Source organism: Nonomuraea sp. PA05 (assembly GCF_008086045.1).
GTDB classification, from domain to species: domain Bacteria; phylum Actinomycetota; class Actinomycetes; order Streptosporangiales; family Streptosporangiaceae; genus Nonomuraea; species Nonomuraea monospora.
The window spans coordinates 56,985-114,323 of the sequence record NZ_VSEY01000041.1 but is presented as its reverse complement, the minus strand read 5'-3'; the positions used below and the strand labels follow the sequence as shown (position 1 = coordinate 114,323).

54 protein-coding genes, 1 tRNA gene and 1 riboswitch are annotated in these 57,339 nt (G+C 65.9%); of the genes, 33 read left to right on the top strand and 22 right to left on the bottom strand.

The window, feature by feature from the left end; translation table 11 throughout:
• Window positions 1-177: 177 nt before the first annotated feature.
• The 3 genes from FXF51_RS46470 to FXF51_RS46465 form a co-directional block, all read right to left on the bottom strand.
• A complete protein-coding gene (locus FXF51_RS46470) occupies window positions 178-3,720 on the bottom strand; it encodes an N-6 DNA methylase (protein ID WP_187414952.1) in 3,543 nt (1,180 codons plus the stop codon).
• A gap of 137 nt (window positions 3,721-3,857) precedes the next feature.
• A complete protein-coding gene (locus tag FXF51_RS61340) occupies window positions 3,858-4,202 on the bottom strand; it encodes a CU044_2847 family protein (RefSeq protein WP_187414951.1) in 345 nt (114 codons plus the stop codon).
• Window positions 4,203-4,525: 323 nt separating this feature from the next.
• Window positions 4,526-4,987 carry a GntR family transcriptional regulator gene (locus FXF51_RS46465; protein WP_187414950.1) on the bottom strand — a complete coding sequence of 154 codons (462 nt, stop codon included), beginning with the start codon at window positions 4,985-4,987 and terminating at the stop codon, window positions 4,526-4,528.
• Between the two features lie 105 nt (window positions 4,988-5,092).
• Between FXF51_RS46465 and FXF51_RS46460 the strand changes: the two genes are divergently transcribed.
• The 4 genes from FXF51_RS46460 (at window position 5,093) to FXF51_RS46445 (ending at window position 7,512) form a co-directional block, all read left to right on the top strand.
• Window positions 5,093-5,395, top strand: coding sequence for a hypothetical protein (locus FXF51_RS46460; RefSeq protein ID WP_148441212.1), 303 nt, complete (start codon window positions 5,093-5,095; stop codon window positions 5,393-5,395).
• 79 nt (window positions 5,396-5,474) lie between these two features.
• Window positions 5,475-5,696 (top strand): hypothetical protein, encoded by a 222-nt coding sequence (locus FXF51_RS46455; protein ID WP_148441211.1) that lies wholly within the window; start codon window positions 5,475-5,477, stop codon window positions 5,694-5,696.
• A gap of 218 nt (window positions 5,697-5,914) precedes the next feature.
• Window positions 5,915-6,604 carry a GntR family transcriptional regulator gene (locus tag FXF51_RS46450; RefSeq protein ID WP_148441210.1) on the top strand — a complete coding sequence of 230 codons (690 nt, stop codon included), beginning with the start codon at window positions 5,915-5,917 and terminating at the stop codon, window positions 6,602-6,604.
• The gene (locus tag FXF51_RS46445; protein ID WP_148441209.1) at window positions 6,604-7,512 is read left to right on the top strand and encodes an aminoglycoside phosphotransferase family protein; all 909 of its coding nucleotides are present in this window, start codon (window positions 6,604-6,606) and stop codon (window positions 7,510-7,512) included. The genes FXF51_RS46450 and FXF51_RS46445 overlap by 1 nt, the downstream gene beginning before the upstream one ends.
• A 9-nt stretch (window positions 7,513-7,521) precedes the next feature.
• Here the strand turns inward: FXF51_RS46445 and FXF51_RS46440 are convergent, their stop codons facing one another.
• Window positions 7,522-8,769, bottom strand: a complete 1,248-nt coding sequence (locus FXF51_RS46440; protein WP_148441208.1) for a sporulation protein — start codon at window positions 8,767-8,769, stop codon at window positions 7,522-7,524.
• Window positions 8,770-9,215: 446 nt separating this feature from the next.
• Here FXF51_RS46440 and FXF51_RS61335 point away from each other — a divergent pair, with 446 nt between their 5' ends.
• From FXF51_RS61335 to FXF51_RS46385, 12 genes are all read left to right on the top strand, one after another.
• Window positions 9,216-9,383: a hypothetical protein gene (locus tag FXF51_RS61335; protein WP_187414949.1), complete on the top strand. Its 168-nt coding sequence runs from the start codon at window positions 9,216-9,218 to the stop codon at window positions 9,381-9,383.
• Window positions 9,384-9,444: 61 nt separating this feature from the next.
• Window positions 9,445-9,735, top strand: a complete 291-nt coding sequence (locus tag FXF51_RS46435) for a WhiB family transcriptional regulator (RefSeq protein WP_148441207.1) — start codon at window positions 9,445-9,447, stop codon at window positions 9,733-9,735.
• Window positions 9,735-10,118, top strand: a complete 384-nt coding sequence (locus tag FXF51_RS46430) for an RRQRL motif-containing zinc-binding protein (protein ID WP_148441206.1) — start codon at window positions 9,735-9,737, stop codon at window positions 10,116-10,118. The genes FXF51_RS46435 and FXF51_RS46430 overlap by 1 nt, the downstream gene beginning before the upstream one ends.
• Window positions 10,115-11,116, top strand: a complete 1,002-nt coding sequence (locus FXF51_RS46425; RefSeq protein ID WP_148441205.1) for a DUF2637 domain-containing protein — start codon at window positions 10,115-10,117, stop codon at window positions 11,114-11,116. The genes FXF51_RS46430 and FXF51_RS46425 overlap by 4 nt, the downstream gene beginning before the upstream one ends.
• Window positions 11,116-11,520, top strand: a complete 405-nt coding sequence (locus tag FXF51_RS46420; protein WP_148441204.1) for a hypothetical protein — start codon at window positions 11,116-11,118, stop codon at window positions 11,518-11,520. Before FXF51_RS46425 ends, FXF51_RS46420 begins: the two co-directional genes overlap by 1 nt.
• Window positions 11,517-13,769, top strand: coding sequence for a cell division protein FtsK (locus tag FXF51_RS46415; protein WP_148441203.1), 2,253 nt, complete (start codon window positions 11,517-11,519; stop codon window positions 13,767-13,769). The genes FXF51_RS46420 and FXF51_RS46415 overlap by 4 nt, the downstream gene beginning before the upstream one ends.
• A 141-nt stretch (window positions 13,770-13,910) precedes the next feature.
• Window positions 13,911-14,129, top strand: a complete 219-nt coding sequence (locus FXF51_RS46410) for a hypothetical protein (RefSeq protein ID WP_148441202.1) — start codon at window positions 13,911-13,913, stop codon at window positions 14,127-14,129.
• Between the two features lie 25 nt (window positions 14,130-14,154).
• On the top strand, window positions 14,155-14,601 hold the full coding sequence (locus FXF51_RS46405) for a single-stranded DNA-binding protein (protein WP_148441201.1): 447 nt from the start codon (window positions 14,155-14,157) through the stop codon (window positions 14,599-14,601).
• 292 nt (window positions 14,602-14,893) lie between these two features.
• The gene (locus FXF51_RS46400; protein ID WP_148441200.1) at window positions 14,894-15,820 is read left to right on the top strand and encodes a bifunctional DNA primase/polymerase; all 927 of its coding nucleotides are present in this window, start codon (window positions 14,894-14,896) and stop codon (window positions 15,818-15,820) included.
• Window positions 15,821-15,843: 23 nt separating this feature from the next.
• A complete protein-coding gene (locus FXF51_RS46395; RefSeq protein WP_148441199.1) occupies window positions 15,844-17,022 on the top strand; it encodes a DUF3631 domain-containing protein in 1,179 nt (392 codons plus the stop codon).
• Between the two features lie 175 nt (window positions 17,023-17,197).
• Window positions 17,198-17,392, top strand: coding sequence for a helix-turn-helix transcriptional regulator (locus tag FXF51_RS46390; RefSeq protein ID WP_148441198.1), 195 nt, complete (start codon window positions 17,198-17,200; stop codon window positions 17,390-17,392).
• Window positions 17,393-17,403: 11 nt separating this feature from the next.
• The gene (locus FXF51_RS46385; protein ID WP_148441197.1) at window positions 17,404-18,768 is read left to right on the top strand and encodes a tyrosine-type recombinase/integrase; all 1,365 of its coding nucleotides are present in this window, start codon (window positions 17,404-17,406) and stop codon (window positions 18,766-18,768) included.
• A gap of 140 nt (window positions 18,769-18,908) precedes the next feature.
• Here FXF51_RS46385 and FXF51_RS46380 read toward each other — a convergent pair whose 3' ends face one another.
• From FXF51_RS46380 to FXF51_RS46365, 4 genes are all read right to left on the bottom strand, one after another.
• Window positions 18,909-22,052 (bottom strand): type I restriction endonuclease subunit R, encoded by a 3,144-nt coding sequence (locus FXF51_RS46380; RefSeq protein WP_148441196.1) that lies wholly within the window; start codon window positions 22,050-22,052, stop codon window positions 18,909-18,911.
• Window positions 22,049-23,215: a restriction endonuclease subunit S gene (locus FXF51_RS46375; protein WP_262380287.1), complete on the bottom strand. Its 1,167-nt coding sequence runs from the start codon at window positions 23,213-23,215 to the stop codon at window positions 22,049-22,051. Before FXF51_RS46375 ends, FXF51_RS46380 begins: the two co-directional genes overlap by 4 nt.
• A gap of 14 nt (window positions 23,216-23,229) precedes the next feature.
• Window positions 23,230-24,819 carry a type I restriction-modification system subunit M gene (locus tag FXF51_RS46370; protein ID WP_148441194.1) on the bottom strand — a complete coding sequence of 530 codons (1,590 nt, stop codon included), beginning with the start codon at window positions 24,817-24,819 and terminating at the stop codon, window positions 23,230-23,232.
• Between the two features lie 568 nt (window positions 24,820-25,387).
• Window positions 25,388-25,459: transfer RNA gene (locus FXF51_RS46365), tRNA-Arg, on the bottom strand.
• A gap of 116 nt (window positions 25,460-25,575) precedes the next feature.
• Here FXF51_RS46365 and FXF51_RS46360 point away from each other — a divergent pair.
• The gene (locus tag FXF51_RS46360; protein WP_148441193.1) at window positions 25,576-25,968 is read left to right on the top strand and encodes a response regulator transcription factor; all 393 of its coding nucleotides are present in this window, start codon (window positions 25,576-25,578) and stop codon (window positions 25,966-25,968) included.
• 400 nt (window positions 25,969-26,368) lie between these two features.
• A complete protein-coding gene (locus FXF51_RS46355; RefSeq protein ID WP_262380286.1) occupies window positions 26,369-27,037 on the top strand; it encodes an AIM24 family protein in 669 nt (222 codons plus the stop codon).
• Between the two features lie 424 nt (window positions 27,038-27,461).
• Here the strand turns inward: FXF51_RS46355 and FXF51_RS46350 are convergent, their stop codons facing one another.
• The 3 genes from FXF51_RS46350 to FXF51_RS46340 form a co-directional block, all read right to left on the bottom strand.
• Window positions 27,462-28,508 (bottom strand): cellulose binding domain-containing protein, encoded by a 1,047-nt coding sequence (locus tag FXF51_RS46350; RefSeq protein ID WP_148441192.1) that lies wholly within the window; start codon window positions 28,506-28,508, stop codon window positions 27,462-27,464.
• 108 nt (window positions 28,509-28,616) lie between these two features.
• Window positions 28,617-29,450: a universal stress protein gene (locus FXF51_RS46345; RefSeq protein ID WP_187414948.1), complete on the bottom strand. Its 834-nt coding sequence runs from the start codon at window positions 29,448-29,450 to the stop codon at window positions 28,617-28,619.
• A complete protein-coding gene (locus FXF51_RS46340; RefSeq protein ID WP_148441191.1) occupies window positions 29,447-29,797 on the bottom strand; it encodes a hypothetical protein in 351 nt (116 codons plus the stop codon). The genes FXF51_RS46345 and FXF51_RS46340 overlap by 4 nt, the downstream gene beginning before the upstream one ends.
• 90 nt (window positions 29,798-29,887) lie before the next feature.
• A riboswitch (TPP riboswitch) is annotated at window positions 29,888-30,000 on the top strand.
• Between FXF51_RS46340 and thiC the strand changes: the two genes are divergently transcribed.
• Window positions 29,993-31,537 (top strand): phosphomethylpyrimidine synthase ThiC, encoded by a 1,545-nt coding sequence (gene thiC, locus FXF51_RS46335; protein ID WP_262380283.1) that lies wholly within the window; start codon window positions 29,993-29,995, stop codon window positions 31,535-31,537. It overlaps the preceding riboswitch by 8 nt.
• A gap of 137 nt (window positions 31,538-31,674) precedes the next feature.
• Entirely contained in the window at window positions 31,675-31,986 is a 312-nt protein-coding gene (locus tag FXF51_RS46330) for a hypothetical protein (protein WP_148441189.1), read from the top strand.
• On the opposite strand, the gene FXF51_RS46325 is transcribed toward FXF51_RS46330, so the two are convergent.
• Genes FXF51_RS46325 through FXF51_RS46305 form a run of 5 tightly spaced genes read right to left on the bottom strand, consistent with a single transcriptional unit; the run spans window position 31,983 to window position 36,473 of the window.
• A complete protein-coding gene (locus tag FXF51_RS46325; RefSeq protein ID WP_148441188.1) occupies window positions 31,983-32,834 on the bottom strand; it encodes an SDR family oxidoreductase in 852 nt (283 codons plus the stop codon). The two genes, FXF51_RS46330 and FXF51_RS46325, sit on opposite strands and share 4 nt — an antisense overlap.
• A 40-nt stretch (window positions 32,835-32,874) precedes the next feature.
• A complete protein-coding gene (locus FXF51_RS46320) occupies window positions 32,875-33,834 on the bottom strand; it encodes a glycine betaine ABC transporter substrate-binding protein (protein WP_222871777.1) in 960 nt (319 codons plus the stop codon).
• Window positions 33,831-34,607 carry an ABC transporter permease gene (locus FXF51_RS46315; protein WP_262380282.1) on the bottom strand — a complete coding sequence of 259 codons (777 nt, stop codon included), beginning with the start codon at window positions 34,605-34,607 and terminating at the stop codon, window positions 33,831-33,833. Before FXF51_RS46315 ends, FXF51_RS46320 begins: the two co-directional genes overlap by 4 nt.
• On the bottom strand, window positions 34,604-35,827 hold the full coding sequence (locus FXF51_RS46310; RefSeq protein ID WP_262380281.1) for an ABC transporter ATP-binding protein: 1,224 nt from the start codon (window positions 35,825-35,827) through the stop codon (window positions 34,604-34,606). Before FXF51_RS46310 ends, FXF51_RS46315 begins: the two co-directional genes overlap by 4 nt.
• The gene (locus tag FXF51_RS46305) at window positions 35,820-36,473 is read right to left on the bottom strand and encodes an ABC transporter permease (RefSeq protein WP_148441187.1); all 654 of its coding nucleotides are present in this window, start codon (window positions 36,471-36,473) and stop codon (window positions 35,820-35,822) included. Before FXF51_RS46305 ends, FXF51_RS46310 begins: the two co-directional genes overlap by 8 nt.
• Before the next feature lie 222 nt (window positions 36,474-36,695).
• Between FXF51_RS46305 and FXF51_RS46300 the strand changes: the two genes are divergently transcribed.
• Window positions 36,696-38,063: a pentapeptide repeat-containing protein gene (locus FXF51_RS46300; protein WP_187414947.1), complete on the top strand. Its 1,368-nt coding sequence runs from the start codon at window positions 36,696-36,698 to the stop codon at window positions 38,061-38,063.
• A 35-nt stretch (window positions 38,064-38,098) separates the two neighbouring features.
• On the opposite strand, the gene FXF51_RS46295 is transcribed toward FXF51_RS46300, so the two are convergent.
• Complete coding sequence (locus tag FXF51_RS46295; RefSeq protein ID WP_148441185.1) at window positions 38,099-39,787, bottom strand: hypothetical protein; 1,689 nt, start codon at window positions 39,785-39,787, stop codon at window positions 38,099-38,101.
• A 90-nt stretch (window positions 39,788-39,877) separates the two neighbouring features.
• A complete protein-coding gene (locus FXF51_RS46290; protein ID WP_148441184.1) occupies window positions 39,878-40,075 on the bottom strand; it encodes a hypothetical protein in 198 nt (65 codons plus the stop codon).
• A 132-nt stretch (window positions 40,076-40,207) separates the two neighbouring features.
• Between FXF51_RS46290 and fxsT the strand changes: the two genes are divergently transcribed.
• Window positions 40,208-42,712 carry an FxSxx-COOH system tetratricopeptide repeat protein gene (gene fxsT / locus FXF51_RS46285; RefSeq protein ID WP_148441183.1) on the top strand — a complete coding sequence of 835 codons (2,505 nt, stop codon included), beginning with the start codon at window positions 40,208-40,210 and terminating at the stop codon, window positions 42,710-42,712.
• Here fxsT and FXF51_RS46280 read toward each other — a convergent pair.
• Window positions 42,709-44,001 (bottom strand): HEXXH motif domain-containing protein, encoded by a 1,293-nt coding sequence (locus tag FXF51_RS46280; RefSeq protein ID WP_148441182.1) that lies wholly within the window; start codon window positions 43,999-44,001, stop codon window positions 42,709-42,711. The two genes, fxsT and FXF51_RS46280, sit on opposite strands and share 4 nt — an antisense overlap.
• 540 nt (window positions 44,002-44,541) lie before the next feature.
• On the opposite strand from FXF51_RS46280, the gene FXF51_RS46275 reads away from it, so the two are divergent.
• Entirely contained in the window at window positions 44,542-45,315 is a 774-nt protein-coding gene (locus FXF51_RS46275; protein ID WP_148441181.1) for a transposase family protein, read from the top strand.
• A 94-nt stretch (window positions 45,316-45,409) separates the two neighbouring features.
• On the opposite strand, the gene FXF51_RS46270 is transcribed toward FXF51_RS46275, so the two are convergent.
• Window positions 45,410-46,192, bottom strand: a complete 783-nt coding sequence (locus FXF51_RS46270; RefSeq protein WP_148441180.1) for an SDR family oxidoreductase — start codon at window positions 46,190-46,192, stop codon at window positions 45,410-45,412.
• Window positions 46,193-46,320: 128 nt separating this feature from the next.
• On the opposite strand from FXF51_RS46270, the gene FXF51_RS46265 reads away from it, so the two are divergent.
• The 8 genes from FXF51_RS46265 to FXF51_RS46225 all read left to right on the top strand — a co-directional run bounded on the left by FXF51_RS46265 (window position 46,321) and on the right by FXF51_RS46225 (window position 54,469).
• On the top strand, window positions 46,321-46,746 hold the full coding sequence (locus tag FXF51_RS46265) for a hypothetical protein (RefSeq protein ID WP_148441179.1): 426 nt from the start codon (window positions 46,321-46,323) through the stop codon (window positions 46,744-46,746).
• A gap of 12 nt (window positions 46,747-46,758) precedes the next feature.
• Complete coding sequence (locus tag FXF51_RS46260) at window positions 46,759-48,168, top strand: sensor histidine kinase (protein WP_222871776.1); 1,410 nt, start codon at window positions 46,759-46,761, stop codon at window positions 48,166-48,168.
• Window positions 48,165-48,827, top strand: a complete 663-nt coding sequence (locus FXF51_RS46255) for a response regulator transcription factor (protein ID WP_148441178.1) — start codon at window positions 48,165-48,167, stop codon at window positions 48,825-48,827. The genes FXF51_RS46260 and FXF51_RS46255 overlap by 4 nt, the downstream gene beginning before the upstream one ends.
• Before the next feature lie 88 nt (window positions 48,828-48,915).
• A complete protein-coding gene (locus FXF51_RS46250; protein ID WP_148441223.1) occupies window positions 48,916-49,455 on the top strand; it encodes a DUF4956 domain-containing protein in 540 nt (179 codons plus the stop codon).
• Window positions 49,452-50,411, top strand: coding sequence for a polyphosphate polymerase domain-containing protein (locus tag FXF51_RS46245; RefSeq protein WP_148441177.1), 960 nt, complete (start codon window positions 49,452-49,454; stop codon window positions 50,409-50,411). The genes FXF51_RS46250 and FXF51_RS46245 overlap by 4 nt, the downstream gene beginning before the upstream one ends.
• Window positions 50,387-51,439, top strand: a complete 1,053-nt coding sequence (locus FXF51_RS46240) for a DUF6891 domain-containing protein (protein WP_148441176.1) — start codon at window positions 50,387-50,389, stop codon at window positions 51,437-51,439. Before FXF51_RS46245 ends, FXF51_RS46240 begins: the two co-directional genes overlap by 25 nt.
• A gap of 298 nt (window positions 51,440-51,737) precedes the next feature.
• Window positions 51,738-52,364, top strand: a complete 627-nt coding sequence (locus FXF51_RS61330; protein WP_187414946.1) for a hypothetical protein — start codon at window positions 51,738-51,740, stop codon at window positions 52,362-52,364.
• Window positions 52,346-54,469 (top strand): transglycosylase domain-containing protein, encoded by a 2,124-nt coding sequence (locus FXF51_RS46225; protein ID WP_148441173.1) that lies wholly within the window; start codon window positions 52,346-52,348, stop codon window positions 54,467-54,469. Before FXF51_RS61330 ends, FXF51_RS46225 begins: the two co-directional genes overlap by 19 nt.
• A gap of 115 nt (window positions 54,470-54,584) precedes the next feature.
• Here the strand turns inward: FXF51_RS46225 and FXF51_RS46220 are convergent, their stop codons facing one another.
• Together FXF51_RS46220 and FXF51_RS61325 are read right to left on the bottom strand one after the other, a co-directional pair.
• Window positions 54,585-55,787 (bottom strand): MFS transporter, encoded by a 1,203-nt coding sequence (locus FXF51_RS46220; protein WP_148441172.1) that lies wholly within the window; start codon window positions 55,785-55,787, stop codon window positions 54,585-54,587.
• The gene (locus FXF51_RS61325) at window positions 55,784-55,924 is read right to left on the bottom strand and encodes a hypothetical protein (RefSeq protein ID WP_187414945.1); all 141 of its coding nucleotides are present in this window, start codon (window positions 55,922-55,924) and stop codon (window positions 55,784-55,786) included. Before FXF51_RS61325 ends, FXF51_RS46220 begins: the two co-directional genes overlap by 4 nt.
• An 89-nt stretch (window positions 55,925-56,013) precedes the next feature.
• Here FXF51_RS61325 and FXF51_RS46215 point away from each other — a divergent pair, with 89 nt between their 5' ends.
• Entirely contained in the window at window positions 56,014-56,604 is a 591-nt protein-coding gene (locus FXF51_RS46215) for a helix-turn-helix domain-containing protein (RefSeq protein ID WP_148441171.1), read from the top strand.
• 107 nt (window positions 56,605-56,711) lie between these two features.
• The gene (locus FXF51_RS46210) at window positions 56,712-57,278 is read left to right on the top strand and encodes a DUF6879 family protein (RefSeq protein ID WP_148441170.1); all 567 of its coding nucleotides are present in this window, start codon (window positions 56,712-56,714) and stop codon (window positions 57,276-57,278) included.
• The last annotated feature ends 61 nt before the right edge of the window (window positions 57,279-57,339 follow it).

Genomic DNA, 57,339 nt, shown 5'->3' with positions numbered 1-57,339 from the left:
TGAGCTGCAGGGTTCCCTCTGACGACGATGAGATGATCATTCTTGGCCCATCACTGGCCCACGGCTGGTGGTGACAGCCGTTCCATAAGTGCTCGAGTGGTTGCTCGAGGGACAAGCTACGCCCATTTGCTGCTGTCTCTTCCCCGCCGGCCACAGATGGCATCGACAGAGCTGGATCTATGGACTTAGCAGAGTCTGTACGGCAGCGTCAATCTCGCCACCTACGCCATCATCCATCAGAGCATCACGTATTCGTTTGCGCAATGCCTCGAATCGCCCAGAGGGAAGTGCGGTCCCTTGCGCTACCGTCTCTGCTTTGACTGCGAGTCTTACGATTCCTTGGTGTAGATCGTTTTCTGGATCGTAGGAGGGTATTGGGATCCTGAATACGTACTTATCGAAGTCGCGAGGATTATGTTCGCCGCGGGCTTGATATGGACGCACGGCCATCGTCAAGGTGTTAGAATTCAAAATAGCTGTGAGAAAACGGGCTTCGTCCAAGCTGTGAGCAGCTGCCCAATATAGCTTGTGCTCAATTATTGCATCAGTATTGCTGATGATAGCTGCGGCCAAGTAAACGCCACTAGCGCCGTACGCGACTCGGTGAGGTGCTGCTGGAAATTGCTGCGACAAACCACGTCGGTAGTCAAGGCGTTGGACTAAGGTAAGTCGTGCACTCGACCGATTATCGATCCATGCCTTTTCCGCAGCACGCCACCAGCTTTCGAGACCTTCGTACTGGGTTAACCGATCATCCTCACAGTGAAGAAGTCGTTCACCGTCCCATGGGATGACTGCATTCAGGGTCTCCAAGCAGCGGAATGGCAAGATAGAATCACCGAGATATACCGGCTTAATAAAGCGCTCCTCGACGGTCCCCTGCAGAGGACTGAGCTCCTTCCAAGGCTTCTTTTCGAGAGCGCTGCGGCGACTCCTAAGCTTGCGGCGAGGGCCTCCAACCCCGAGCGGACCTATAGCATCGTCCTCCACCATGAAAAGAAATCGAGGCACGATAGTTGCCCCTTGCGTGAACCGACGCGCATATGGGGACACATGCTCATCCACTATCCGTATGCCTTCTACCGACCTGGAGACATGTTCAGCAGCCTCAGCACGAGATGCTGACTTGGTTTCGAATCTCCCGCTCCAGACTTCGGGACTCTGAACAAGTGCATTGGCTTTCTCGCCCGTAGTCATCCGTTTCCCGAAAATAACGCCGACGGACTGCTGGAAGAAGGATGGTTTGATCTGATGCAGATCCCATGGGCGGTCGAATGCCACCTTCAATTCAAGATTCTTTCCCCGGTAGTGTGCGGCACGGAACCCGGTGTACTGACTGCGTGAAAGGGTTGCCAACGGCATAACGAATCCGAAGTTGCCATCTGGGCGCAGATATAATTCTATGCATCGTAGGACGAATAGGGCTGCGAGTTCTTGGCTTGGAGTCGCGCTTGCTCCTGACCATAACCCTCTTTGGACGCACATGGCGCGGAATGCGCCCTGCTGGTTTTGAGTCATGTGCCTGTAAGCCAGCCAGGGAGGGTTGCCTACGAGTACGTCGACCTGATTTTCTGGACGCGCCAGCCATACAGGTCTTGCTATGTTGCGGACATAGTAACCCCAAATGTGATCCAGGTTAGCGTCATGAAGCTCGCACATCCGCTCGAAGGTTCGTTGTAAAAGGGCGCGGTGACTGTCATCGTCGATACCTAGAGCTGCGAATGCGTTTGCAAGCGATGGCGGTGCAGTCTCGGGTGATCTAGCTGTTGCCCTCCTAGCCAGTTCCGCGACAAGTCGGTCGAATTGGCCAGCATCCGCGACTATATCTTGAGGGAAGAGCAGGCTTTCGCTATTGTCTCCCCAGCTAGGATCTTGGACAAAAGATTGATGGTCTAAATCAGTTGGCACGCTGAAGTTCTCAGCGCTTAGGAACGACAGTTCCTCGCCCCAGCGGAGTGAGTCGCCAAGGTATACTGGTACGGTGAAAGCGGGCCGCCCTGAAGCATTCAAACGGTGCATGCCTATTGCGAGTAGATAGGTCACTCGGGCGAGAGTCACCGCTACAGGGTGGACATCAAAGCCAATCACATGCTGACCGACTCCGGAAACTATCTCTGGAAGGCTCTTCCCTTCCGCCTCCGCTGCGCTCACGTAACGACGTACTGCATGGAATAGGAAGGTGCCGCTTCCGCAGCTAGCATCGAGCACACGCTGCTCAAGTGGATCGCTAACGCTATGTGCTAGGACTTCTTCTGCTAGCCAATCAGGAGTGTAATATTCGCCGAGGCGATGTCGCACGTGTTTGGGTATTATAGACTCATAGAGAACTTTCATGACATCGTGCTCAACTTGATCCCATGCAAACCTGGTTAAGCGTCTCGCCATATTCTTGATGAACATCTCTCCATCTGGTGCATGCGCCAACCAATCAAAGAAGTCTGGCTCTATGACTCCTCCAACCAGAACTTCAGAGAAAAGTCCACCCGACATCAACTTTTCGGCTCCGACTTCTGGGTCCTGAGGGTCGAAGCCAATTACCGCATGCCCGACAAGTTCTGCAATCAGTACGAGAAGTGTGTGGTCTACAAACAGCGCGTCGTCATCAATAAAATTGGTCCCGGATGCAGTAGTAAGAAGCTTTGCCCATAGATCACGCTTCACTTGTACTCTTGGATGATCTCGGCAATGGCGGTAAATTGCTGCGAGCTCGGCGGAATCAATTTTATATGAAGGGCTGGTGGAGCCTAACTTTGCAATAATCTCCTTAGGTGTTGGCTTGATACGTTGTTGTGTTGCCAGCAGTGCTTCCAGCCATGAGATCAACGCTGTGGTCTCCAGCGAGGCTTGCTCCAGGTTGAACGTGGCGAGCTCCTGCTGCTGGAGGACGTTGTCTACGTGATGGTAGACGAGCCATTCGATGCCATCTGTCAAAATGCCTATATAGTAGTTCTCCGTCTGTTGTCTTCTCAGCATAAGATTGCGATGAAGCTGCTGCTCCGCAACCTGTCTGCTACCTGGTCTCCTCAGATCTCTCTTGATTTCGAGCACGGTGAAGCCTGGGTGAACATCGATCCAGGATCGCTGACCATCGACATCAAGCCCTTCTTGGCAATTGAGATCGTTTTCTTGTAATCCGAGATCGGCAGACAGGAGAAGCTGTCTAATATTTGCTGCGACTTGACCAGAAGTTCTTGTCGCAGTGCGTGCGGCGAGGCGCTTGACTATTTCTGCAAGGCTTTCGCCTCGCGGTTGATCTGTAACGGCAAGGTGGGGCCAGCGGTCAATCACTGCAGTGATGGGAGTGGCGTACATCGCCGCCCCGGCAGCAAGAGTAGGGTGATCTTCGCGTGGGTGGTTCCATCGAACTATGCCGGCCGCTTTCAGTGTGCTCCCAACCAATACAGGTGCGCCGCTAAGCCCTTGGAGAGGAAGCCCTGCGGCTGATTCGTTACAGGAAAGTTGAATTACTGGCGCACCATCCACCAAACGGCCTCGGGACCAAGATACCTTTCCTGACGCAGCGAATCGAACCACGCCATGTATAGCAGCGGGATTTCCGGGGGCAACGTAAGGGGTGTGTTCCGGTATATCAGTGGTGAGCTGAATGGGAGCGAGATGCTCTGGGATGGGTTTCTTAAGGGCGAGCAGTGCGATGTCGATAAGTGGCTCGCCGTCCTGATAAATGGCGTCGGAGGCGCCCCCAGACCATATACACTTCACTCGTGAGAATTTGACCTGCCCTGCGTGTCGATCGCCGACACAGTGAAAAGCGGTGAGGGCAAGGCATGGGCTTATGGCGAATACGGTTCCAAGCGGCACGTGCGTTCTTGCATCCTGCAGTCGGCCGATGGCTAGTGTCATGCCTGGCTCTGCTTGGTCTTCAACGTCATCCGGGCCGAGAATGTTGCGCCGGTTGTCGCCTTGGCTATAACAACACCAGTCTCTGCTTGAATGGCTATATCGAAGCCTATCTCCAGAGATTCGATGTTCCATGTATGCTTTGAGGGCTGTACGACGGATTCTAGCTTTGACCGGAATTGATCGGCTATTTCAGCCACGCTTGCGGCGATGTCTCCGGCTCGCTTGCGGAAGTCTTCTGGAATGGCCAGCCTGGGGGCAAGGTCGCCTGACGCTAAAGGCGGTTGCACCTCGACCAAGATCTCTAAGTAGCTGTCGCCGGTTCCTTTCGCTGGCTTTGTCATGTTCTCCCTCGCCGTTGAACGCTCGTGTGAGCATTTTCTCAGGCGAGACAGTGAATGAATAGGGAGTGACTGCAAGATGTAGGCGCGCTATGCTATCCGGCTTAACGCGCCTGGGATATTAACAGCTGTATCAGCTTTAACACTCGTCTCTGTAACCCCATGAAGGCTTCCAGTAGGAGGCCAGGATGGCCGCTTGTGAAGGCACGCTCGAACTGCGGTTCTAATATCTAATGGTTCGTAAGTTGTGTCGCACGAGATTATTGGCGGAGAGGACCTTGTCGACCGTCGTCACTCGTCCAAGTAGCTGCAAGGCCTAGCGCTCACTATTGAGGACAACTGCTTGACGTTGTCTCGACTACGAGTTCCACGCGGTCGCTCCGGAGAACTTTGCGGTGTTTGCGAGGTCCCGGGGTTATCTCGAAGACAGGCACGCCTTCCGGGAGGCCGCCGAACTCCCTCAGTTCGCCTGGCGTGGCCAGTTCTCGTCGTTCGTCCGGGGTCGGCATGCGTGCGATCACTCGCGCTCCGGTAGGGACGTGGTACGGCTCTCGGGTCGGCTCAGTGGCCACCATCGACCCCCGCTTGCGGACCGTCGTGATTCGCCCTTCGGCCCGTAGATGCGCCAACGCATCGCGGACCGTGTCGCGGCCAACCTCGTACATCTGCGCCAACTGAGACTCCGAGGGCAACCACGCTCCTGGCTGGTAGCGGCCGGCGGTGATGTCGTCGCGGATCGCGTTGGCGACCTGGCGATACACCGGCACCCCGGAGCTGTAGTCGATCACAACACACAAGTGTCACTCGGCCATGTTGCCATGAGCCTTGTGGCCATGAGGCCCTAGAGTTAACGTGGGCGAACGTCAGCCGGTCGGGATTTTTGGCTGACGTCCATGTCCAACGCAACGCCGGAAGATCAACCACACATGACTTCCATACTCGGCATCCCGCCGGCAGACCTGCACGGCGCGTTCAGACGCTTTTACGTCTGGCGCGACCAACTCGGCGTCTGGCGGGCGAGGCCGCTGCCCAAACTGAGTGCCGACGAGATCACCTATGGCGTCAAGCCGGAGCTCGAAGCCGACACGCAGCTAGAACTCGCCTTCGCGTGCGCGTGGCAGCGCTGCCGCCGCAACGTCTTCCGCTACCTACAGGAGTGCGCCGTTGAGCCGACGAGCGGTCGTGCCACCTCCTGACCCGCGTACGCCACGCTGGGAGCCGTATCTGCGTCGGCCCAGAGACCATCTTCGGATCACCGAGACCTCGTGCTGCGGCGTGCTGGAGTGGGCGAGCCAGGGCGGGCAGTTCCTCGTGCTGCGCGCCGGTTCATCCGGGCGCTATGAGGAGATCGGCAGGGGCCGCTACAACCATGCGCGTGCGGTCTGGATGGCGCTCATGGTGGCGTTCGAGAACGAGCATCGATGTGAAGACCCAGACGATGCCGCCATCGAAGGTAGGCGGGACGAGGTGCAAGAGCGCCAGGAGCGGGCCGGCTGACCTGGTTCGGATCTCCCGCCGTGGGCCATGCTGAGGAGCCACCTGGAGGATCTCGGAGTTCTCGAAGGCAACAGGGCACTTGGGCCGACCTGGCGTCATGCCGCGTCCCTCGGCTCTGTCGGGGGAAGACATCAGAAGAGGCGCGGAGCCGCGATGCATCGCAGGTCTTAGCCTGTCCGCCCTACCCTAGAGACGATGTGCCTCGGCGAGGGAGCGCGATGAGCAAGGCGACGGATGGCCCCACCTACGTACGGATTGCCGAGGACATCCGCAGCCGCATTCGTGACGGGGATCCGCCCGCCGGCGGCATGCTGCCCTCCGAGGCAGACCTAGCTCGTACGTACGGCGTGGCGAGAGGCACCGTTCGTCAAGCCGTCGCCGAGCTGGAGCGCGCGGGACTAGTGGCCAGCGAGGCAGGCCGTGGACGTCGAGTGGTCGGAGAGGGGCCGCCAGGCGCCGGCCGTGCGGCCTCGACGCAGTACGAAACGATCGCCGAGGCTCTCCGCAAGCGCATCGCGAACGGTGAGCTTGTGCCCGGTCAGCAACTGCCTGGTGAGGTAGTGGCTGCGGAGGAGTACGGCGTCTCGAAGGGAACCGTCCGGCAGGCGTTCCAACTGCTTGCCTCTGAAGGGGTGATTGCCTCCGTCCATGGCAAAGGGTGGTTTGTCGGCGGGCCCAGCCATGCGCGTACGCGCGCTGACGACGTTGCCGCCGCCCTACGGCAGGACATAGCCGGCGGGAAGTTCGCCGTAGGGGCTGTGCTCCCTGGGGAGAATGCACTGGCCCAAGAGCAAGGCGTTGGCCGTATCACTGTCAGACGAGCGTTTGCGCTGCTAGAAGCGGAAGGGATAGTCGAGAAGCGCGCCGGCCGAGGCCGCGTGGTCAAGACGCAACCAAAGGGTTCCTAGTGACCGTGTTCCAGCCAGCCGCAGTCCCCTTCACCTCTCAAGAAGCTCACGCGACCCTCCAGGAGGCGTGCAAGGTCGCCGGCCTCGTGAGCGAGGACGCGCGGTTGATCCGCCTCGGGGAGAACGCCCTGTTCTTTCTGCCTGCCGAACGAGTCGTCGTGCGTATCGCCAGGAGCTTGGACGTGCTTGACGACGCTCGCAAAGAGGTGGCGGTGTCGGCCTGGCTCTATGAGGCGGGACTGTCGGCGGCGCGGACGACCAGTCACCATCAGCCCCTCATCGTCAGGGACCGGCCTGTGACGCTGTGGCACTTCATCGACAACGGTGGAGGTCCCGCGACTCTGATCGACCTAGCAGAGGTGCTGCGTGCTCTGCATCGGATGCCGGTACCTGAAGACCTGCCACTGCCGAGGATCGACATCCTTGGGCGCGTCTCGGAGCGCATCTCTTCGGCCGATGTCCTATCCGACGAACAACGTCAGTTCTTGCTGAGGAAGTATCAGCAGCTACGTACGGCTTATGAGGCCCTGGAATTTCCTCTCGCCGCCTGCGCGGTGCATGGTGACGCTCACTCGGACAACCTCATTAAGACCACCGACGGCACCATAGTGCTGATCGACTTCGAGCGCTTCGCGTTCGGCCCTCCCGAGACCGACCTTGCCGTCACGGCCATCGAACACTCCTTGGGCTGGGGTACTCGTGCCGAATATGACCAGTTCGCGGAACGCTACGGCTTTGATGTCCTGGAGTGGGAGGGCTATCCCGTGCTCAGGGACATCAATGAGCTGAAGATGACGACATGGCTCATGCAGAACGTCAATGAAGACGAGGCTATTGCGCGGGAATTCCACAATCGCCTCTTGTGCCTTCAGAACCCTGGTATGCCTCGTCGCTGGCGGGCCTTCTAGCGAGGCGTGTTACCTGCCAAGCAGAGGGTACTTTTCGGCGACAAGAGCGTTGAATGCCTGGACTGAAACTTCGCAATCGAAGCTGGTGAGATCTGCCTTGAGGTCTCGGATGTACCGCAGGTAGCGTTCCGACTTGAGAGGCCCTGCGAGGTTGACGGCTTCGAGCGCGACCAGGGCGGCCTTCGCCGGCTGCCCCATATGCACATAGCTCGCTGCCTGCACCAGGCGGTCAAAGGCGAGGGTCCGCACGTACATCGGGTCGCACAGATCGACGGCTTGGCCCACGAACTGCATTGCCTGTGACGGGATCCTGAGGTCGCGATAGCAGTGCGCACCTTCGCTCGCCAGTTCCGCAGCGTCGAAGTAGCGGGACCACGGCGGATCGTCTTCCGCCTTGCGTTTGCTGAAGTACTTCTCGGCCTGGAGCAGGGCGCGTGCGCACTGGACCTCATCGCCGTTACCCGCGTGGGCCCGCGCTTCCATCGCGTAGAACAGGGCCATCGGTGTAGCGGTGGATACGTCCTTGCAGCCCTCCTGAGCAGCGCGGGCAAGCTGAATCGCCTGGTTGTACCGACCAAGGTAGTTGGCCTGATGGCTCATGTCGGCCAGCAGCAGGCCGCCCATCATGCGGTCGCCTGACGCCTGCGCGAGGCGAAGGCCCTGGAGGAAGTACCGCTGGGCGAGCCCATGCCGTCCCAAGTCATAGGCCGTCCAAGCGACCAGCTCGGTGATCTCGGCGGCAGCCGCGTACAGCGACCGTCCTACTGGCTCTGTGAATTTGCCATCCAGCATTGGGACAACTTCGCGGTTGTAATACTGAATAAGTGCGGAACGTGCGTGTCCGCCACCGAATTGGAAGCCCATGTTGGCGAAGATCTCAGTGGTTATCCGGACTGTGTGCACATCCCACGCGCCCACTGATGGTCGCGCGTTTTCCCTGGATTGAAGTGGCTCTGGTCGTGACAGAAGCCATGCGATCAGGGACTCTCCCCAGGCGTCCGGCACGACCACGGACTCCAGCGCAACGGGATCATCGGCGAGGTCTCTGCGGGTAAGGCCCAGCAGCAGGCTTCCGACTTCGGAGATCCCGCCGCCGTGCGCGAGAGTCGCCTCAAGCGTCTCCGGGGTGACGACGTCGCCAAGCCCGATGTCATCCAGGGAGAAGGTCACGCCGGCCTTCTGGGAGAGGGCCTCCGCAATGAACCTTGCAGTCGCCGGCCGAGGCTTCACGCCATCAAGCCAGCGCTTGACGTCCACATGTGTGCAACTCAGGTCTTTGCCGTCATTCTGGCCAATTTGTCGCACTCGTGAGGCTAGTCCGGAATTCGAGCAGTCTGCGCGCCGCATGGCCTGTGCGAGCGCCACATTGGGTATCCGCGACACGTTCACCTCCGCATATCCGAGCCGTGGCAATCATGGCGCGGACACGGCTTACGCGGCTCGAATTCAACAAATTCGGTATGGCGTTTCCCCTGGTCGAGGACCGGATCACCCCCAAAATCACCCCCTGTGCATTCAGTCCCGGGGGTGATCACGGTGTTGCCGGAGCGCGCCACGAGGAAGGCTTGAGTCAGCAGGAACGAGCGAGGCGAGACCCGCAGGAACCCACGACAGTCGGCGCCTAGGACTTGACTCTCAGTGACTGTACATGTTCTATGTCTCTTAGGACCTGCTCGCAGGTTCTCGAACCGAGAGGGCTCAACATGCTTGTCCGTCCGCGAAAGGTGCTCCCGACCGTCCTCGTGATCTGCGCCGCCCTCTACGCCCTGAAGGACCCGGAGGGCGCGGCGACCATCGTCAAGGCGGCGGCACACCTGGTCATGAGCGCGTCCGAGTCGTTCGCGCGGTTCGTCCAGACCGTCAGCAACTAACCGCAGGAAGAGAGACCCACCAGTGGCACACAACATCAACCGACCGATCCACCCGGCGCGCATGTCGCTCGCCGAAGTCGAAGCGACCTGGCGCGTGGACGGCGAAACGCCGCTTCCCGAATGCACCTACGACCCCGAGCTGCACACCGGCCCTCGGCTCACGATCGAGAGCACCGAGGAGCGGGCCGCCCGCGAGGGCGTTGCCCGTGAGGTCTGCGCCACCTGCCCGGCCCTGTTGCTCTGCGGGCTCTACGCGCTGGAGACGCGCCCGACCTCGGGCATCTGGGCGGGCCGGACGTCCACCGAGATCGCCGATCACGGCACCGAGCTGGAAGACCTGGAGGTGGCCTGATGGCAAGCCGCATCCGCGCCCGCTACTGGGACCCGACCGGCGACCGGTACAGCATCCCCACCTACCCGTGGAAGATGGCCCCGCCGCACCTGCGCACCCTTCGCCAGCTCACCGCCGAGGGGCTGCGCCCCGGTGGGCAAGGAGTTCAGGCGCAAGTGCTGTGGTGCTCCCGCCGCTACGGTGCTCCCGGTGTCCGCGCCGCCTACCTGTACGACGTGCGGTTCGCGCTGCCCAAGCGCACCGCGACTCTTCGCCAGCGCGTCGCCCTGTCGAAGGCGAACGCCGCACGCCGTACCTGCCCGGAGTGCCTGACGGACGTCGGGTACGTGCTGCCGCGCCACCTCGGCATCTGCCTCGACTGCGCAGCGGAGGTGGCCGCATGAACGCCTGCACCACCGCACCGCGCCCCCTCACCGAGGGTGAGCGGACCGCCGTAGCCGTCACCGCCGCCGTGACCGGCGCGCTTGGCCTGATCGGGTTCGTCAACAGCTTCGAGCGTGTCGCACACGCCGCCGACCCCTCGTTCGGCTGGTTCGCCTGGACGGTTCCGCTCGGCATCGATCTGGGCATCGCCGTGTTCTCGGCACTCGATATCGTGCTCGCCCGTCTCGGCATGCGGCTGAGCTGGCTCCGGTTCATCCCGTGGGCACTGACCGGCGCGACGGTCTACCTCAACGTGGCCGCCTACCTCAGCGCGCCCGGTCGTACCGACTGGTTCGCCGTCGTCGCCCACGCGCTGCTCCCGCTGCTGTGGGTCATCGCCATCGAGGTCGGTGCTCACGTCATCCGCAAGCGCGCCGACCTGGCCAAGCCCGATCACATGGACGGGATCCGCCGTTCACGCTGGCTGCTCGCCCCGATGGCGACGGTCGCGCTCTGGCGCCGCATGGTGCTCTGGGAGATCTGCAGCTACCCCGAGGCCCTCGGCCGCGAGCGCGAACGCATCCTGGCCAAGACAGAGCTGCAGGACCGGTACGGCCTGCTCTGGCGCTGGAAGGCCACCCGCCGCGAGCGAGCCCTGTACCACCTCGGCGAACTCACGCCGAAGAGCATCCCAATCAAGGCGGAAGCCGTACGCGTCGATCCAGAACCCCCGGCCCTGCCACCCGCGCCCCGCAAGCGCCCTGCCCCCAGCCGCACCCGTACCAAGAAGTCCCTGCCGCCGACGCCGAACGTGGGTGACCTCGTCCCCCTCGGACGACGCGTCGCCGCCGATCTCAAGGCGCAAGGCGAGCCCCTGACTCGTGACCGCCTTCGAGACGCCATCCGCCGCCAAGGACAAAGCATCTCGACCGACCGCGCCGGAGCGCTCCTGTCGCGCCTGAAGAACGAAGGCTCCGCGAAACAGACGACGCCCGTACGCGAGAACGAGGCCGCCTGATGACCCTGACCATCACCGACACACACATGACCTCGGACACCTGCCCGCACGTGGCCGAACTTCGCGGCTACCGCTGGAGCGTCACCGGCTATCCCGGACGGACCTTCGACCGCAACCAGGCCATCACCGCCATGCTGCTGGCCGAACTACTGACTCAGCGCCCGTTCGCGGAAGACCGTACCGAACTGCTCGCCACCAACTGGCGGGCCGAACTCGGCATCACCGCAGCGGACGGACCGCACACCCCGACCGCCGCCGAAGAGCCCGCAGACCGACCGGACGAGCAGCGGTCCGACCGCGCATCGTCCCTGACCGCCACATGGGGCGCGGCCTCATCCGCCAAGACAACGACCGCGCCCCAGGACCCCGCGACCAGCAAGTCAAACGAGGTGCACACATCATGACCCACCAGCAGGACAATCCCAACCACGAGGACGACAAGGACCAGGACCGGTCCGCCGCGCCGGACCAGGAGAACGGCAAGGACGCGGACATCGTCCATCTGGACGCCGCCCGCGCGGGACGTCAGCCGCAGAGCCCCGCCGACCGGTCCGAGCAGGACAGCGAGGACAGTCCCGCGAGCGCGGACGGACCGGTCCTGGAAGGCGCGGTCGTCCGCGTCGACCAACCCGGTCCGACCGCTGCGGACTGGCGGACCGCGCTGGAGGCGAAAGCACGCAGCCGACAGCCGATCGTCCCGCTCTGGCTGCGCTCCCGGACGGAAGCCGTCGAGACCGTCAAGTGGATCGGCCTGCACTACCTGCACGTGGCCGGCTACCAGGTCTGCCGCGTACCGCTCTACGGCGGACGGCTGACCGCCCGCGCCCCGCGTGGGTTCCTGCGCCTGGTGAGCGGCGTCATCAAATGGACCTTCGACCTGGAGGGTGAGCCGGTACGCCTGGCCGCCGTCCAGAAGGCCGACCCAGAGGCGTACCTGAAGCTCAGCAGGCAGCGTGACTCCCGCGTACGGCTCCGCGCCCTAGTGTCCGTCAGCGCCCTCGTCACGCTGCTGGTCGCAGGCGTCATCGTGGCCGACCAGACGGACCCCGTGCAGTGGATGGCGCTCGCGGTCGCCATCGCCACGCTCGGTGTCCTCGGTAAGCCCGCCGACCGCCCGCTGATCAATCGCGCGGTCGTAGCGTCCACGGTGGAGAAGCTCACCAGCGACATCGTGGTCCGGTCCCTGACCGTGCTCGGCATCGCCGGTATCAACCAGGCCATCGCCAAGAACCCCAAGGACGCCATCCGGTTCGTCGCCCCGATCACCCGCGACGGCCCCGGCTGGCGGGCGGACATCGACCTGCCGTACGGCGTGACCGTGGCCGACGTGATGGACAAGCGCGACCGCATGGCCTCGGCACTACGCCGCCCGCTGGGCTGCATCTGGCCCGAGGGCGACTCGACCATCCACGAGGGACGGCTGATCCTCTGGGTGGGGGACAAGGACCTGTCCAAGACCGTCATCAAGTCCCCGCTGCTCAAGGCCAGCTCGCACGACGTCTTCAAGGGCATCCCGTTCGGCTGTGACCCGCGAGGCCGCGCCATCGTCGTACCGCTCGTTGAGCAGAACATCCTGATCGGCTCACAGCCTGGCCAGGGCAAGATGGCCTCAGTGCGAGTGCTCGCCTCCGGCGCGGCCCTTGACCCGAGCGCCGAACTGTGGATTCACGAACTCAAGGGCACCGGCGACCTTGACCCGCACGAACAGAACTGCCACCGCTACGTCTCCGGCATCGAGGACGAGGCCATCGGCTACGCTGCCGACTCCCTGACGCTGCTGCGCAAGGAGGTCATGCGCCGCGCCGCCGCCCTCAAGGCCCTGCCGCCCGACCTGTGCCCGGACAAGAAGGTCACCCGGCAGATCGCCGACAAGCGGTCCCTGGGACTGCATCCGCTGGTCGCCATCTTCGACGAATGCCAGAACCTGTTCGCTCACGCCGAGTTCGGCGACAAGGCAGGCGATGACGCCGAGTTCATCATCAAGCTCGGCCGCGCCCTCGGCGTGATCCTGGTGCTGGCCACCCAGCGCCCGGACAAGGACAGCTTGCCCACCGGCATCAGCGCGAACGTCACCATCCGGTTCTGCCTGCGCGTCGCCGGCCAGCTCGAAAACGACATGATCCTCGGCACGTCCGCCTATAAGAACGGCATTCGCGCCACCGTCTTCCAGCCCAAGATGGACGCCGGTATCGGCTACCTGCTCGGTGCAACCCCGATGCCCAAGGTCGTGCGCACCGCCTACCTGGACACGCCCGCCACGCAACGCATCGCCGACCGTGCCCACGCGCTAAGGGCCAGCACGGGAGCGCTGAGCGGGCACGCCCTCGGAGAGACGCCCGAGCAGCACGCGCCCACCTTCGACCTGCTCGCCGACATGCTGGCCGTGGTCCCGCCGTCCGAGGCCAAGGTGTGGAACGAGGCAATCGTGGATCGCCTCGCCGAGCTGCGTCCAGACATCTACGGACCGTGGGCGCGCCTGGAGGGCGGCGCGAAGACGGCCCAGCTCACGACCGCGCTCAAGCCGTACGGCATCAAGACCATGCAGGTCTGGGGCACGCCCGAGGGCGGCGGCAAGGGCGCGAACCGCATCGGCATCACCCGTGACGACATCGCCACCGCAGTCACCCAGCGTGACAGTGGCAAGGCGTCGTAACCCAGCCGATCGCCTCTAGACCTAGAGGCAGCCCCCTCTAGGTCTAGAGGCCCTCCTAGAGCCCAAAACCGCGTCCGACCTGCGATCTAGCACCTAGACCCCTGACCTGCGGAAACTCTGGAAACGGCCCTGGAGGCTCACATGGCCACCGCCATCGTCCTGCTAGTCCTCTGCCTATCGATCGTCACGTTCGGTTACAAGGGCTTCTGCCTGGCCTCACCCTGGGGCGCCTGCCTGCGATGCCGACCCGGCGGCAAGAACCGCACCTGCCGCGCCTGTGACGGCACCGGCATGCGGCCTCGCCTCGGCTGGCAGCTCTACGTCTACGCCCGCCGCCTGTACCGCGACGGCACTCACTGACCCAGTCCTACGGAAGGAACCCGCCATGTCCGGCGAGACCACCATCACGATCATCGGCAACCTGACCAACGACCCCGAACTGCGCTTCACCCAGACCGGTACGGCTGTCGCCACGTTCACCATCGCCTCAAGCCCGCGTGTCTACAACAAGCAGCTTGAGCAGTGGGAGGACGGTGAGGCCCTGTTCATGCGCTGCTCGGCCTGGCGCGACCTCGGCGAGCACATCTGCGAGTCCCTCACCCGAGGCACCCGCGTCATCGCCTCCGGACAGCTCCGGATGCGCACCTACGAGACCGACGAGGGCGAGAACCGCACCGTCTTCGAGATGACCGTGGACGAGATCGGCCCTTCCCTGCGCTTCGCCACCGCCAAGCCCGCCAGAGCGGCCCGCAAGGCCTTTACCAGCCACAACGGCAGCGCGCCCGACGCATGGGCCACCACCGCCCCGACAGGCGACAAGCCGCCGTTCTAGCCCCGCTCACCGCAGCACCGGGATACGGCCTCGGCGACCAGCCGCCAAGCACAACCGCCGAGGCCACCCACCCCGATCACGAGGAAAGGCACTGCCAGCATGACATCGACCAGCACACGTTCCCACCGCTACACCCGAACGATCACACCGCGCCCGCACCTGGAAGACCTCAACCACCTCGGCCGGGGTCGGCTCACGCTCGACGTGCACGCCGCCACCCCATTGGACGCACTCAGGCATGTCCCCTCCGAGGGTTACCGCCTCCGGTTCCTTGAGGTCAAGGAGGCGTCCAATGGGGTGGCCTGACCTGACCCGCGCCGCCCTTGAGGCCGCAGCCCGTGGCTGGTGTGTCTTCCCGCTCACCCCGCGCGGCAAGAAGCCGTTGCGTGGCTTCACCGACTGGGAGCGGCACGCCACCACCGACACCGACCGCATCGCCGCCTGCTGGCCCCGCCAGCCGTACAACATCGGCATCGCCTGCGGCCCGTCCCGCCTGGTCGTGATCGACCTCGACCAGCCCAAGCCCGGCGAGCACCCGCCCGCCGGCCTCGACCAGCACCAGCCGCAGAACGGAGAGCAGGTCTTCCGCCTGCTGTGCGCCGAGCACGGCCAGCCCTACCCCGACGACACCTTCACCGTCCGAACCCGGCGCGGCGGCACGCATCTCTACTTCACCCCGCCTGAGGGCCTACAGCTGCGCAACAGCGCAGGCCACAAGGGCGGGCTCGGCTGGCTGATCGACACCCGCGCCTGCGGCGGCTACGTCGTCGGCCCTGGCAGCCACGTCACCCAGCCGGACGGCACCGGCCCTTACGAGATCATTCACCATCTGCCACTCGCACCGCTCCCGGCTTGGCTCGCCGAGGCGCTCACACCCGCCGCACCACCTTCGATGAGCGCCGCCGATCTGCTGGCCAACCTGCCCGATCACCGGCTGACCAAGTACGGCGAGGCCGCACTACGCGGCGAGGTCGAACGCGTGGCCGCCGCCCAACGCGGCACCCGCAACCGCACGCTCAACACCGCCGCCTTCAACCTGGGCCAACTCGTCACACGCGGCGTGCTGCCTGCCGAGGTCATCATCACCGCCCTCCAATCCGCCGCCGAGACCGCGAACGCCGAAGGCGATCCGAACCCGCCTCGCGAGATCGCCGCCGTCATCGCCTCGGGATTGTCCGCAGGCATGAAAGCCCAGCCACGCCGTTGCAGGGCCGCATGACCACCAGCCAAGGAGCACCAACCATGAACGACCGCACACCCACCGGCGGCGCCCTGCTCGACCGACTACGCGCCGCGCTGACCCGCTACGTCATCCTGCCGAGCCCCGAGACCGCCGACGCCGTCACCCTCTGGATCGCCGCCACCCACGCCCAGCCCGCATGGGCTCACGCGCCCCGCTTGGTCATCCGAGGCCCGGAGAAACGCTGCGGCAAGTCCCGTCTCCTGGACGTGGTGGAGGCCACCTGCCACGAGCCGTTCATCACCGTCAATTCCTCCAGCGCCGCCGTGTACCGCTCCATCACCGAAGACCCGCCCACCATGCTCGTGGACGAGGCCGACACCATCTTCGGCCCCAAGGCCGACGGCAACGAAGACCTCCGCGGCCTGCTCAACGCCGGACACCAGCGCAACCGCCCGGCCAAGCGCTACGACGCCGCCACCAACCGCGTGGAAAGCATTCCGACCTTCGCCATGGCCGCACTCGCCGGCATCGGCGCGATGCCTGACACCATCGAGGACCGCGCCGTCGTCATCCGTATGCGCCGCCGCGCCCCCGGCGAGAACGCCGCTCCCTACCGCCACCGCCGTGACCGGCCCGCTCTCCGCGACCTGGCCACCGATCTGAACCTGTGGCTCCGCGCTGACCTGTCCGGCTTGGAAGCGGCAGAACCCAGCATGCCGGTAGAAGACCGCGCCGCCGACACCTGGGAACCCCTCGTCATCGTCGCGGACCACGCGGGGGAGAGCTGGCCTGATCGCGCCCGCGCCGCCACTGTGACGCTCACCGCCGAGGCCGACGACAACGGCCAGACGTCAGCCCGAGTACGCCTGCTGTCCGCCTGCCGCACCGCGTTCGGTCCCGACACCGCCCTACCCACCGCCGTACTATTGGAGCGCCTCAAAAGTGACCCCGAGAGCGAATGGGCCGACCACGGCCCGGCCGGACTGACCGCGATGAAGCTCGGCACGATGCTACGCGAGTACGACATCCGCTCAGCCAACATCCGCTTCCCCAACGGCATGCAGGCCAAGGGCTATCAGCGGGCTGACTTCGCCGACTCCTGGGGGCGCTACTGCCCGGCCCTCGGCCCTCTTCCTGAGGCCGATGTATTGCCGATCGAGAGGGAGAGCCGTCCCAGCCGTCCCAGCCTCGTCACCGCAGGTCAGAGCGGGACGGCTCCGATCGCTGGGACGGCATGACCCGTCCCGCCAAATCAAGCCGTCCCAGGGTTGACCTGCGGAAATGATCCTGGGACGGCTGGGACGGCTTATCCCTGCCCAACTACCCACGAGCACCCTCGGCGACCAGTCGCCAAGCACAACCGCCGAGGCATCACCCAGCACCGATCACGATGCCCGAAAGGCAGCCGCCACCATGACGACACGTCCCAAGAGCCTGCTCACCATCGCCGAGGTCCTCGACGAGATCGACGTCCCGAAATCCACCTTCTACCGCTGGCTGCACACCGGCCGCGGCCCGAGGTCCCTGAAACTGCCCAACGGCAAGCGCAAGGTCCGCCGCTGCGACCTGGACGCCTGGCTCACCACCTTCGAGCAGACCGCAGCCTAGGAGGACAACACATGGAAACCCTCGACGTCGTCATCTGGACCATCCGCCAGCGCAAGGGCCGCGCCAAGCCCTACGAACTCCGCTGGAAGGTCGGTACGGAGCCCAAGTCTAAGTCCTTCCTCACCCGCGCCCTCGCCGACCACTTTCGGGCCGACCTGCTCAAGGCAGCCAAGAAGGGCGAGCCCTTCGACACACTCACCGGCTTGCCCGCCTCTGTGACGAAGACGGAGAAGGTTGCGCTGACCTGGTACGACTTCTGCCGCAAGTACGTGCGCATGCGCTGGAAGGCAGCCGCTGCCAAGACCCGCGAGAGCATCGTAGACAGCCTCACCGTCGCCACGTTCGCCATGCTGGCGGACGAGGCTTCCGGCCTCCCGAAGAGAGAGATCAGAGCGGCGATGCAATGGGCCCTCATCCCGCGTCAGGAGGGCGAGGAGGCCCCGCCTCATCTTGCCTATGCCGTTCGCCTGCTCCAGAAGGGCACGATCAACGTGAGAGACCTCGCAGACCCCATCGTGGCGCGCAACGTCTGCGAGCAACTCACGCTCACGCGCGACGGCAAGCGCGCGGCGGCCGACACGACGGCCCGCCGGCGCCGCGGCCTCAACACCGCCCTTGAATACGCGATCGACCTCGGCGAACTGGCCGAGAACCCTCTCAAGCGCGTCAAGCAGAAGAAGGTGGCCAGGGACAACACCGTTGACCGGCGCTGCGTGGTCAACCCCGCCCAGGCCCGCGAACTCCTCGTGAGCCTCTCCTACGTCGGCAGTTGGCACCGCGGACGAGGCCGCCGCCTCGTGGCCTTCTTCGCCACGCTCTACTTCGCAGGCCTCCGTCCGGCCGAGGCAATCGGGCTCCGTGAGACCGACTGCCTTCTGCCCGAGGAAGGGTGGGGGTTGCTCACTCTCGAGATCACCCGTCCTAGCAGCGGCAAGCAGTGGACCGACAGCGGTGACGTACACGATCAACGCGGGCTCAAGCAGCGAGGGGAACGCGAGGTCAGGCCCGTGCCAATCCCACCGGAACTGGTGGCCATCCTGCTCGCACACCTCAAGGAGTTCGGCACAGCCTCAGACGGACGGCTGTTCCGGAACGAGCGCCGTGGCGTCCTAGGCGCATCTACCTACTCACGGGCCTGGGAAGAGGCCCGCCACTTCGCCCTGGCTCCGGAAAAGGTCACCTCACCCCTCGCTGGAAAGCCCTACGACCTGCGCCACGCCGCCCTGTCCACGTGGCTCAACGCAGGCGTCGACGCGTCGGTAGTAGCGGAGCGCGCGGGCAACAGCGTGGAGGTCCTCCTCAAGCGGTACGCCAAGTGCCTCGATGGGCGGGACGGCCAGATCAATCGCCAAATCGAGACCGCCCTCGATAACTGAAGGAGTCCAGTCGTAGGAATCTGAAACATGCTCTCAAGTGGTGAGGGCCAGCGAAGACAGGTAAGACCTTGATGCGCTACGGAGACCCCGGCAACGCTGGCGAAGGAAAAGGGCTTGACCGGGGTCTCCAGTTCCTATTTTCAAAGATCGGGGTCGCCGGTTGAGCTCGCGAATAATTCGGCCTGCTGTAACACTAGCTCGACCGCCTTCTTCTCGCGATCGGGCGGATAGTCGTACCTGGCTAGGAGCTTCCGGACCTTGGAACGCATGGCAGCGCGCACGCTTTCTTTGAGATTCCAGTCAATCGTCGCGCTGGAGCGGACTGCCTTCACCAGTTCGCGAGCAATCGTCTTAAGCGTTTCGTCGCCCATCTCAAGTACGGCAGAGTCGTTCTGCACGATGGCATCGAAGAAGGCAATCTCGTCCACACGCAGGCCGAGAGACTCGTGGCGTTTGGCCTCGTCGCGCATCTCCTTGGCCAGCTTGACCAGTTCGGAGATGATCTCGGCCGTAGAAAGCGTGCGGTTGGTATAACGGTTGATCGCTTCTTCGAGTTGCTCGGAGAACTTGCGACCCTGCACAACATTGGAGCGCTGTACCGTCTTGATTTGCTCGTTGAGCAGTCGGCGCAACAGACCCATCTGGAGGTTCGGGCGGTCCTTGTGCGCGAGCGAATCGAGGAATTCATCCGACAGGATTGAGAGCTCAGGGGTCTCGACGCCAGCAAGCTTGTAGATGTCGATTACTTGGTCTGCGGTAATGGCTTCATTGACCAACTGGCCAATCGCTGTGTCGATCTCGACTGCGCCGGAGCCGCCGCGGCCCGAGTCGGGGTTAAGAATCTTGAGGATGGCCGAGCGTACGTCGATGAACATGCGGATGTCGTTGTGGATAGCACCAGCCTCGTCCCGGGCACTGCAGAGAGCGAATGCCTTGGCGAGCGCGAGCACTTGGTCATTGAAACGCTGCGTACGATCGGGGTCGGCCATCACGAAGTCAAGCACCTTGGCGTGCTGGGCGAGCCGCTGGGAGGCCGACAGGTCAGGTGACGAGTCAAAGTCACAGCCGCTGAGTAGTCCGCGCACGATGTCGTGTTTTTCGAGCATGATCGCGACGAACTCTTCGATCGGGACGCCGGCCTGGTCACGGTCTGACGGCGAGTACTCGATCAGGGCTTCCTGGAGGTTGGAGAAGACGCCGATGTAATCGACGATGAGGCCACCGGGCTTGTCACGGAAGGTACGGTTGACTCGTGCGATGGCCTGCATGAGGCCAGCACCTCGCATGGTCTTGTCGACATACATGGTGTGCATTGAGGGGGAGTCAAAGCCGGTCAGCCACATGTCGCGCACGATGACGAGTTCGAGTGGGTCGTCAGGGTCCTTCGCGCGGAGCTTGAGATCCTTGCGCACGTCCTTGCTGTGTATGTGCGGCTGGAACGCGGCAGGGTCGGCAGCCGATCCGGTCATGATGACCTTGATCTTCCCCTGCATCGGGTCGTCAGAGTGCCAGTCGGGCCGCAGCTTGACGATCTTCTCGTAGAGCCGCACCGCAATGCGGCGCGACATGGTAACGATCATGCCCTTGCCGAACAGCGCCTCCCGGCGCTTTTCCCAGTGGTCGACGATGTCTTGGGCGACTACGTCAAGCCGATGCTCGGCACCGACGATGGCTTCCAGGCGCGACCAGCGGGACTTAGCCTTCGTGGCTTCGGACTCCTCGACCTTCTCGGTGATCTCATCGGCGAGCTCATCGAGCGCCTCGTAGTCCTTCGGGCTAAGTTCGACCTTGGCCAACCTTGATTCGTAGAAGATTTTGACGGTAGCGCCATCCTCAACGGCACGCGTCAGGTCGTAGACGTCGATGTACTCGCCGAAGACCGCGCGAGTTGACTTGTCGTTCGTCTCTATCGGCGTACCCGTGAAGCCGAGATAGGTAGCGTTCGGCAAGGCATCGCGTAAGTGCTTGGCTAGACCTGCCTTGAGCTGCCCCCGGCTGTCGAGCTTCTCGCTGAACCCGTACTGCGAACGGTGCGCCTCGTCGGCCACAACCACGACGTTGCGGCGGTCGGTCAGCACGGGGTTGCGGTCGCCATCTTCGCCGGGCGAAAACTTTTGCAGGGTGGTGAAGATGATGCCGCCGGACGCGCGGCGAAGTTGCTGGCGCAGTTCGATACGCGTGTCGGCATGAGCTGGGCGTTCCGGCAGGATGCTGGCCGGTGCGAAGACTTCCTCAAACAGTTGGTCGTCGAGGTCGTTGCGGTCGGTCACGAAGACGAGCGTCGGGTTGCTCATCCGCGGGTGACGCATGACCTTGGCGGCGTAGAAGACCATCTCGAAGCTCTTGCCGGAGCCCTGGGTGTGCCAGACGACGCCGCCGCGGCGGTCGCCGTCCGGACTCGAAGCCTTGATGGTCGAGTCAACCGCAGTGTTGACCGCCCAGTACTGGTGGTACTTTGCCACGCGCTTGATCAGTGCCTTGATCTTCTGGCCGGTCCTGCTATCGGTGACCGTCTCCTCGCTGAAAACTACGAAGTTCTGCAGGATGTCGAGGAGACGACGCTGATCAAAGATGCCCTTGATAGCTACCTCAAGCGCAGGAAGATTCGTAACGACCTGGCGCCCGGTAATGGTCTTCCAGGGGGCGTAGTGCTCGAAGCTGCCCGTGAACGAACTCATTGCGGCACTCATCCCGTCCGAGATGAGCGTCACGGCGTTGGCTGCGAAAACTCCCGGGATGGTCGAGCGGTAGGTCTGGATCTGGTTCCAAGCGTGCTTGAGCGTGGCGTTCGGATTGGCAGGGCTCTTGAGCTCCAGCAGGCCGAGGGGTAAGCCGTTGACGAACACTAGGACGTCGGGGCGCCGCCGCTTTCCGTCCTCTAAGACAGAGAACTGGTTGACCGCCAGCCAGTCGTTGTTCTGCAGATGTTCGAAGTCGATGAGCCAGATACGGCTCGTGCGGATCGAACCGTCCTTGCTCCGGTGCTCAACGGGCACGCCTCCCGTCAGCAGCATATGCACACGGAAGTTCTCGTCGAGCGGGTCCAGGGACTCGGCACGCCCCAACCGCTTGATCGCCTCATCGATCAACGACACATTGGCTCCGCCGTTGATTCGTATCGCGGCCTCGCGCAGCCGGTCGTAAAGATAGATCTGCTCGTACGATGCGCGTTCGGAGTACTCACCGCCCGGTGCGATCTCCGGCCCGAACGCTGTGGTGTAGCCAAGCTGCCGCAGGTAGTCCAGCGCGGCATCCTCGACGGTCGACTCGTTGAAGCTCTTCACGCGATAGCCTCCTCCACAGCTCGATGTGCTTCGGGGACGCGGATACGACCTGAGATGAGTTCGGGCAAGAGTGCGTCGCGGAATTGGACCAGATGATGGTTCTCGCGAGCTGCCTGTGTGCCACGCGCAAGCAACGAGTCGGCCACCTTGGCGAACCGGGTATCGGTCGGAACCTCAATGGGTAGGCGTTCGAGCCGATCCGTGGCAAGTCGACCTGTCCCGTGTCCAGCCTCGTCGACCAGGCCAAGGATGGTTTCGCGGTTCGCGCGGAGCGCGACCGCCAGAACTGAACTGTCGATCCGAGGAAGGATCGCCTTACAATCCTGGCCAAACGCGACATCACGCTGCGCCACACCAAACCGAAACTCGGTTTTGAGGCTCATTCCGCGCACCACCATCAATACGGTCCCTGCCGGCACGATGTGGGTAGCAACGGCTGCTCCGGCCGCCGTAAGTGTTCGATCGCTGGCGTCCACGTAGAAGCTCTTCAGGCTCGCCGCCGAGATCCAGGGTAGGTCTCCGCCCCAGTACTCGGTTGTTGACGTGCTCGGAGTGCCACCCGACAACCATCGCCCAGAGTCCTTTAGCAGCAGGAGTTCCGAGCCCTGCGCACACTCATCGACATACATGGCCTCGGCGAGGTCGAGCACCAGGTCCTCGATGTGACGGTTCGACTCGATCTTGTCATCCAGCGCGCTGAGAGTGGCGGCTATGCCGCGCTGCAGGCCTAACGGAGGTAGCGTGAACTGAAAGTCGCCCATTTGTTGAGCGTTGAGCGTAGGTTGCGCAGCACCAGAACGGAATCCCGCGACATGCTGCCTCCATGCCTTCGACTGGAGTTGATAACCAAGGAACTCTGGAACTGCTACAGACGCTCTTGCTTGGAACCGAACTAGGTACCCAGCGAACACGGCGCTCCGCGTCTCACTCACCGTTGCTGCGTTGCCGACCCCATTCCCGAGCCGGGATATGAGCAGGTCGCCGGGTCGGATTGCGTACTTTTCGAACTCCGAAGGGTCGAGGTCGCAGTAAGGCACCGACGACCACTTGATACGACCGGATGCAATATCGGTCTGTCGGACGAACAAAGGGCCGACGGGCTCAGCCGATCCCTTTGCGATTGCTCCATACTGGGGCTTCTCGCACACCTCGGAGAGCCTCACGTAGGGCCATTCGGTCACTGAAGATCACCCAGTCGTTCACGTACGGCTGCCTCAAGCTCGCGTCCGCGATCGAACTCGGCGTACAATTCCTTGGTGAGCCGGGCAATCTTTTTATTAATCGGCTCGTCGTCGGCTTCGGCTTCTTCGGTACCGACGTACCGTCCAGGTGTCAGGACGAAGTCATGCTGCTCGATCTCGTTCAGCTTCGCGGCGCTAGCAAAGCCGGGTACGTTCTCGTAGCCGCCGTCATGGTTGCGCCAGGCGTGGTAGATGTCGGCAATCTTGGCGATGTCGCTGTCGTCGAGAACTCGCAGCCTCCGCGTTTGCATTCGCCCGAGCTTGCGCGCATCGATGAACAGCACTTCTCTCTCGCGCCTGCGGTGGCCGTTGCCGTGCCGATCCTTAGAGACGAACCACAGGCTGACCGGAATGCCGGTGTTGAAGAACAGCTTGTCTGGCATGGCCACGATGCAGTCCACTAGGTCGGCCTCAACCAGCTTGCGCCGGATGTCGCCCTCGCCGACGCTCTTGCTGGATAGCGACCCATTGGCTAGCACAAAGCCAGCCGTACCCCTTGGCGACAGGTGATATATGAAGTGCTGCACCCAAGCGAAGTTGGCGTTGCCGGTAGGCGGGGTGCCGTACCTCCAACGCGGGTCGTCGGCGAGCTTGGCGTCCCACCAGTTCGAGACATTGAACGGTGGATTGGCAAGCACGAAGTCGGCTCGCAGATCGGGGTGCAGGTCTTGGCTAAAGGAGTCGGCGGAGCGATCGCCGAGGTCGGCCTCGATGCCGCGCAGTGCGAGGTTCATTCTGGCCAGCCGCCATGTGGTGTCGGTGAACTCCTGGCCATATATCGAGATGTCGGTGCGCTTGCCGCCGTGAGCCTTCACGAATTCGGTGGACTGCACAAACATGCCACCCGAACCGCAGGCCGGGTCTAGGACGCGCCCTTTGTATGGCTCCAACATCTCGACCAGCGTCTTTACCACGCTTCGCGGCGTGTAGAACGCGCCGGCATCCTTGCCGGTCTCCTTGCCGGCGAACTGACCAAGGAAGTACTCGTAGACTCGACCGAGCACGTCATCCGACCCATGGTCGTCCGACTCGGTGAAGCCGATGCTGCCAATGAGGTCGACCAACTGACCGAGGCGACCCTTGTCGAGCCCCTCGCGGCCATAGTTGCGCGGCAGCACGCCGCGGAGGGTGCGGTTCTCCTTCTCGATGAGGTCCATCGCCGTGTCAATGTCCTGGCCGATGGTGGGCAGCTTGGCTCGATCCTGGATGGCCTGCCAGCGCGCCGGGCCGGGTACCCAGAAGGCGTTGTGGCTGGTGTATTCATCACGGCTTTCGAGGAACTCAGCCCGGCGCGATTCGTTCGGGATGTACTCCTCGGAATCCGGATTGCTCAATCCAGCCTCGATGGCGTTGCGGCGTTCCTCGAAGCGGTCAGAGATGTACTTCAGGAACACCAAGCCGAGGACGACGTGCTTGTACTCGCTCGGCTCCTGGTTTCCGCGTAGGGCATCGGCGGCGTCCCATAGGCGCTGCTCCAGGGACTTTTCAGGCCTGGCCGCCTGCTGCTTGCGGGGCCGGCCTGCCACTAGTGCGATTCCTTTATTGCCTGGGCCGCCACGTTGCTAAAGTTCAAGATCTCTCCGCCTGCAAGATGATGTTTGAGAGTTTCGCGTCTTACCCACGTCCTGCTGGGCGGACGGATGAGGTTAGCCACGGCGAACGCCCGAACACAGGTTCCACTCCAGGGTCTCCTTGGATTCAACCGTAGTCAGCGTTGCGAACACATCATGTCGCATCAGGGCTTCGTTCTTCCAGTTGGTGGACGGGGAGTCTGCCACTTCGTTAGCTGTAGTCGCTCGTGTACGAGTTCTCGTCTGACGGTTGCCCACCCGGCGTGACAGTACTGTCCGGAGAAGGGCGCACGCCCGGCGGTTCTGCTATACCGCGCTGACGTCAATGGCATCTGAGGAAGCACAGGTGGCATAGGTCGCCTTGTGGCGTTCGGGGCTTGGATGGAAGCTCTACCATGGCCCACAACTGGCCCACGGCCCGTGAGCGTCAACGAGAACGGGCGGGACTCCGTGAGACTGGAGGCCCGCCCGTTCCTGCGATGTTTGCCCTGGTCAGCGGCCGGAACTGCTGATCAAGGTCGAGTGCCCCCTGTAGGATTCGAACCTACGCACCCGGCTCCGGAGGCCGGTGCTCTATCCCCTGAGCTAAGGGGGCTCAACGAGTGACAAGGCTATCAGCTCCTGACCACCACTCGGCACCAGATAAAGCCTCGCGAACACTTCCAGCGAAAACCCCCCGTGACCAGCCCGCTACACGTTAACTTTGCGCCCGTGGGCGAGGTTCTTGGGAAAGTACTGGTCGTAGACGATGACGAGGTCATCCGGCAGCTCATCGCGGTCAACCTGAACCTGGAAGGGTTCGAGGTCGTGACCGCCACAGATGGGCGGGATTGCCTCGAGCGCGTGCGCGACGTCATGCCCGATGTCATCACGCTTGACGTGATGATGCCGTTCCTGGACGGGTGGACGACGGCGCAGCGATTGCGGGCGGAGGAGGACACCAGCCATATCAAGGTCGTGCTGATCACGGCCAGGGCGCAGGACGACGACAAGATCCGAGGGTGGGGGATCGGGGTGGACGCGTATCTCACCAAGCCGTTCGATCCGGCGGAGTTGATTCAGGTCGTGCGGGATCTGGCCGCTGGGCGCGCGGTTGACCGCTGAAGGAGTGGCGGGCTAGCTGGAGGGCGGTTGCCGAGGGGGCGGCCAGGGGTGCGGGTTGGGCTCGCGGCTTCTGGTCGTCCCCTTGTTGGTTCTTCGCTGGTGTCGGGGCGGTGGGGGTGGCTCGGGTCAGGGGCTAGGATGCTCGGTCGGCTGGAGGGGGCTGTACGGCTGCGCGGGCAGATCGGGTTTATGGCGAGGTTGGTGGCCAACCTGGTTGGATTGGCTCATATTGCTCCCGGCAAGGGGCGGCATGACGCTGCTCGACGAGGCGGGTGCGGTGGTGGCGGACGGTTGTGGCGCTGGGAGCGTCATGCGTCCGATGCAGGCGGCTCGGGTGTTCATCGGGTTCAGGGTGGGCGGCCGCCAGCGGGAGCCAGAAACGGTCAGGAAGGGTACGGAAGTGCGTAGCTCGATTTTCGGGAATCTCGATCCGCAGCAGTTGCCGCCAGGGTTCGCCCTGGAGAACGGCAAGATGTTGCGCGTTCAGCTCCCCCACGAAGTGCTGGCGAAGCAGGGCTCCATGGTCGCCTTCCAGGGCCAGATGGACTTCGACTACGAAGGCTCGGGCGGCCTCGGGAAGATGTTCAAGAAGGCCATGACGGGTGAGGGCGCCTCGTTGATGCGGGTACGCGGGGAGGGGCTGCTGTACCTGGCCGACAACGCCGACGACATTCACCTGTTCTACCTGGAGAACGAGGGGATCACGGTCAACGGGCGCAACCTGCTGGCCTTTCAGCCGCAGCTCGGCTGGGACATTCAGCGGGTGCAGGGGGCCGGGGTGGCGGCCGGTGGGCTGTTCAACACCACGGTGACGGGGACCGGGTGGGTGGCGGTGACCACGCATGGCACGCCGGTGCTGCTGGATGTGGCGCGTATGCCGACGTTCGCCGATGGGCAGTCGGCTGTGTGCTGGAGTGCGGCGTTGCAGGTGGGGGTCAACCGGACGATGAAGGTGGGGGCCTTGATCGGGCGGGGGAGTGGGGAGGCCATGCAACTGGCGTTCAGGGGGCAGGGGTTCGTGCTGGTGCAGGCCAGCGAAGGGGTTCCCGTGGTGCAGGCGTCTCGCTGATCGAAGCGTAGGTGGGCCGGTTGGCCGATGTGACTGCGTGCTGCACGTCGAGGACGGCAGGTAGGCGGTCAAGGCGCTGCTGGGCGGCCATGGTCGGGGGCTAGGCGGCCATGTACAGGGCTTTCGCCGACACGGAGAAGGACGAGGAACTGGCGGGCGGCGTGAGTGGGCGGCGTGAGTGGGCGGCATAAGTAGGCGGCGTGAGTGGGCAGCGTGCGCGGGGCGGTGCTGGCGGGACAGCTCCGTGGCGCTGGCCGCCGGCGTCTACGCGAAGCCAGAGGTGTTTACGCGAAGCCAGAGGTGTTTACGCGAAACCAGAGGCGTCTACGCGGAGCCAAAGGCGATTACGCGAAGCCGGCGGCGCCCATCACGATCAGCGTCTGACAGCGACATGGCCCCGCCGCGAGCGCCGGGGCCACATACCTCACGAGCAACTAGGCGTCGGAGCGCTGTTGGCGCCGTTCCAGGACCCCAGGAAGCCGAACGTGGCAGACGCCCCAGGCGCGAGCGCGCCGTTCCACGACGCGTTACGCACCGTCACGGACGCCCCGCTCGCACTCAACGTCCCACCCCACAGCTGAGTGATCTGCTGCCCGTTGGCGAACGTCCACGCCACCGCCCAAGCGGACCGCGACGCGGTACCGGTGTTCTTGACGGTGACCTCCCCCTGGAACCCGCCCTGCCACTGCCCGGTCGTCTTGTACGTAGCCGTGCACCCCCCAGGAGGCGGCGTGACGGTAGGGGTGACGGTGGGCGTGGCGGTGCCACCGCCGGCCAGAGCATCGACGAGCGGCGGGTACCACTTGTCGGACATCTTCTGGTCACCGGCGGCGTTAGGGTGCACGCCGTCATAGGTGTCGGTGCCGGTGCTGAAGCCGGTCCACTGGTCCACGACGGTGACGGGCGACTGCGCGGTGGAGGTGGCGGTGGCCCAGGCGGGGATGGCGTTGTTGAAGTTCACGGTGCGCTGGGCGCACTCGGCGCAGCTCGACGGATTCATCGGGATGATCTTGGCGACGAGGATCTTCATGGACGGGTTACTGGCCCGCATCTGGTTGACCAGCGTGGTGAACGCGCTGAGGATCGTCGTCGGCGCGATGTTGCTCCACACGTCGTTGGTGCCGAGGTGCATGATCACGATGTCGGGCTGGGTGGCGGAGAGCCAGCCGGGCAGCAGGTTCTGGTTGGCGATGTTGGTGGCGAGGTAGCCGCCGTGTCCCTCGTTGTCGCCGTCGTGAGCCACCCCGCAGCCCTGCGGCGGGAGGGTGCCGACGAAGTCGATGTTGGTCTGGCCGGCGCTCTGGAGGCGGTTCCATAGCAGGGCCCGCCAGCAGCCGGGGGATCCGGTGATCGAGTCGCCCAGGGGCATGATCCTGATCGGGGCGGCGCTGGCCGTGGCCGTGGTGGCGAATAACACCGCAGCGGCCAGCGCCACCAGCGCGGCCAGCACGGAGCCGATCTTGCTGCGCATCGTGTGCTCTCCCGTCGTAGGCCTGCGCAGATCGTAGGAGGGGCTGCTCGGAGCCGGAAAGCTCGACGATCATGGCGAGGCTCTGACCTGGGAGTACGGATGTAAGTTTCAGGCGCCGCGGACCACCGCCAGCGGGCAGGGGGCGTGGTGCAGGAGGGCCTGGCTGATGGAGCCGATGAGCATGCCCGCGAGCTGGCCGTGCCCGCGCGAGCCCACGACGAGCAGGTCGGCGCGCTGGGCGGCCTCCTTGAGCACCTCGACGGGATGCCCGTGCACGACCTCGGCCACCACGTGCACGGTGGGATGCCGCTCCCGGTGCCCGGTCAGCGACTCCTTCAGGGTGCGCAGGGTGTCCTGTTCGCTCTCGCGGGAGGCGGGCTCGAAGCCGCCGGGGTGCGGCCAGGCCCAGGCCCGCACGGCCCGCAGCCGGGCGCCGCGCAGCTCGGCCTCGGTGAAGGCGAACTCGAGCGCGTCGGCGGCGCCGGGCGAGCCGTCCGTCCCTGCCACGATCTCGCCGCGCGGGGAGGCGGGCGGCTCGTGGATGAGGACGACGTCCGTACGCGCGTGCGCCGCGACCCCGTACGCGACGGAGCCGACCAGCAGCCCCCGCACCCCGCCGATCCCGCGGCTGCCGACGACCAGCAGTTCGGCCCCCTCCGAGGCCTTGACCAGCGCGGAGCGCGGGTCGCCGGGGAGCAGCACGCCTTCCATGGACACCTTCGGCCACACGCGTCGCGCGCGTTCGCAGGCGGCGTTGAGCACGGTCTCGGCGCCGTCGCGCATCCACTGGGCCACCTCGGCGTAGCGGACGGCGCCCTCGCACACCCACTTCGGCACGGCGTGCGCCACGGTCAGCGGCTCCTGCCGCAGCTCGGCCTCGGCGGCGGCCCAGCCGGCGGCCTCCAGCCCGGTACGGGAGCCGTCCACCCCTACGATGATCATGACAGTGCGTAACACTCCACCTCGGCGCGGCGGAACGGCAGCCCCTGCGCCTCGGAGTCGCGCGCGCACCTGCGCTCGGACTTGCTGAGCCGGAGCGTGCCGCAGACGGTCACGCCGGAGTACGTGCGGCAGTCGAGCGCCGGGTCGGTCCGGCCGATGCGGTACATGCGCTTGACGGCCGCGCGGCACTTCGCCTTCCCCGTGTCGGCGTAGCGGCACTGGGCGATCAGAGTGTCGTACTGTTCCTGGCTGACTTCGTGCTGAGTCATGCCGTCCCCGGCGGCGGCGGTGGCGCCGGACGCGGCCATCACGACGAGTAGTCCTGCGACAGCGGCGAATCTCTTCATGTTTCCCCTGATGGGGACCGTACCGCTCACGGCGATCGCCAAACCTCCCTACGCGGGTTTCGGGCGGGGCGGCGCGTGGGTACGATCACCGCCGACCAACGCGGGAGCCCGGTGGAGACCGGGCTGAGAGGACGGCTGACAGCCGCCGACCGCCAGAACCTGCTCCGGATAATGCCGGCGAAGGGAGTTTGCGCGATGACGAGCGCGCGCTTTTCCAAGATCTACAGCGGTGAGCTGCGGGTGCCGATGCGCCAGGTGCACCTGTCCAACGGCTCGTCGGTGACGCTGTACGACACCTCGGGCCCGTACACCGACCCCGCCTACGAGCCTGACCTGCGGCGCGGGCTGCCGCACCTGCGCGAGCGGTGGATCCGCGAGCGCGCGGAGCAAGGGCAGCCGGTGACGCAGGTCGGGTGCGCCCGGCGCGGGCTGGTGACCAGGGAGATGGAGTTCGTGGCGGTGCGCGAGGGCGTCACCCCCGAGTTCGTACGGCAGGAGGTCGCGGCGGGCCGGGCCATCATCCCCGCGAACGTCAACCACCCCGAGACCGAGCCGATGATCATCGGCCGTGAGTTCCTGGTCAAGATAAACGCCAACATCGGCAACTCCGCCGTCTCCTCCTCGATCGAGGAGGAGGTCGAGAAGATGACCTGGGCGACCCGCTGGGGCGCCGACACGATCATGGATCTGTCCACCGGCGCCGACATCCACGAGACCCGCGAGTGGATCCTGCGCAACTCACCGGTCCCGGTCGGCACTGTGCCCATCTACCAGGCGCTGGAGAAGGTCAAGGGCCGGCCGGAGCTGCTGTCGTGGGAGGTCTACCGCGACACGCTGATCGAGCAGTGCGAGCAGGGCGTCGACTACGTGACGGTGCACGCGGGGGTGCGGCTGGCGCACGTGCCGCTCACCGCCGGCCGCAAGACGGGGATCGTCTCGCGCGGCGGCTCGATCATGGCCGCCTGGTGCCTGGCGCACCACCGCGAGAGCTTCCTGTACGAGAACTTCGCCGAGATGTGCGAGATCCTGGCCCGGTACGACGTGTCGTACTCGCTCGGCGACGGCCTGCGCCCCGGCTCGATCGCGGACGCCAACGACGAGGCCCAGTTCGCCGAGTTGCGCACGCTGGGCGAGCTGACGGGGGTCGCCAGGCAGCACGACGTCCAGGTGATGATCGAAGGGCCGGGACACGTCCCGATGCACAAGATCAAGGAGAACGTGGACCTGCAGCGCGAGCTCTGCGACGACGCCCCGTTCTACACGCTCGGCCCGCTCGTGACGGACATCGCGCCCGGCTACGACCACATCACCTCGGGCATCGGGGCCGCCATGATCGGCTGGTTCGGCACGGCGATGCTCTGCTACGTCACTCCCAAGGAGCACCTCGGCCTGCCCGACAGGGACGACGTGAAGACCGGCGTGATCACGTACAAGATCGCCGCGCACGCCGCCGACCTGGCCAAGGGGCATCCGCAGGCGCAGGCGTGGGACGACGCGCTGTCGGACGCGCGCTTCGAGTTCCGCTGGGAGGACCAGTTCGACCTGTCGCTCGACCCCGGGACGGCCCGCTCGTTCCACGACGAGACGCTGCCGGCCGCGCCCGCCAAGACCGCGCACTTCTGCTCGATGTGCGGCCCGAAGTTCTGCTCGATGCGGATCAGCCACGAGATCAGGGACGCCGGGTACGCGGAGAAGGCGGCCGAGTTCCGGCGGCTCGGGGGCACGCTCTACGTGGAGTGACGCATTGTCCAATGTCCAGAACCGCAGGTCTGGATAAAGACGACGTGGTTTCCCGCTCTCACGGTGGCAACGTGACAGTGAGCCCGGCGCGGCAGGGGCGCCGGGCTTCCCACGACCACCGGAAGAGAGGAACTCTCGTGTCGATCAGTACTCGTGTGGCGGCCGTCGCCGCGGCGTCCGTCGTCGCCGCAGGGCTCGCCGCCACCCCGGCCTCCGCGGACGTCCACCGGGGGGTGGCCGGGTGCTTCGCCTGGTCCTGGGGCGACGGGAACACCTCGGTGACCGTGTACTGGCACAACCGCTGCAGGACCAAGCACAAGATCACCATCAAGTACAGCCTGAGCTGGACCTACAAGACGTACACGGCCACCGTCGGCGGCAACGGCAAGGGGCACAAGAAGTTCCAGACCGCCTCGATCGTGTCCATCAAGGACGCGGGCCGGGCCTAACCCGGCAGCGTCTCGCCGCCGATCGGGGCCAGGACCTCGCCCGTGTAGTACGACGACAGCCGGTTCGAGGCGAAGAACACGTACGAAGGGGCGATCTCGTCCGGATCGGCCGCCCGCCCCATCGGCACCTGCTTGCCGAAGCTCTCCACCTTCTCCTGCGGCATGGTGGCCGGGATCAGCGGCGTCCACACCGGCCCTGGGGCGACGGCGTTGACCCTGATACCGCGCTCCACCAGGTTCTGCGCCATGGAGTAGGTGAAGGCGTTGATCGCGCCCTTGGTGGCGGCGTAGTCGATGAGCGACTTGTTGCCGCGCAGGCCGTTGATCGACGAGGTGTTCACGACGGCCGCGCCCTCGCGCAGATGCGGGAGCGCGGCCTTCGTGATGCGGTAGTAGCTGTGGATGTTGACGGCGAACGTGTGCTCCCACTGCTCGTCGTCCAGCTCCTCCAGGCCGCTCACCGGCGCCTGGTAGGCCACGTTGTTCACCAGCACGTCCAGGCCGCCCAGCTCGGACACCGCCTGCTCGACGACGGCGGAGCAGTGGGCGCGGTCGGCCAGGTCGCCCGGCAGCAGCACGCAGCGCCGGCCGGCCTCCTCGACCAGCTTGCGGGTGTGCGCGGCGTCCTCGTGCTCCGTCAGGTACGCGATCGCGACGTCCGCGCCCTCCTTGGCGAACGCCACCGCGACCGCCCGCCCGATGCCGGAATCACCGCCCGTGATCAGCGCCTTCTTGCCGCTGAGCAGGTCGCGGCCGACGTAGTCGCGCATCTCGTCGCGCGGCTCCGGCGCCATCTCGCCGGTACGGCCGGGGTAGGGCTGGTTCTGGGGTGGTGGTGTCTGCGCCATGTCCAGCGGCCTGCCCCTGTTCGGGTATGGCTAACGCCTGCTACCGTACGAAACCCTGTGACCTGAGCCAGTCGCGGGCCACCAGCACGGGCACGTCGCCGTCCACGTCCACCTGGGCGTTGAGGTCCTGCATCACCTGGTTGGTCAGCTTGGCGCTGATCGGCGCGAAGATGCGGGCGATCTCCGGGTGCGCGTCGGCGACCGGGCGGCGCATGGTCACCGCCGCGTTGTACTGCGGGAAGAAGTGCCTGTCGTCGTCCAGCAGGACCAGGCCGAGCGCCTTGATCCGGCCGTCGGTCGTGCTGGTCAAAGCCAGCGCGCACTGGCCGCTGGCGATCGCGTTGTACAGGATGCCGACCGCCACCCTGCGGACGTTCCCCCTCGGGACGTCCGCGCCGTAGGTCAGGCCGTAGCCCCGCAGCATGCCGAGGAAGCCGTCGTCCCTGCCGAAGGCCTCGTGGTCGACGCAGAACGTGCGCTGCGCCACCGGGATCTTCGTCACGTCGGAGATCTTCGTCAGGCCGTACTTCTCGGCCGTGGCGCGGGTGACGGCGAGCGAGTAGCTGTTGTTCAGCGGGGCGGGCGGCAGCCAGACGATGCCGTTCCTGCGCAGGTCCAGGTCGCGGACGGCCACGTACTGCCCCTGCGCGTCCGGGATCGGGTCGGTCTGGCCCAGGTAGGTGATCCAGGCCGTGCCGGTGTACTCCCACATCAGGTCGGCGTCGCCCCTGGTCAGCGAGGCGCGGGCGTTCACGCTGCCCTGCACGTTGGTCTGGTCGGTCACGTCCGCGCCGGCGGCGGTGAGGGCCAGCACCGCGATCTTGCCGAGCACGAGCTGCTCCGTGAACTCCTTCGACGTCACCCGGATCCGCGCGCCGTCGAGGCCGGGCACCGGGCGGATGCTGCCCGGCTCGACCGGCGGCACGAACGACGACGCGGGCCGCAGCCCGCACGCCGCGACCGCGCTCGCGACGAGCAGCACCGCCGCGAGCGTCCTCACGACAGCCCCTTCGGCGACAGGTAGCGCTGTGCGAGCCCGCCCAGCCAGTCGATGAGCAGCGCCAGCACCGCGATCAGCACGCACCCCGTGATCAGGACCAGGTTGCGCTGCGTGCTCACCCCCGTGGTGATCAGGTCGCCGAGCCCGCCCGCGCCGATGAACGCCGCGATGCCCGCCGTGCCCACGTTCAGCACCAGCGTGGTACGCACCCCCGAAAGGATCACCGGCACCGCCATCGGCAGCTCCACCTTGAACAGCACCCCCGCGGCCGACATGCCGATGCCCCGGCCCGCGTCCACCAGCCGCGGGTCCACCTGCTCGATGCCGACCATCGTGTTGCGCAGCGTGGGCAGCAGGCTGTAGGCGAACAACGCGACCACCGCCGTCCAGAACCCGATGCTGAACAGCACCGCCAGCAGCACCACCATGCCCACCGCCGGGGTGGCCTGCCCCAGGTTCACCAGCGACAACACGATCGGCGTGGCGCGGCGCAGCGCCCGCCGGGTGAGCAGCACGCCCAGCGGCAGCGCCACCAGCAGCACCAGCACGGTCGAGAAGAACACCAGCTGGATGTGCTCCCACGTGCGCCTGAGCAGGAACGGCAGGTTCAGCGAGCCCTGCTCGATGCTGTCGAGCGGCACGACCTGCGTGTAGACGACCATCGCCGCCGCGACGGCCAGGTAACACAGCGGGGGCAGGATCACGTGCCACGACCGGCCGATCCGCGGCTCCGGGGTGGTCTCCTCCTTGGCCGCCGCGCTCTCGACCGTCACGAGGGCTCGCCCCTGCGCAGGCGGCGCTCCCGCTCGCGGGCCTTGATGGCCTGGATCGCGTTCTGCACGGTGGCCAGCGACAGCGCCCCCGCGTACGCCCGGCGCCTGCCCAGCACAGGCAGGAAGTCGGTGTCGGCGTTGAGCAGCGTCTCCAGGGCGTCCTGCAAGGTCTTGCGGTGGCCGATCGAGCCGGTGATCGGGTCGCCGGCCGTGCCGACAGGGCCGTGGCGGCCCTCCAGGTCGGTCTGCGCCACCCACTTCAGCGGGCGGCGCATGCCGTCGAGGATCAGCGCGTAGCCGCGCCCGTCGACCTCGACCTCGCGCAGCAGGTCGCGCGCGTCCATGTCCTCCGTCGCGTACGGCACCTGGTCCAGCTCGATGTCGCCCACCTGGGTCAGGCGCAGCAGCCGCATCGAGGAGCCGCCGCCGAGGAACTGCTCGACGTAGTCGCTGGCCGGGTTCGTGAGGATCTCGGCCGGTCTGGCGTACTGCACGACGTGCCCGGGACGCTGCATGATCGCGATGTGGTCGCCGAGCTTGAGCGCCTCGTCCACGTCGTGGGTGACGAAGACGATCGTCTTGGCCAGCTCCTCCTGAAGGCGCAGCAGCTCGTCCTGGATGCGCTCGCGGCTGATCGGGTCGAGGGCGCCGAACGGCTCGTCCATCAGCAGGACGGGCGGGTCGGCGGCCAGCGCCCTGGCCACGCCGACGCGCTGCTGCTGGCCGCCGGACAGGCGGCGCGGGTAGTTGTCGCGGAACGTTCCAGGCTCCAGGCCCACCAGCGTGAGCAGCTCGTCCACCCGCTCGGCGATGCGCGCGCGGTCCCAGCCGAGCATCTTCGGCACCTGGGCGATGTTGGCCGCCACCGTCATGTGCGGGAACAGGCCGGCCTGCTGGATGACGTAACCGATGTGCCTGCGCAGGCGGTCGGGGTCGATGTCGCGGGAGTTCTCGCCACCGATGAGGATGTCGCCCGAGGTGGGCTCGATCAGGCGGTTGATCATGCGCATCGTGGTGGTCTTGCCGCAGCCGGACGGGCCGAGCAGGACCACGATCTCGCCTGCCGGGATGTTCAGGTCCAGCTCCCGTACGGCCGGCTCGCCGCCGCCGGGGAACGCCTTGGTGACCTTCCGCAGTTCGATCGGCACGCCGCCGCTGGCCTGCCCTGTCACGGACGACGCCCGCTCGATCGGCACGCCGCCGCCGGCCCGGTCAGCCACGGGCCGCCCCCGTCCCCGGCGTGGTGAGCCTGCCGAGCAGGACGAAGCAGCCGTCGAAGAGGAGCGCGAGGATCGCGACCCCGATGGTGCCGGTCAGCGCGGCGTTGACCGCGTTCGCGCCGCCCAGCCTGGCCAGGCCCGAGAAGATCTGCTCGCCGAGACCGGGGCCGGAGACGTAGGCGGCCACGGCGGCGATGCCCATCGCGAGCTGCGTGGCGACCCTGATGCCCGTCAGGATCACCGGCCAGGCCAGCGGGAGCTCCACCCTGGCGAGCGACCTGCGGCGGCTCATGCCGATGCCGCGGGCGGCGTCGACCAGCATCGGGTCCACACCGCGCAGGCCGACCACGGTGTTGCGGATGATCGGCAGCAGCGCGTACAGGACGATCGCCGTCACGCTCGGCGCGACGCCCAGGCCCAGCGGGGGGATCAGCAGGCCGAGCATGGCCAGCGACGGGATCGTGAAGAGCACTCCCGCGACCGCCGTGGCCAGGGCCGACGGCCTGGGCCGGCGGTAGGTGGCCACGCCGATGAACACGCCGAGGAGGGCCGCGACCAGCACGCACTGGGCGACCATGCTGGCGTGTTGCACGGTCTCGAAGGCGATGAGGTCCCATCGATCCTCGATGTACTCCCACAGGTTCACCTGTCGTAACTTAACCGTGATGGACAGCCTCAAACGGCTCAGCGGTCGCTTCAGTACCACTGTTTGCCCTTGTCCGGCGGATGCGGATTGCACCGGCTCCTTGGAAAGTCCGCGCCCTTCTCGGCTGGGGCGGCTGGTCCTGTCCGCGGAATAATCCGCAGAGTCAGACTGATATGTACAGGTTTTCGCCCTTGGCGACAGGAAGCCTTTATGGTGCCTCTCGTGGAGAACAAAGCAAATGTTGCTGTCCGTTCCAGTATGGGGAGAAAGATGCGGCTGGGGGTGATGGTGCTGGTCTGCTGCGCGGCAGTAGCCGCAGCGTCGATCCTCTTGTTCGGGCCGCTGACCGACATGATCGCTTCACACGACGTACAGAATGTCGCCAAGGCCGAACAGCCCAAGGAGTTACGGATCGCGCGGGATGCCGCGCGCGGGCGAATCGTTCAGGTGATCCTGGGGATTCTGGGCATTGGCGGTTTCGTTTATACAGCTCGAAACTTCACACTGGCCAGGCAGCAGAGCGAGCTGAACAGGCGCACTCTGGAACTGGCCACGCTGCAGGTGCACGAGCAGGTGGAAACCACCCGGCGGTCACTTACGCAGAATGAGAGCGCACAGATGACCGACCGGTTCATGAGAGCGATCGACCAGTTGGGCAGTGAGGCGTCTGATATCCGGCTCGGCGGCATTCACTCGCTGGAACGAATAGCGCACGACTCTCCTCGTGATCACCCGGCAGTCATGGAGGCGCTGACGGCCTTCGTGCGACGAGTCTCGAAGACGCGGTCGGAGGAAGTACCACAGGATCTACAGGCAGCCGTGACGACGCTGGTGCGCAGAATCCCGGAGTCTGACCGAGGACGTCTGAATCTGCGTGGCGCTCATCTGAACGGATTGGACCTGATCGATGCGAACCTGGTCCGAGCCGACCTCACCGGAGCCAGTCTCGCCGGAGCGGACCTGAGCAGGGCCGACTTGAACGAGGCCACGCTGGCCAATGCCGACCTGAGCAGGACAACATTGTGCGCAGCGCGCATGGGCGGAGCTAAGCTCACCCAGGCCGTTCTTCGGGAGGCCGATCTGTCTGCCGCCGGTCTGGTGAAGGCGGAGATCACGGACGCTGATCTGAGCGATGCGTGCCTGCGGGAGGCCGACCTGAGTGGCACGAAGGCGGAGCGAGCAAGATTCACCGGGGCAGATGTCACGGAGGCCAGCCTGGTCGGTGCTCATTTGACTGGAGCCGATTTCACCGGAGCGATCCTGGAGGACAGCAGGCTGGGCGCAACCACGTTGAACAAGGCAGTGCTGTCCGGTGTCCGCGCTGATCGTGCGGTGTTCGCCGCAGCCGTTCTGACAGACGCGGTGATCAGCGCCGCGTGCTTGGCCGGGACAGATTTGAGTGATTGCCGGCTGGACAACGCCAATCTTTCTGGTGCCCGACTCGCGGGAGCACTTATGCACGGTGTTGATCTGACCAAGGCCAAACTTGTGGGGTTGGATCTCACCGGAGCGATTGCGACGGTCACCACTTGCCTGCCGTCCGGTTGGCAGCGTGAACCGGACAGCGGCCTGATCCGCCGCATTTTCTGAGCTTGTCACACGGGGTCAGCGTATGGTTCGGCGCTTCAAGAGGAGCGATCGCTCACCTCGCCCATGATGCGGTTGTACAGAATTCGCGCCTCATCGTCCTCGGCCACTGTCATGACAGTGCGCAAAATGCTGAGTGCCGCCATGTGCTGCCCCGCCTGTGCCAGTGCTCTGGCAAGCTCGATCTTGATGGATGTGTCCACCGGCAGGCGAGCCGCTGCTGCTCGCAATTGGCCCTGCGCGGCAGCGACATCTCCGCGGGCGAGAGAGATCCGGCCGATGGCCGCGAGCATGACTCCGACCGCGGCCTTGTCCTGCTGTGTCTCCAACAGGACGAGCACCCGCTGGTAGGCGTCCTGGGCCTTACTCAGGTCCCCGCGGGCGTAGAAAATATTGCCGAGTATGGTGTGCGCACCGATCTGGGTCCGCATGTCCTGAGTCGCAGCGGCGGCTTGCCGTACGTGCCTCTCGGCTCTGACTTGATCACCATCCACGAGAGCGTCAACGGCGGCATACAAGCGGTCGGTCGGCAACATGTTCGTGGGAACGATGGCGCCCGCTCGTTGTCCGAGCTGTCCGAGAGGTTCCAGCAGCCGATCGCTGCCCACCGTGTAGACACGTGCCCCATCTGTGACTCGCACTTGCAGGACCGACCGGTTCACCAGCGCTCTCATCAGCGAATTGGGCATGCCTGCCGTCTCTGCCAAGCCCTCGGTCAGCATCTGCGCCGCCCCGAAAGGCGAGACGAAGGTGGTGGTCAACCAAGAGCACAAGCGGATGGGGTCGTAGCCGAAACCCGTTGCCACTTCTTGAATGGCGGACCGCAACGCCTCTTGCAGAGCATCGTTCGCCGCCACGTGCTGTGTCTCGGTGAGTGACCTCTCATGCTTCGGCCATGCCTGCCACATATGGGCACAGACTGCTTGCAGGTGCCATGGGTGCACAGTCGACAAGCGCCGCTCCGAACGCACTCTGCCGGCCTGGTCAACAATCCTTACCGTGGTCAGGTCTTCTACCAGTGCCTCCGCCACGTTGGGTGAGACGTTGCGGTCAGTGGTGTCCCGCACAGGATCCCGGATGGCTTCTACAGCTGCGTGCGGAGACAGGCCGGTCAGCTCGAACAGGGCGATGTCCGGTATCAATTGCTCGATCTCGGCCCGAAGAGCGTTGAGGCGATCATCGCGAACGCACAGCAGCAGATGGATGTGCTGGGCGCTGGCCAAGGCGTGAAGGAGTTCGCGCCGCTCGTCGCCCCGGTCGCCGAGGTACATGTCTTCGATGTGGTCAATGCAGGCGAAGACGGGCTTTGACCTGTGTTGAATCTGTCGCAGGAATTGGCCGATGCCCAAGGGTGGCAGCGGCCTTTCCGGTGCCCAGCTCCTGAGCAACGTGCGAGCCAGTGGATTCTGTGACGGTACTGAGGCTTCCGGAAATGGCGGCCCACCCGCCACTCTGCCCACCGGAAGGACATGCGCGCCGAGTCTCTGCATGCGAGGCATGACCCCGCTGTGCAGCAGGGAAGACTTCCCCGTCCCCGGCGCACCGTGCAGCACCGTCAACGTCCTCGTACGCCATAGCTCGGAAGTGCGAGTGGATTCCTGATCCCGGCCTTCGAACAGCAGTTCTTCAGACTGTCGATAAGGGCGCATGCCGGGAAACGGGCAAATAGCGCTACTGGCCGTCATATTATTCACGGCCATAGCCGATACCTTGGCGATGAGGGACACCGTAGCAACGATAGAGGAACTTCATCGTCCGGCGCCCGCCCCGCCTTGTCGGCGAAGCGGCCTGAGATGTACGGAGCGCATCCGCGTACGTCATGGTGACTCATCCGAGCGGGCAGGCTCACCGGGGGGATCGCCGCCGAAGAGCGGCTCTGCCGGGTCAGCATCGGCCGCCAGGATACGGGTGACAATCCGATCCAGACAAAGTGGCCCCATCGCCTCAATTTCGGACAAGAGTGAATTGCTCAAATCGATGATTTCGGTCTCGACGTCGCGCTGAGAGTGCGCCATCGTGGCCTCTGCCCCCTTCCTGTGCCCCGACAATCATCATCGACAGGTGCCGTCGTGGCTACTGTCTCCCTTGCTCAAAAACGTTGGCTTCCATGTTTAGGATGACTGTGTGCTGAGTTTTTTGGAGCAGACATGACCGAGATACGGCGCAAACCTCACGTCTGGGGACGAATCCCCCCGCGCAACAAAGACTTCACTGGGCGAGAGCAGCTTCTGGAGCGGCTTCTGCTCGGCGTTAGCGGCGGCGTGACCGCGGTGCTGCCAACTGCGCTCCATGGACTCGGTGGGGTAGGAAAGACGCAGATCGCTGCTGAATTTGCACATCGACACAAAACGGACTATGACGTCGTTTGGTGGATTCCATCCGATCAGCCGATGCTCGTCCCCTCTTCTATCGCTAGGCTCGCGCCTCATCTCGGGCTGCCCAAGGCCAACGAGATCGGTGTGGCCGAAGCTGCGGAGAGTGTGATCGAGGCGTTGCGCAAGGGGGAGCCGTACGACCAGTGGCTTCTCATCTTCGACAACGCGCACGACCCGGAGTCGATCATGGAGTACGTCCCTGATGGACCGGGCGGCGTCCTGATCACTTCGCGCAACTTCGCATGGGACGGCGTCGTCGACACACTGACCGTGGACGTGTTCTCCCGTGAGGAGAGCCGTCAGTTCCTCGACCGGCGTGTCCCGGGCATCGGAGGCAGCGAGGCCGACGCTCTGGCAGAGGCGCTTGGTGACTTGCCGCTGGCCCTGGACCAGGCCGGCGCCCTGCAATCCGAGACGGGCATGCCGGTGCGGGAATACCTCACGCTTCTTCGCGATCAGACCGGCAAGCTTTTGGCCGAGGGCCGGCCGATGGAATATGACGTGCCGTTGACGGCCACATGGGCCCTGTCGGTTTCGACCTTGCGCGAGGAGCAGCCCGACGCGGTCGAGTTGCTGCACCTGCTGGCCTTCTTCGGTGCCGACCCCATCCCCCGGGACGTACTCAGCACAGGCCGGGGCACGGTCGATTCACCCTTGTCCGACATCCTCGACGATCCTCTCCAGTTCAGCAGAGCGGTTCAGGCGCTCGGTCGCTACGCACTCGTCCAGATCGACAGGGAAAATCAGACGATCCTCGTCCATCGCTTGGTTCAGGCCCTGCTGCGGGAGGATGTCAGCGAGAGCGAACGGGAGCGATTCCGCCACAACGTGCAGCGGCTCCTGGCCGCAGCAGTGCCGCTCCAGCCGGACGACACCGCCACTTGGCCGACGTTCGCACGACTGATGCCGCATCTCGGGCCGGCGCAGATGGCGCAGTCGTCCGACCCCACCGTCCGGCCGCTGATGCACAATGTGGTTCGTTACCTGTACCAGTCCGGTAACGCGCCCGGTGCTCTCGCCCTCGCAAGAGAGTGCGTGGCCGCTTGGAAGGCCAATCCTGGATCCACCTCGCGTGAGCTGTGCACCATGCAGCGGCACCTCAGCATTTCGCTGCGGTTCGTGGGCCGCTACAAGGAGGCGTTCGAAGTGGGCTCGCAAGCCCTCGCTGAGGCCGAGCGCTCGCTTGGCGCCGAGGACGAGGAGACGCTGCGCCTGACGAACAACCACTGCACGGACCTGCGGGCCCTGGGGCTGTTCGCCGATTCGTTCGCACTTAGTTCGTCGGCAGCGGAGCGGCATCGAGCCGCCTTCGGCGACGAGGACGAACGCACCCTCCGGATGCGGACCAGTCTGGCACTCGACCTCACGCTCACCAGCAGGTATGAAGAGGCCGAGCGACTGCTCAAGCGCGTCTACAGCGCACTACGCGATCTCTACGGCTCTCCTAACCATCCCACGGCTCAGATTGTCATGAACAACCTGGTCCGGGTCATCAGATTGCGCGGTGACTATGCCGAGGCACGCGAGCTCGGAGAGGATGTCTACGCGGTCGGTGTGGCGACGCTCGGTGCCGATCACCCGACCACGCTGAGGGCCGCCAGCGACCTGGCCATCGCCATGCGCAAGGCCGAAGGGGGCAGCAGCGAGGTCCTGCACTACTCCGAGGATCTCGTTCAGCGCTATCGGCGTCTCATGGGAGATCAGCACCCCGACAAGCTCGCCGCCGACATGGCCTTGGTCAACGCCTACCGTGAGGCAAGACGCATTCCTGACGCCGTATCCGCCGCCGAGCTCATCACTTTGGCCTATGCCCAGGTGTACGGCTCGGATCATCCCTACACGCATGGCTGCCGCCACAACCTGGCACTGTTGATCAGGCTGTCAGGCGATCATGGGAAGTCATGTGAGCTGCATGAATTCGTCGTCTCTCGGCTGACGGAGTTGCTGGGTCCCGGTCATCACTACACTCTGACCGCCTTGCTCGGCTACGTCAGTGACTTGGCATCGCTCGGGCAATGGGACAAGGCTGTCGTCCTCGGTGAGGAGGCTCTGGCGGACCTGCGGCAGCTGCTCGGAGCTGATCACCCCATGACGCTGGGATGCATGGCCAACCTCGCGCTCGACATGTCCAAGCTAGGCAGGACGGAGAAGGCCGTCTCCCTGAGGGGCGATGTGCTGACCCGTCTCCAGCAACGGCTGGGTGAGGGGCATCCGACAGTTGTCGCGGTGGGCAATGGCGAACGACTGGACTTCGACTTCGACGCGCCCCCGATCTAAGGGCGTTCGCTTCCGTGCGGCCATCGTGGGTTCGTGGTGTCGAAGTCATGTTGATGCCGCGCGGCGGCGGCCCGCGCGAGTTCGACGGCGGCGATAGGCACCTCCTCTTCGGCGAATGCATGCAGCCTCTGCAACATGCCGTCCATGAATCGGCGCCCGATCGGCGTGAGGGCCGCGCTTTCGCAGATCACATGCGCGGTCTTCGCTGCGGCGTCGCGCCACCGGGCGAACTCGGCATGTGCCACGACGCTGTCATCGACAAGGCGCTGTCGCCGCCAAAAGTCGGCGACACCGAGATGGGCGTAGGTTCCGTGAAGAAGACCGGACAGGGGGCGAGGGTCGTGGCGCCACGGCGCGTAGTACCGCGCCTCGGGATCCGGCTCGATCAGATCCACTAGGTAGAGAAGTACGGTGAGCTTGGCGTGCTGGATTTCGTGAGCCAGGGCCGCGGCCAGAGTCCGGGCACATGAGGGACGAGCCAGCGCGACGCACCCGAAGGTCGTGCGTGAAGTGCCGCTCGCCGCCCAGCCGGCGCGCGACATGGGGGTTATGGCTGAGATCATGGACATGATCTCGTCAGCCGTCGAGATGTGGCCGTCGCGCAATATCGTCCACGCGTCCTGCAACAACCTTCGCCACTGCAGGACTTCGGCGTCGGTCAGCCGTGTGGCCAATTGGGGCCCGGCTGGGAAGCGATATGGATCGAGATCGTCCAACGTCAGGTGAAGAACGCCGTGCGGATGCTCGGCCACGATGCGACGAAGTCCCAGCCACCCATCGGCGTCGCACGTGGAGTCGGCGGGAATTTCGATGCGTGATCGGCGGGAGATGACCGCGCCGTTGGACGATGTGATGCGTATCAGACAGGCTTTCGAGCCGATTTCCGCGGCGCCGAGAGAGGGAAACACGACGGTTCTTGCCTGCTGGGACAAGCGGGTTTCGAAAGGAAGCCCTGCCCGTATCGCGGCTGTGGCGGCCAGGACGGCCATCTGCGTGGTTTCCGGAGTGCCTTCCCCTTGGCGTAAAGCTCCCATCGTCGCCAATGCCCAACCGCCAACGGCGGGATACCGTAGAAGGGCGTCGACATGTTCGGGTGCTGTCTCGTGCATTCGCGCCAGTTCCTCGAACGATCTCCTGACCTCCGCAGACCCGGCCATGTCCGCGACTACCTTGATGAGTACTAAATGACGATCGCGGGCCGCGGCCGATAGGAAACGGCCAGCCGACAACCCTCCTTGGCCGCCTGCTAGAGCGTCGAACAGCTGATGCGGAATCACGAGTCGATCCACGAAGAGAACCCCGCTTCATCCATCGGCTGTAAGGGATCGATTCCTCCCTCGTTCCGCCGACAACTATGCCATGATGAGTGAGATCGTCATATGGCGGCCGAGTCTCATCCAGGCCATATCGCGGTCTCCGTACTCGGTTCACTCGCGGAAATACTTAGTCGTTTTAGTGTGGTCTTTGAGGTGCTGGAGCCCGCTGACTGCCGGCTTCTTCGCAAGTCACCTTGGCGAAGAACGGCGCGACGGGAAGAGCGGTCAGCAGTGCGACGACGGCAGCGAGACCGTCGCGGCCGCTGCAGGCGGACCGGTCTGTCGCCACTTTGTTCGGCCCTGGGTAACGGCTCATGGTGCAACCCGGCGGATCCAGGCCCTACTGGTGCCGACATGTCAACTGCTTCGCAACACTGAACCTTTTTCAGGCTCCGCGGCGGCTGCCCTGGTCACAGCGTGATCGCGATGCCGGTGTTCGGCCGGTGACATGAAGAAGCTCCTGGTAGACGGGTTGATCACCACAATCCACACCGTCGCAACCAGGAGCTTCAGGTGTTGTTCTACCGTGCTGCCGTCGATTTGTCGCCTCAGACGCTGAAGTACGTCGCCGGGATGATCCGGCGCCACCGTAAGGCGATCGGGTCGCTCTGGCGGCGGCTCAACCCCGCCCGGCAGGCGTTGCTGGTGCTGGTCTACCTGCGCAAGGGCGAGACGTTCACCGAGCTCGGGGCAGGGTTCGGGGTGTCGACGGCGACCGCGTGGCGGTATGTGGAAGAGACGGTTGCGCTGCTGTCGGCCCGCTCGCCCAAGCTCGGCCAGGCGCTGCGTCAGGCCAAGCGGGACGGGCTGCACTACCTGGTGCTGGACGGCACGCTGATTCACATCGACCGGATCGCCGCTGACCGGCCCTACTTCTCCGGCAAGCACCGCGTGCACGGGATGAACGTGCAGGTCCTCGCCTCGCCGGACGGGACGATCCTGTGGACCTCCGGCGCGCTGCCGGGCAAGGCCCACGATCTGAGCGCCGCCCGCATCTGGGGCATCCTGCGCGCGCTCGAACGGGCGGGCATCATCACCCTGGCCGACAAGGCGTATCAAGGTGCCGAAGGCCCGGTCCGCACCCCATACAAAGGCAAGAACAAGCCCAACTCCCAGAAGCAGGCCAACCGCGCCCACGCCCGCCTTCGCGGACCCGGCGAGCGCGCGAATGCGCAGTTGAAGAGCTGGAAGATCCTCCGCAAGCTACGCTGCAGCCCGAGCAAGGCCGGCCACCTCTGCAAGGCCATCGCCGTCCTCCAGAACCACCGCGTTGCTCAGGCGTCCTGAGGATGAAAAGAGGTCACTGCCTGGCGCCGGTCGGTATCGGCAGACATGGCTTGGTACAGCTCTGGCGTGCGCACTGCGTTGGCGCGGCGGTGGATCAGGGCTGGAGGGAGGCGACGAACTGCGACATGCCGGCCAGCCAGCGGTCGGGGTCCTCGGCCTTGCGGCGGGCGTACTCGGCGACCTCGGGGTGCGGGAAGATGTGGAAACGCTCGGCGGCCAGCCCCTCGACGACCGCTGCCGCCACGTCCGCCGGATCCAGGATCTCGCCGGACGCGCGTACCGCCTTGGCCGTCAGGTGGTCGGTGTCGATGCCGTGCTCCAGCATCGCCGTCTGGACGCCTTGCGGGCACAGGACGCTGACCTTCACGCCCTGGTGGGCGTAGTGGATGGCGACCCACTCGGCGAACGCGACCGCCGCCGCCTTCGACACCGCGTACGGGGCGTCGCCAGGGCAACTGATCAGGCCCGCGGCCGAGCAGGTGTTGAGCAGGTAGCCGCCGCCCCTGGCCACCATGGAGGGGACGACGGCGCGGGCGGCGTACACGTGGGCCATGACGTTCACCGCGAGCAGGCTGCTCCACTCCTGGGCGGGGGCGTCGAGGCCGTGGCCGCCGATGATGCCGGCGTTGGAGCAGAACAGGTCAACGGGGCCGAACGGGGTGTCGGCGAGTGCGGCCACCTCGGGTTCCGAGGCGACGTCCACGCGTTTCGCGACGGCTCGGGGGCCGATCTCCTTGGCGACCGCGGCGGCGCCTGCCTCGTCGAGGTCGGCCACCACCACGCCGGTGGCGCCTTCTTCGGCGAATCTGAGGGCGAGAGCGCGTCCGATGCCGCTGGCGGCTCCTGTGACGACGACGACCTTGTCCCGTACCAGCATGTGCGCTCTCCGTTCTCGCCCGTCACTCCTAGAACATGATTCTACTTTGCGTGCTGGCCGCTCACCAGATGAGAGGCTTCTCATCTGGGCCTCAGCGTGGTCTCCTCGAAGGCCGTCAGGGTCGAGCCATGAAACATCGAGGAACGGTGATTCTCCTGGCCCTTCTGGCGGCGGGGGCCGGGGCCATGTCGGTGGGGCTGGTGCGGGCGGCCGACGAGGAGCTCGACCTGGGAGGCCCCGTCGTGGTCTCGCCGTCGTCCTCGCCGGGCGGCGCCAACGCGTCCAGGGCCGTGCGGGGGGACGAAGGCGCGTCCGAGCCCGTACGGACCGATGACGGCGCCTCCGGGCCCGTGCGGACGGATGAGGCAGGCGCGTCGGAGCCGTCGCGGACAGGGGAGGCGAGCGCGGCCAAGAGCGGGGAGCCGGTCAGGAGTGAACGGCCGACGCCGCGCAAGGCGAAGGCGGAGCCGGTCCAGCCGCCCTCTCCCCGGCCCGGAGGTGGCGGCGGCGACGATGACGACGATGATGGTGGCGACGATGACGGCGACGACTGATGGAGAGATCGCATGCGGCTGAGCGCCCGTGCCCGGATCGTGGGCTGGATGCTCGTCGTCGTCGGAATCGCCCTGACCGTCGCCGTCTCCGTGACCTGGTCCACCCTGCTCACCCGCCTCGACCACCGGATGGACCTGGAGCTGGGCAACGAGGTCGAGAAGCTCCGGCTGTACGCGGAGAAGGCGTACGAGCCCAAGTCGGGGCAGCCGCTGGTCGACGTCGAGGATCTGCTGATCGGATACCTCCAGCTCAACGCGCCCGACCGGTGGGAGACCTTCTTCAGCATCCTCGACGGCAAGGCGCACAAGATCACCGCGATCCCGCCGCCCGTGCGCCTCGACACCGACGAGAAGCTGGTCGCCCGGATGGCCACGGCGACCCGCGTCGAACGCCACGAGATGGAGACCAGCAAGGGAACGGTCCACTACGCGGTGATCCCCGTGAGCGTGTCAGGAGACTCGCGGCGCGGGCACTTCGTCGTGGCGCACTTCTACGACCTCAACCGCGACGACATCGTCGACGCGGTGGGCGTGCTCGGGCTGTCCGCGCTGGCGGCGATGGGGCTGGCGGGAGCGGCCGGGTGGTTCGTGGCGGGGCAGGTCCTGGCGCCGGTGCGGCTCGTCCGGCAGACGGCGGAGCAGATCAGCGACTCCAGCGATCTGACCCGCCGCCTCGACGTGCCGGGCGACGACGACGTGGCGGCGCTGGCCTCCACGTTCAACCACATGCTCGACCGGCTCGAACAGGCCTTCGTCGTGCAGCGCCACTTCATGGACGACGCCGGTCACGAGCTGCGCACGCCGATCACGGTCATCCGGGGCCACCTGGAGCTGATGAGCGACGACCCCGACGACCGCGCCGAGACGCTCGCCCTGGTCACAGACGAGCTCGACCGGATGAACCGGATCGTCGACGACCTCCTCACCCTCGCCAAGGCGGAGCAGCCGGGGTTCCTGGCGCTGGACAACGTCGAGCTGGCCGATCTCACGGTCAGCGTGGTCGCCAAGGCCCGCGCGCTGGGCGTCCGGCAGTGGCGGGTCGACGACGTGGCCGAGGCGCGCCTGCCCGCCGACCGCCACCGCCTCACGCAGGCGCTCATGCAGCTCGTGGCGAACGCGGTGCGCCACACCGCCGACGGCGACCTGATCGCCGTCGGCTCCGCCGTGCGTGACGGGCGGGTCGAGCTGTGGGTACGCGACAGCGGCCCGGGGGTCGCGCCGGCCGAACGGGAGCGGATCTTCGGACGGTTCGTCCGCGGCGCCGGGCGCACCGGGGCCCATGACGGGGCGGGGCTCGGCCTGGCCATCGTCAGGTCCATCGCCCAGGCACACGGAGGCACGGTGAAGGTGACGGAGGCCCCAGGGGGAGGGGCCTGTTTCGTCATGTCTCTTCCGCTGTGGGAGCTGTGGAGGCTGAATTGAACCGGATTCTGATCGCCGAGGACGAGGCCAGGATCGCCTCGTTCGTGGAGAAGGGGCTGCGCGCCAACGGCTTCGTGACCGCGGTGGTGGGCGACGGGGTGGCGGCCTACGACCTGGCAGGCGCGGGCGGGTTCGACCTGCTCATCCTGGACATCGGGCTGCCGCTGAGCGACGGGTTCACGGTCCTGCGGCGGTTGCGGGAGTCGATGGTGACCATCCCTGTGATCATCTTGACGGCGCGTGACAGCGTGAGCGACACGGTGGCGGGGCTGGAGGGCGGCGCCGACGACTACATCGCCAAGCCCTTCGCCTTCGAGGAGCTCCTGGCCAGGGTGCGGCTGCGGCTGCGCGCCGACCGCACGCCCGAGGTGACCGTGCTGCGGGTGGCCGATCTGTCGCTCGATCTGCGGACGCGGCGGGTCTACGTGGGCGACCGGGCGGTGGACCTGTCCACCAGGGAGTTCGCCCTGGCGGAGATCTTCTGCCGCCATCCCGACCAGGTGCTGACGCGCGAGCAGCTGCTCAGCCACGTGTGGGGGTTCGACTTCGACCCCGGCTCCAACGTGGTGGACGTCTACGTCCGCTACCTGCGCCGCAAGATCGGCGCCGACCGGATCGAGACCGTCCGCGGCACCGGCTACCGCATGAGAGTCGCCTAATCGTCAGCTCACCACCGCTTCACCCCCCACTACCAAGCTGTTCATCAGGAACACTGCGGAAGGAGCGGTTGTGATCACAGGGTTGGCGATGGATCTGGGGGCGATCGTGCTGCTCGCCTACGGCCTCTACTACCGGCGCCACCACCGGCGTGACCTGCTGTTCGCCTACGTGGCGCTCAACGTGGGCATCTTCGCGGTCGTGTCGCTGCTGCTGGTCCAGCGAGTCGACATCGCCGTCGGGTTCGGGCTGTTCGGCGTGCTGTCCATCATCCGGCTGCGGTCCAGCGAGATCACCCAGCAGGAGATCGCCTACTACTTCGTGGCGATCGTGCTGGGCCTGGTCAACGGCATCGCCGCCGCCTGGCCGCTGACGGCGCTGCTGCTGAACGGGGTGCTGCTGGCGGTGATGTACGTCGCCGACCACCCCGGCCTGCTGGGGCGCACCAGGCACCAGGTGGTGACGCTGGACGTGGTGCACGCCGACCCGGAGGCGCTGCGGGTGGATCTGGAGAGCCGGTTGCGGGCGCGGGTGTTGCAGTGCGAGGTCACGCAGGTGGACTACGTACGGGATGTCACGGTGGTGGACGTCCGCTACGTGGCGCCGAACACCAGGGTCGGTGTGCGGTGAGGCGGTCTGGCGGGATCGAGGGGGCGTCGACGGCCGAGCCGTATGCGGACGCGCTGCTCGCGGGGGTCGCCGCCGCGATGCCGCCGATCGGGCTGGAGGACGTGCCGGAGCTGATGAGCCGGGTCGACTGCAAGTACATCGTCACCGCCTCCACCATGGCGCGGCTCGCGGCGGAGCTCGGCGACCGCTTCCTCGCGCTGCGCATCGGCGGGCGGCGGCAGTTCCGCTACAGCTCCACCTACTTCGACACCCCCGGCCTGCTCACCTACCACCAGCACCGCCAGGACCGGCGGCGCAGGTTCAAGCTCCGCACGCGTACCTACCTCGACGGGGGCGGCCAGTGGCTGGAGCTCAAGCTCAGCGGCGCGCGCGGCAGCACCGACAAGCACCGCATCCCCTACGACGGCGTGCCGGGCCACACGCTCACGAACCAGGCGCTCGACTTCGTCCGCGACACGCTGCTCGGCGAGCTGCGCCTCATCGCGCCGGAGACGCTGGAGCCGGTGCTGGCCACCGACTACAAGCGGGTCACGCTCATCGACTGCTCCGGCACGGCGCGGCTGACCTGCGACACAGGGCTGCTGTTCCGCGACGGGCGGCGCAGCACCGCGGCCCGGGGGGATCTGGTGCTACTGGAGTCGAAGTCGGTGGACGGCAAGGCGCTGGTCGACAAGGTGCTGCGAGGGCTGGGGGCGCGGCCGGTGAGCGTCAGCAAGTACTGCCTCGCGGTCGCCGCCCTGCGCGATCTGCCCGCCAACCGGTGGCATCCGGTGTTGCAGCGCTACCTCATGCACCGGCCGGCGCCCCGGCGGTCGGGGGCGCGCGGGCACTGGTCAGGCGCCATGGCCGCGGATCGAGGCGCTGACGGGCGGAGCGCCGCCTCCGCCGAGCGGCGGCGGAATGCCGGAGGGGGGTGGCATAGTGATCGGCCATGGATGTCGCCAGGTGGCTGCTGATCGACGAATCCGTACGCGACGGGATCACGGAGCAGATCCACCTCGCGGTGGCCGCGGGGCGTCACGACTTCGAGCGGGTGGTCCGCGGCGTGGCCGAGACCTGGATGACCGAGGTAGACGACAAGAGCCTGCTGGACGAGGCGATCAGGGATGTCGCGGCCGAGGAGTTCGCGGGGCATCTCGCCGCTCAGGACGGGTGGCCCGCGGAGACGGACAACGATCGGCTGAGCCTGGCGATGGCGGAGCTGTCGATGGCGGGCATCCTGGCCAGGGAGCACTACACCTGCTGCATGACGTGCGGGCTCGCGGAGATCAGGGCGGAGATCAGCGAGTTGTCCGGGGTGCGGGGTTACGTCTTCTACCACGAGCAGGACGCTGAGCGGGCGGTGATGGGCGGAGGCGTCTACCTCGCGTTCGGGCCCGGCGATCTCGAAGGCGAGGGGGACGCCTCGCCGGACGGGGGCATCGGAGACTTGCCGGATGGGGGCATCGAGGACTCGCCGGACGGGAGCATCGAGGACTCGCCGGACGGGAGCATCGGGGAGGAGATCGTCGCCGTGCTGCGGCGGCGGGGGCTGCGGGTGGAGTGGGACGGGGACGACGGGCAGCGCATCCACGTGCACGTGAACTGGCGGCGGCGGCGCTTCGGACCGCTGGCGGAGCATCCGGAGATGGGCGGGCGGGGGGAGCCCGAGGCCGGGTTGCGGGTCAGGTTCTGTGACCCTACGTGGGTTGTGCGGGACGAGCCGGTGGTTCTGTCCGCGCGGGAGAGCCGGGACCTGCTGCTGTGGCTCACTCCGCGTGACGGGAATTTCGCCTGCTATGAGGGGGAGTCGGGGGAGGTTCTGCAGTTCATGTGGAGGGGTGGGGTGCGGCTCTGGGCGGAGACGCCGGATGTGGCTGCGCGGCGGTCGTATGGGCGGTATGTGACCCTTGATGAGGGGTTGGCGATGATCGCGGTTCTCGCGGAGGGAGATCGGATCGGGCTGGGGGATTCGGGGGACTTGGAGACGGTTTTCTGGTCATAGTGGAAGATCCGATCGCGGGTTTGGCGTAGGGTGCGGCGATTGACACGTTTATGGCTAACCGCTATCTATGGGCTGGTCGTTGGGGGAGGGGCGTAACGCGCTGTGCTGCTTCCTCCGTCTGCCGAGGGTCTCGTGGATTACGTCGCCGGATGAGTGAGCTAAGGATCTGTGAGTAACAGCAGCGGGTATGGGCCGGAGCCGACCGGGCGCGGGCGTGAAGGTGAGGGGTGGTCCGAGGGGGCGGGGCGGCCGGGGAGGCGGCGTCGCTCGTCCCGGGAAGGGGCGTCCGGCTCCTCTCGTGACCCTCGTGACCCTCGCGATGTCGGTGGGGCGCCGCGTGCTGGATCGCCGCGTGCTGGATTGCCGCGTGCTGGATCGCCGGGTGCTGGAACGGCGGGTGCTGGAACGGCGGGTGCTGGAACGGCGGGTGTGCCGGGTGCGGGGGCGGCGGGTCGTGGTGGAGGCCATGAGGATGCTGCGGCGGCGCAGTCACGGGCTGGGCGGCGCAGGAGCGGGGCCGAGGGGGTCGGTGAGCCGGGCGGGCGCTCCAGGTCGCGGAGGGCCGGCGAGCGGGGGCGTAGTGGGCAGGGTTCAGGAGAGCCCGGTGGAGTTCGTGGCCCAGGGGGCGCGGGCGGGTTCGCCGAAGGTGGTGGAGACGGCGGCGGGCGTTCGCCGGGTGACGGTTCGGGGCATGCAAGCGCCGGGCGTGGCGGTGCGGGGCGTGGCGGTGCGGGGCGTGATGGGGCGGGGCATGACGGCTCTGGGCGTGGATGTGCTGGGCGTGGCGGTGCGGGGCGTGATGGGGCAGGGCGTGATGGGGCAGGGCGTGACGGCTCTGGGCGTGGAAGTGCTGGGCGTGGGGGCTCGGGGCGTGAGGGTTGGAAGCGCTTCATCCCTAACTGGAAGATGGTGGTCGTCGGCCTGACGGTCCTGGTCGCGGGCCTGTTCGGCATGATCATGGTGGCGTACGCCAACACGCCGCTGCCCTCGGGCACCCAGCAGGAGGCCACCGAGCAGGGCAGCATCATCTACTACCGCGACGGCAAGACCGAGATCGCAAGGCTGGGCACCAAGCGCGAGATCGTCCCCATCTCCAAGATCCCGCGCCCCGTCCAGGACGCGTTCATCGCCGTCGAGAACCGTACGTTCCGCACGGATCCCGGCATCTCGGTGTCGGGCATCATGCGTGCGGTGTGGAGCACGGTGAGCGGCCAGCAGGTGCAGGGCGGTTCGACGATCACGCAGGAGATGGCGCGAGGGTACTACGACGGCCTGAGCCAGGAGCGGACGCTGAAGCGGAAGATCATGGAGATCTTCGTGTCCATCCGCGCCGGCCAGGAGCTGTCGAAGGACGAGATCATGGCCATCTACCTCAACACGATCTACTTCGGCCGCGGCGCGAACGGCATCCAGGCCGCCGCCCAGGCGTTCTTCGACAAGGACGTGGACAAGCTGACGCCCGCCGAGGGCGCGTACCTGGCGGGCCGGATCCAGAGCCCCGACGCCTTCGACAAGGCGGAGGCCGCGAAGAACTTCGCGCCGACGCGGGAGCGGTTCGACTACGCCATCCGCGGCATGGCGATCGTCGACCCGGCCAAGTACGGCGAGCTGGCCACGACGGCGAAGTTCCCCAAGCTGGCCAGGCTCGACAAGAAGGAGACGCTCAAGGGCATCAACGGCTACATGGTCGACATCGTCCAGCGGGAGCTGGAGCAGCGCGGGATCAGCAGGGAGCGACTGCGCAAAGAGGGTTACCGCGTCACGACGACGTTCGACAAGAAGCTGATGCAGGCCGCGAAGAAGACGGTCGAGAGCAACCTCGCCGCCGTCAACGACAAGAACATCCACGCCAACCTGGGCGCCGTGGACCCGCGCAACGGCCAGGTGCTCGCCTTCTACAGCGGCCACGACTACCTCAAGAGCTTCACCAACAACGCCTTCGACGCCAACAAGCAGGCCGCGTCGGCCTTCAAGCCGTATGTGCTGGCCGCCTGGCTGGAGAGGGGCTACAGCCTCAGGAGCCTCGTGTCCGGCGACGGGCCGGTGACGCTGCCGGGCACCAAGCCGATCCGCAACTCGCACGACGTGGGCGCGGCCGTGCCGATCGACCGGGCCACCGCCGAGTCGGTGAACACGGCGTTCGCCACGATGGCGCAGGAGGTCGGGCTGGAGGCCGTCGCGAAGATCGCCGAGGGCGCCGGGATCGACAAGAAGGACCTGGAGCTGGCCATCCAGGACCACGCCTACGGCATGTCCATCGGCGCAGGCCTGGTCACCCCCGTCGAGCAGGCCACCGGGTACGGCATCTTCGCCAACGGCGGCGTCCACCACGACGCGCACGTGGTCCTCTCGGTCAAGGCGTTCACCGGCAGGACCGTCATGAAGGAGGCAGCCGCGTCCAGGACGGTCATCAGCCCGGACACCGCCGCCGACACCACCTACGCGATGCAGCAGGTGGTCAAGTCCGGTACCGCCCGGGGCACCGCGCTGCCCGGCGGGCGGCCGATCGCCGGTAAGACCGGCACCAACAACGAGAACAAGGAAGCCTGGTTCGTCGGCTACACCCCGCAGCTCTCCACGGCCGTCGGGATGTACAAGGAAGTGCCGCAGATCGACCCGAAGACGAAGAAGGCGCGTAAGGACCCGAACGGGTTCGTGCTGAAGAAGGAGGTGTCTCTGGGGAACATCCAGGGGGCCGGGACGCCTACCAAGATCTGGCGCGACTTCATGGCGATCTCGATGGACGGCAAGCCGGTCGAGGAGTTCCCTGCGCCTGCGTTCGGTGGTGACCCGCACGACCTGGTGCAGAAGCCGGAGCCCAAGCCGACCGAGGATCCGTCCGAGAGCCCTGGCGATGACTTCGGCCAGGACCCGGACTGCGATCGGGATCCGGCGGCCTGCGGCGGTCCTGAGACCGGTGAGGATGATCCTTTCGGGGGTGGGGATGATGAGACGCCGGACGATGACGGTGGTGATCCCGATGGCACCACGACGATCGACGATGGCGGCCAGCCGTCCACGGGCGGGTAGACGGCCGTTCAGGGGCGGGGCAGGCGGCCGTTCGCGGGCGGGGTAGGCGGCCTCCTCCTGCGTGCGAGTGTCCGGGTGGCTCTCTGCTCCCTGCGGCGAGTGACTGGGCGGCCTCCTACGTCCAACGCGAGTGACTAGGGCGGCGGCGTGACAGTACGCGGTCGAGCAGGACGGGCACCGTCGTGAGCGCCGCCAGGCCCGCGCCGAGCCACGGCACGCCCTGGACCCCGCCGTCGGCGTCGAGCACGACGGCGGCGAACGCCGGAACGAGGCTGATCCCGAGCTGGAAGGCGGAGACGGTGGTGGCTCCGGCGAGCGTGGGCGCCTCGCTCGCGATGGAGAACACCCGCCCGTAGATCGCCGGGTTCAGCACGAACCCGGCGATCCCCAGCAGGAGCACGAGGGGCACGACGGCGGTCGCGTGCCTGGCGAACGTCCCGAGCAGGACGGAGCAGGCCAGGATGCCGAGGGCGCCGGCCAGGAGCGCATGGGTGGGCAGCCGGTCGGCGACCCTGCCGCCGATGGACAGCCCCACGAACGCCCCGACGCCGAACAACGTCAGGACCGCGGGGATCCAGACCGCGGGCATGTCGGTGACGTCGGTGAGGAGCGCCGAGAGGTAGTTGAAGGTGATCATGTACGCGGCCGTGCTGAGGAGGGTGGCGGCGTACACGGTCCAGAGCTGGGGGCGTCGCATGGTGCGGAGCTCGTCCCGCACGCTGGTCCCGCCGCGCGCGCGGGTGGCGGGCAGCGCCACTAGCGTCAGGAACGCGCCGGCGGCAGTGAGGGCGGCCACTGCCCAGAAGCCGCCGCGCCAGCCCGTGAAGTAGCTGATCAGCGTGCCGGCCGGGCCGCCGGCCACCATCGCGAGGCTGAGGCCGCTGACGACGACGCCCGAGGCGCGCGCCGCCCGGTCCGGCGGGACCAGGCTGATCGCGGTGACGGCGGCGACCGCCCAGAACCCGGCGTAGGCGAGACCGGAGAGGAAGCGCGTCGCCAGGAGCACCGCGTAGCTGTCGGTCAGGACGCCTGCCACCACGCAGGCGGCGAAGATCACCTGGGTGGTCACAAGAGTCGTGCGCCGTGGCCAGCGGAGGGTCAGGATGGCCAGGGGTGGGCCGCCGATGACTACGGCGGCGGCGAACGCTGAGATCAGCGCGCCGGCTGAGGAGAGGGATATGCGTAGATCGGCAGCGATGGTGGGGAGGACGCCGGCGAGCAGGAACTCTGCGCTGCCCATCGCGAACAGGCTCAAGGAGAGCAGGTAGACGCCCAGGGGGAGTCTGCCGCGTGTGCTCCGGAGGGTGGCGGCGCTCATCGGCGCTCACCCGCCGGGACGGTGCCGCGCTGGTCGCGCACCGCGCGGTTGAAGTGCGACGGCCCGTTCCAGGAGCGGCCCACGCACCCCGGACCGACGATCCCCACGACATCATGCCTGTTCATCGCCTTGTTCACGGCGAGATAGTGCGACCGCCGTGGCTAGGATGACAACTCTCGTTGCTGTTTTCGCAACAGCGGCAGTCTCCCGGAGAGCGAGGAACGGCATGGTGGCAACGAACTTGGCCGAGACGCTGGCGCAGGTCGGCCCGCGGCTCAGGCGCATCCGTACGCAACGGGAGGTGAGCCTGTCGGCGCTGTCGGAGGCCACCGGCATCTCCAAGAGCACGCTGTCCAGGCTGGAGTCGGGCCAGCGCCGTCCCAGCCTGGAGCTTCTTCTGCCGATCGCGCAGGCGCATCAGGTGCCGCTCGACGAGCTGGTCGGCGCGCCGGACGTCGGCGACCCGCGCATCCGCTGCAAGCCCGTGGTCCGCAACGGCCGGACCGTGATCCCCCTGACCACCCAGCCGGGGCCGCTCCAGGCGTGGAAGTCGATCATTCCCGCCGAGCAGAACCAGCCGCGGCCGATCACGCATGAGGGTTATGAGTGGATGTACGTGCTTTCGGGGCGCGTGCGGCTCGTCGTGGCCGATCACGATCTGGTCCTGGGGCCGGGGGAGGCCGCGGAGTTCGACACCCGGCTGCCGCACTGGTTCGGGCCGGCCGGGGATTCTCCGGTGGAGGTGCTCAATCTCTTCGGCCGGCAGGGGGAGCGCATGCACGTGCGGGCCAAGCCGCGAGAACGCGCGGGGAATTGATGGGATTGGTACGACTCGCCCGTGCTGACCTGGGGAAACTCGACTCCGCGTCGTCATGGTGATAGGCAGGGATCGTGCTTGAGCGCATTCATGAGGTACCGGGCGTCATGCTGAGTGCGGATGAGTATCTCGACGACTTCTGGCCGACTTTCCGCCAGCTCGATGACGTGTTCTGGAAGCTCGAACGCATCCAGAGCTTCCGGGGCGAGCCGAGCTGGGTGGCGATGGTGGAAGGCGACTGGGACCGTTCGCTCAAGCTCGTGGACGACGGGTGCGGGCCGGTGCGGGAGCGCGAGCGCCCGGCCAAGCGCATCAGACGGCGGCGCATCAGGATCGTCGAGCAGCCGGTCACGCCCTACCTGCAGTGGGAGATGCACCTGCTGGCGCTGAAGGTCGCGAGCGTGGAGCAGGTGCGGGTGCTCGACGCGGGCGAGGTGGCCGAGATCGAGATCGACCGGCGGCTGCCTGAGCTGGTCGTGCTCGGGACGGTGGCGATGTACGAGGTGACGTACGACGAATCGGGCACGCACAGCGGGGCGCGGCGGATCGACGATCGGGAAGTGATCTCGGCGTGCCAGGGAGAGCTGGACAAGCTGTTCGAGCGGGGGGAGGAGTTGCGGCCCTACTACGAGCGGGAGATCCTGCCGCTGCCTGCTCCCCGGGTGAGCGTCTGAACGGTGGGGCGGGCTGTCAGGACCTGCAGTTTCACTGGTTCGAGGAAGTGGCCCTCGGGGT

Excerpts from the sequence above, each read along its gene's own strand:
- FXF51_RS61340 (WP_187414951.1), bottom strand. The coding sequence starts at position 4,202 with ATGACAAAGCCAGCGAAAGGAACCGGCGACAGCTACTTAGAGATCTTG.
- FXF51_RS46460 (WP_148441212.1), top strand. The coding sequence starts at position 5,093 with ATGTCCAACGCAACGCCGGAAGATCAACCACACATGACTTCCATACTC.
- FXF51_RS46450 (WP_148441210.1), top strand. The coding sequence starts at position 5,915 with ATGAGCAAGGCGACGGATGGCCCCACCTACGTACGGATTGCCGAGGAC.
- FXF51_RS61335 (WP_187414949.1), top strand. The coding sequence starts at position 9,216 with ATGCTTGTCCGTCCGCGAAAGGTGCTCCCGACCGTCCTCGTGATCTGC.
- FXF51_RS46435 (WP_148441207.1), top strand. The coding sequence starts at position 9,445 with ATGTCGCTCGCCGAAGTCGAAGCGACCTGGCGCGTGGACGGCGAAACG.
- FXF51_RS46430 (WP_148441206.1), top strand. The coding sequence starts at position 9,735 with ATGGCAAGCCGCATCCGCGCCCGCTACTGGGACCCGACCGGCGACCGG.
- FXF51_RS46425 (WP_148441205.1), top strand. The coding sequence starts at position 10,115 with ATGAACGCCTGCACCACCGCACCGCGCCCCCTCACCGAGGGTGAGCGG.
- FXF51_RS46420 (WP_148441204.1), top strand. The coding sequence starts at position 11,116 with ATGACCCTGACCATCACCGACACACACATGACCTCGGACACCTGCCCG.
- FXF51_RS46415 (WP_148441203.1), top strand. The coding sequence starts at position 11,517 with ATGACCCACCAGCAGGACAATCCCAACCACGAGGACGACAAGGACCAG.
- FXF51_RS46410 (WP_148441202.1), top strand. The coding sequence starts at position 13,911 with ATGGCCACCGCCATCGTCCTGCTAGTCCTCTGCCTATCGATCGTCACG.
- FXF51_RS46405 (WP_148441201.1), top strand. The coding sequence starts at position 14,155 with ATGTCCGGCGAGACCACCATCACGATCATCGGCAACCTGACCAACGAC.
- FXF51_RS46400 (WP_148441200.1), top strand. The coding sequence starts at position 14,894 with ATGGGGTGGCCTGACCTGACCCGCGCCGCCCTTGAGGCCGCAGCCCGT.
- FXF51_RS46395 (WP_148441199.1), top strand. The coding sequence starts at position 15,844 with ATGAACGACCGCACACCCACCGGCGGCGCCCTGCTCGACCGACTACGC.
- FXF51_RS46390 (WP_148441198.1), top strand. The coding sequence starts at position 17,198 with ATGACGACACGTCCCAAGAGCCTGCTCACCATCGCCGAGGTCCTCGAC.
- FXF51_RS46385 (WP_148441197.1), top strand. The coding sequence starts at position 17,404 with ATGGAAACCCTCGACGTCGTCATCTGGACCATCCGCCAGCGCAAGGGC.
- FXF51_RS46350 (WP_148441192.1), bottom strand. The coding sequence starts at position 28,508 with ATGCGCAGCAAGATCGGCTCCGTGCTGGCCGCGCTGGTGGCGCTGGCC.
- FXF51_RS46345 (WP_187414948.1), bottom strand. The coding sequence starts at position 29,450 with ATGATCATCGTAGGGGTGGACGGCTCCCGTACCGGGCTGGAGGCCGCC.
- FXF51_RS46340 (WP_148441191.1), bottom strand. The coding sequence starts at position 29,797 with ATGAAGAGATTCGCCGCTGTCGCAGGACTACTCGTCGTGATGGCCGCG.
- thiC (WP_262380283.1), top strand. The coding sequence starts at position 29,993 with ATGACGAGCGCGCGCTTTTCCAAGATCTACAGCGGTGAGCTGCGGGTG.
- FXF51_RS46325 (WP_148441188.1), bottom strand. The coding sequence starts at position 32,834 with ATGGCGCAGACACCACCACCCCAGAACCAGCCCTACCCCGGCCGTACC.
- FXF51_RS46290 (WP_148441184.1), bottom strand. The coding sequence starts at position 40,075 with ATGGCGCACTCTCAGCGCGACGTCGAGACCGAAATCATCGATTTGAGC.
- fxsT (WP_148441183.1), top strand. The coding sequence starts at position 40,208 with ATGACCGAGATACGGCGCAAACCTCACGTCTGGGGACGAATCCCCCCG.
- FXF51_RS46270 (WP_148441180.1), bottom strand. The coding sequence starts at position 46,192 with ATGCTGGTACGGGACAAGGTCGTCGTCGTCACAGGAGCCGCCAGCGGC.
- FXF51_RS46265 (WP_148441179.1), top strand. The coding sequence starts at position 46,321 with ATGAAACATCGAGGAACGGTGATTCTCCTGGCCCTTCTGGCGGCGGGG.
- FXF51_RS46260 (WP_222871776.1), top strand. The coding sequence starts at position 46,759 with ATGCGGCTGAGCGCCCGTGCCCGGATCGTGGGCTGGATGCTCGTCGTC.
- FXF51_RS46250 (WP_148441223.1), top strand. The coding sequence starts at position 48,916 with ATGGATCTGGGGGCGATCGTGCTGCTCGCCTACGGCCTCTACTACCGG.
- FXF51_RS46240 (WP_148441176.1), top strand. The coding sequence starts at position 50,387 with ATGGATGTCGCCAGGTGGCTGCTGATCGACGAATCCGTACGCGACGGG.
- FXF51_RS46225 (WP_148441173.1), top strand. The coding sequence starts at position 52,346 with ATGGTGGTCGTCGGCCTGACGGTCCTGGTCGCGGGCCTGTTCGGCATG.
- FXF51_RS46220 (WP_148441172.1), bottom strand. The coding sequence starts at position 55,787 with ATGAGCGCCGCCACCCTCCGGAGCACACGCGGCAGACTCCCCCTGGGC.
- FXF51_RS46215 (WP_148441171.1), top strand. The coding sequence starts at position 56,014 with ATGGTGGCAACGAACTTGGCCGAGACGCTGGCGCAGGTCGGCCCGCGG.
- FXF51_RS46210 (WP_148441170.1), top strand. The coding sequence starts at position 56,712 with ATGCTGAGTGCGGATGAGTATCTCGACGACTTCTGGCCGACTTTCCGC.